This window comes from Caballeronia sp. ATUFL_F2_KS9A, assembly GCF_023630765.1.
In the GTDB taxonomy this organism is placed as follows: Bacteria; Pseudomonadota; Gammaproteobacteria; order Burkholderiales; family Burkholderiaceae; genus Caballeronia; species Caballeronia zhejiangensis.
Genome location: NZ_JALQEK010000049.1, coordinates 1 through 57,671 on the forward strand (window position 1 = coordinate 1; position 57,671 = coordinate 57,671).

The following is a 57,671-nucleotide window of genomic DNA, read 5'->3' on the forward strand; positions in this document are numbered from 1 at the left end:
GCTGAAAGGGCTGAGTCCTGTGATGTACAGAACTCAGCCCTTAGCGGCCTAGCCCAAAACTGTCCAACTTTGCGGGGTCAGTTCAGATTCGACCGGGGCCTTTCGTGATTACGTTCCTACGAACTGCTCAGGATCACTTGTGATGAGTCGTCTGCTCGGCAACCGCGCTGGCAACGACGCTGCGCCGCTGACTGCCGAGGAGCCATCGCGGCGTCTTGAACCGCACGATCGCCGTGTAGAGCCAGACGTACGCCACCGCGAACACGACCGCCGTCACCGCGAGCACCACCGGGTTGTGCCAGAAGAGCGACGCGGGCACGATGCCGATCATGCTCAGCACCCACAGATACGGCGACGTGCGCGCGTTTCTGCGCTGACGCTGACGCGGGTCCGTTCCTTTGCGCACGACTCGCTTGAAGATGAGCGTGTGCAGATGGATGCCGTCGGGCGCGCCGACCGGACGCCCGCGCACGATCCGGCGGCGGTAGATCGAGAAGAGCGTTTCGAAAAGCGGATAAATCGCGACGACCATTGCATACCACGCACAGACGTTCGGATGCCGCGCGACCAGCAGCACGAGCAATTCGGCGATCGTGAAGCCGATGAAATACGCACCGCCGTCACCGAGAAAAATCGACGCAGCCGGATAGTTCCAGATCGCGAAGCCGCCGATCGCGCCGATCATCGTGAGCGCGGTGCTCATCACGAGCAGATCGCCGACTTCATGCGCGACATAGCCGATCGAACCGAAGATCAGAATCGCCACGACGGCGGCGAGTCCGTTGAAACCGTCGATGATATTGACCGCGTTGGTGAGTCCGGCGACCGCGAGCACGGTGAGTCCGATCGCAATGGGCGTGACGGCGAGGATCGGATCGACGAGCGGCAGATCCACACGGCCGACGACGCCGTTGAGAATGAACGCGCCGAGCAGCGCGGCCAGCATCGCGCTCAGGAGCCGCGCCCGCACGCTCACGCGCTTGGTCAGGTCTTCGATCACGCCGCTTCCGAATGCGGGCGCTGCGCAAAGCAGCAGCAAAAGGGACTCGTCGCGCGGATTGCCGCCGAAGATCGCGGCGATGGGAAACGTCACGCAGGCCGCGACCATCAATGCGATGCCGCCGACCCGCGGAACCGGATGAGAATGGTTCTTTTGAACCCCGTTCAAATCATGATCCAGGGAAAGCGCCCCGTAGCGTCCCGCGAATCGAACTATAAGTAGCGTCATGCAGAAAGAACTGATGAAGCCAAGCGCAAGGTTTAACATTTTTTTCACTCACGAAGAGGGCGCATCTCTTTTCGAATATCAATACCCGAAAGCCTATGGTAGGTACAACCCCTGCCATTGTCCACGCATTTATGGCGCTTTAATGTGTGAAACCGAGCCTACTGCGATTTTATTGGGGCTTCCCCCGATTATTCATACAAACCCGAAATTAATAGCGCGTTAAAACACGGATTTCATATAAAGGACTTAATGCGCGCTTTTGAAATTCGCGCCTTGTCCGTACGCAAGCCCACCTTCGCGCGCATATTCTTGTGAGGGCCGGTACGTTTTTCCCTGCGTTAGAGCCCAGCGGGCCGGCGCTGCCGGCACAACAGGCCCGACGAGCCCGTCCCGGCCGGCGAAAAAATGTCCGCAAATCGAACCCAGGCTAAACCGGTTTTCTTCATAGAATTAGCAGTTCGATTAATAGCGATTATATGTGCGGTGCCGCGCATACAACAAGGCGGCCTATGCTACTTTTCGATTTGCTCAAATGGCCCGCATACTCGTTAAATTCTTAAAAGCGGGAAAGCGAACACTCGGTCGCTCTGAAAGGTTCGATAAACAACAAAAATCGTCTGTGGGAATTTCTCTTTTTTTGGGTCGTGTGTTTCAATACGACTGCAATGCCGGGGCGGGATTTTAACGGCCCTGAATGCAGGCCTGAATTCAAGAATAAGGAAATGATGTTTGCGCCCTTAGGGGTGCGCCGCAGGTGTTTCGATCCGCATCCGGTGCGCTTGCCGCGCCGGTCCCATAAGAGCCTGTAACGAGACGTTCTATGAAAGTTAAAAATCAGGCGTCAGCCGTAATGGCCGAGAGCGAGAAAGAGATCGAGCTGACGTCGATTCTCGAAACGCTGGGCCGTCACTGGAAGATGATCGCGGCGACCGTGGCGGTCGTCTTCAGCATCGGGGTGGTGTACGCGTATTTCTCGGCCCCGATTTATCAGGCCGGCATGCTCGTCAGAGTCGACGACTCGAGCAATGGACAGCCGGCCGACTCACGCGACATGGTTCGGACCGCGGCCACGCTGTTCGATCAGCGTGCGACGGCCGAAGGCGAGATCCAGGTCATCGGATCGAAGTTCGTGCTCGGTCCCGTCGTCGATGCGCTCAAGCTGTACATCCAGGCAGCGCCGCATCGCTTCCCGATCATCGGGGGCATGGTCGCCCGCATGAACGATGAAACGTCGACTCCCGGTCTCTTCGGCCGCGGCGGTTACGCATGGGGCGCCGAATCGATCGACGTGTCCGCGTTCGACGTGCCGAAGAAATACGAAGGCAAGGAATACACGCTGCGCTATCTCGGCAACGGCCAGTATCAGGTGCGCGGCCCGGGCGTCGAAACGGGCGTCGGCGGCCAGGTCGGCAGCGTGCAGCGTTTCGACACCGACGCCGGTCCCATCTCGCTGCTCGTGGGCTTCATCCACGGCGAGAAGGGCGTCGAATTCGATCTGACGCGTAACTCGCGCGTGTCCGCTATCGATCGTCTGCAGAATTCGCTGGCGATCGCCGAGCAGGGCAACAAGTCGGGCGTCATCAGCACGACACTGGAAGGCAAGGACCCGGTGCTCGTGGCGGCGACGATCAACGAACTGTCGCGCATGTACGTGAAGCAGAACGCCGATCGTCGCGGGATCAACGCCGAGAAGTCGCTCGAATATCTCGAGCAGCAGCTTCCCGACGCCAAGCGTCAGATGGAAACGGCCGAAGACAACTACAACGCGTATCGCAACAGCCGCACGCTGTTCAATCCGGACGAAGAAGGCCGCATCGTGATGCAGCAGGCTTCGCAAGCGGATGCGCAGTTGCTCGACCTGAAGCGCCGTCGCGCCGACCTGGCCGTGCACTTCTCGCCCTCGCACCCGAGCGTGGTGGTGATCGACCAGCAGATCGCGGCGACCGAGAAGTACATCAACGACCTGGCAGCGCGCGTCAAGGCGATGCCGCAGGCCGAGCAGGGCGCGCTTCGTTTGCAACGCGACGTGCGCATGAGCACCGACGTCTATTCGGCATTGCGCAACAACATTGAAACGATGCGCCTCATCAAAGCCGGCCGCACGCCGACGGTGGAGCTGCTCGACCACGCCGAAGTGCCCGAGCGTCCCGTCAAGCCGGTCAAGGCGCTGGTGCTCGTGATCGCGGCTGGTATCGGTCTGTTCCTCGGCATCGTGATGGCGTTCGCTCGCGACTTCCTGTTCAAGGGCGTGCTCGATCCGAAGGAACTGGAATCGAAGACGGGTCTTTCGGTATTCGCGACGATTCCGGACAGCGAGCGTCAGAAGGAACTCGCGAAGCGCATCGCCGAGAAGAAGCCGGAACAGCTCGCGCTCGCCTCGCGTTACCCGACCGATCCGGCTGTGGAAGGCCTGCGCATGATGCGCTCGTCCCTGCAGTACGCCTTGATGGATGCGCCGAACAACGTCGTGATGCTCGCGGGTCCGCTGCCCGGCATCGGCAAGTCGTTCGTCTCCGCGAACCTGGCGACGCTGCTCGCCGCCGGCGGCAAGCGCGTGCTGCTCGTCGACTGCGACCTGCGCCGTGGCCACCTGAACCAGTACTTCGGCCTGCCGCGCGGCAAGGGTCTCGTGGATGTCGTGAACGGTTCGGCCACGCTCGAAGAGACCGTGCATCGCTCGGTGCTGAACAATCTCGACTTCGTCCAGTGTGGCTTCTATCCGCCGGACCCGGCCGAGCTGCTTTTGTCGGACGCATTCACGGAATCGGTGAATCGCGCATCGGCGGAATACGACATCGTGCTGCTCGACGCACCGGCCATTCTGGCGGTGTCCGACACGGCGATCATGGCGCCCGTCGCGGGCTCGATCTTCCTGGTTGCGCGTTATGGGGATACGCGTTCCGGGGAAATCTCGGAGTCCGTGAAGCGGCTCGAACAATCGGGCGCAAGCGTCACCGGCGTGTTGCTCAACGGCTTCAAGGTGCACTACGGCAACTATGCCCAGGCGCGCCAGTACGGCGGCTACGCCTACGCTGCCTACAAGGCCGACAAGGAAGACTAGAGACTGACTCATCCGGCATTTGCTTCAGCTGGACCCCGAATCGAACAGCAGTACTAAATAAACGTCCTGAGTTGCATAACGAGGAGAAGTGAATATGTTCTCGCCGCAAGAGTTGAAACTCGGCATTGTCGGATTGGGCTACGTTGGCCTGCCGCTCGCCGTCGAATTTGGCAAGCGCCATCCCGTCGTGGGCTTCGATATCAATCGTGCGCGCATCAACGCGCTGCGCGAAGGGCGCGATGTCACGCTCGAAGTCGACGATGCCGAGCTGGCTTCCGCGACCTTCATGCAGTACAGCGCCGATGTAGAAGACCTGCGCAGCTGCACCGTGTTCATCGCGACCGTGCCGACACCGATCGATCACTACAAGCGTCCGGACCTGTCGCCGCTGATCGGCGCATCGACGACCATCGGCAGCGTGCTCAAGAAGGGCGACGTCGTCATCTATGAATCGACGGTTTATCCCGGCGCGACCGAAGAAGAGTGCGTCCCGGTGCTCGAAAAGATGTCGGGCCTGAAGTTCAACGAAGACTTCTTCGTCGGCTACAGCCCCGAGCGCATCAACCCGGGCGACAAGTCGCACCGCCTGCCGGACATCAAGAAGGTCACGTCCGGCTCGACGCCCGAAGTGGCCGATTTCGTCGACGAGCTCTATCGCGGCATCATCACGGCCGGCACGCACAAGGCGAGCAGCATCCGCGTCGCCGAAGCGGCCAAGGTGATCGAGAACACGCAGCGCGACGTGAACATTGCGCTGATCAATGAACTGTCGATCATCTTCAACAAGATGAACATCGACACCGAATCCGTGCTGCTCGCGGCCGGCACGAAATGGAACTTCATCCCGTTCCGCCCGGGCCTCGTCGGCGGCCACTGCATCGGCGTGGATCCGTATTACCTGACGCACAAGGCGCAGGCGATCGGCTATCACCCGGAGATCATCCTCGCCGGGCGCCGCCTGAACGACAGCATGGGCAACTATGTCGTCTCGCAGCTCGTGAAGACGATGACCAAGCGCGACATCGCCATTTCGGGCGCGCGCGTGCTCATCATGGGTCTCACGTTCAAGGAGAACTGCCCGGACCTGCGCAACACGCGCGTGGTCGACATCATCGCCGATCTCAAGGAGTACGGCGTCCAGGTCGACGTGTACGACCCGTGGGTCTCGAAGGAAGAGGCGCATCACGAGTACGGCATCGATCCGATCGATCAGCCCGCCAAGGGCGTCTACGATGCGGTCGTGCTCGCGGTGGCGCACAAGCAGTTCGCCGATGAAGGCGCGGAAGGCATTCACGCCTACGGCAAGTCGCAGCACGTGCTGTGCGACCTCAAGTACGTTCTGCCGCCCGAGGCGAGCGACATGCGTCTCTGAGGTTCGGTGGCATCGGCATTGACCGGTGCAGGCCGTCGCACAACATCGCCGCGGTTCGGCTCCCGGAATTTCGGGGGTTGCCCGCGGCGATGTCAACCGGACGTTCGGAGTTCGCAATGAAGATGCCCAAGGTAGTTCTGTACGCCAACACCGATTGGTATCTGTTTAATTTCCGGCTTTCGTTCGCTCGCAAACTGCGCGACGCGGGTTTCGAAGTCATTCTGTTGTCACCCGACGGCGAATACGGCCCGAAGCTGCGCGATCAGGGTTTTCGCTGGCATGCGGTGCCGATGAACCGGCGCAGTCTGAATCCGCTGCGCGAACTGGCGCTCGTGCTCTGGCTCGCGCGCTTCTTCCAGCGCGAAAAGCCGCAACTGGTGCACGGCTTCACGATCAAGAGCGCGGTGTACGGCTCGTTCGCGAGCAAGCTCGCAGGCGTGCCGGCGCGCGTGAACGCGGTCGCGGGGATGGGCTACGTCTTCACGAGCCGCGATCTGAAAGCGCGTATCTTGAAGCCGGTCGTGCGCACGGTGATGCGCTCGGCGCTGAACGGCCGCGACAGCATTCTCGTCCTGCAGAATCCGGACGACATCAAGCTGTTCGAAGCCGCGCGCATCGTCGAGAAGCAGTCGATTCGTCTGATCAAGGGATCGGGCGTCGATCTGACGCGCTTCAAGGTGCGCGAGGCGTCGCCGGACGATGCGGCCAAGCCGCTGCGCATTCTGCTGGCGGCGCGGCTCGTGTGGGACAAGGGCATCGAAGAATATGTGGAGGCGGCGCGCATGCTGCGCCGCGAGAATCGCACCGTGCGCTTCCTGCTCGCGGGTTCGCCCGACGACGGCAACCCGGCATCGGTGAGCACGGCGATGGTGCAGGGCTGGGTGAAGGAAGGGCTCGTCGAATGGCTCGGTCATGTGAGCGACATGCCGAAGCTCTTCACGGAAGTGGATGTGATGGTGCTGCCGAGCTATCGAGAAGGCTTGCCGAAAGCGCTGATCGAAGCCGCGGGCTGCGCGCTGCCGCTCATCACGACGGACGCGCCGGGCTGCCGCGAAGTGGTCAGCGAGTCGGGCGTGGATGGTTTGCAAGTGCCGGTGCGCGATGCACGCGCGCTCGCCGATGCGATCCGCCAGCTCGACGACGACCGCGCGCTCGCGAGAAAGCTGGGCCTCGCCGCGCGCGAGAAGGCACTGAAGAATTTCGACGAACGCATCGTCATCGAGAAGACGCTCGCCGTGTATCGCGAGCTGGTTCCCTCGATCGCGATCGAAGACGAGCGCCGCGAACACGCCGCGCCCGTCGGCAAATTTGGAGACTTTCATGTCTGATCGTTACGAATCGATCCGTCAACAACTGACGCGCACGCCGCAGAAGTGGCTCATTACCGGCGTCGCCGGGTTCATCGGCTCGAATCTGCTCGAAGCGCTGCTGAAGCTCGACCAGGACGTCGTCGGGCTCGACAACTTCGCGACCGGGCATCAGCGCAATCTCGATGAAGTGCGCTCGCTCGTGACGCCCGCGCAATGGGCGCGCTTTCGCTTCATCGAAGGCGATATCCGCAATATCGACGATTGCCGCACCGCGGTGACAGGCGTCGCGCACGTTCTGCACGAAGCGGCGCTCGGCTCGGTGCCGCGCTCCGTGAACGATCCGATCACGACGCACGAAGTCAACATCAGCGGCTTTCTGAACATGCTCGTCGCCGCGCGCGACGCGAAAGTCGAGAGCTTCACTTACGCCGCGTCGAGCTCGACGTATGGCGACCATCCGGGCCTGCCGAAAGTCGAGGATCGCATCGGCCAGCCGCTTTCGCCGTATGCGGTGACGAAGTACGCCAACGAGCTGTACGCTTCGGTCTTTGCGCGCACGTACGGGTTGAACGCCATCGGTCTGCGTTACTTCAACGTGTTCGGCAAGCGCCAGGATCCGGACGGCGCGTATGCGGCCGTGATCCCGAAGTGGACGGCCGCGCTCATCGACGACGAACAGGTGACGATCAACGGTGACGGCGAAACGAGCCGCGATTTCTGCTTCATCGACAACGTGGTGCAGATGAACATCCTCGCTGCGCTCTCCGAGCCGCAAGCGCGCAATCAGGTCTACAACGTCGCGGTCGGCGATCGCACGACGCTCAATCAGCTCTATGACGGCTTGAAGCGCGTGCTCGCGGATAACGGCGTCATCAACGAAGGCAGCCCGGTGTATGCGCCGTTCCGCGCGGGCGATGTGCGTCATTCGCAAGCGAACGTCGATAAGGCCGCGCAACTGCTCGGCTATGCGAGCGCCATTCCGCTCGCCGACGGACTCGCGATCGCGATGCCGTGGTACATCCGCTTTCTGTCGCAGCGCCGCGTGCCGGTCGAAGCCGAACTCGCGACGAGGCCCGCATGAAAATAGTCGTTTTCATCTACTCGATGCACGGCGGCGGCGCTGAACGCGTCACTGCCAATCTCGCGAACGAGTGGGCGGCGCTCGGCTGGGAAGTGACCGTCGTCACGCTGACAGCCGGTGAAGGCGATGTCTATCCGTTTCATCCGGGCGTGAAGCGCCTCGAGCTGGGGCTCGCGGGCGGCGTCGAGGGCGGCGGCTTCGTGCGTACGCTGATGTCGAACGCGAAGCGCGTGCTCGCGTTCCGCAAGGTGTTGCGCGAGACGAAGCCTACTGTCGCGCTCGGCGTCATGGCGACGGCCAACGTGCTCGCCGTGCTTGCGGGCATCGGGCTGCCGTACAAGATCATCGCGAGCGAGCACACGCATCCGCCGCGCGCGCCGCTCACGCCGTTCTGGGAGCGTCTGCGGCTCTTGACGTATCGCTTCGCGGACAAGGTCGTCGCGCTCACCGACGAAACCCGCGACTGGATCGAAACGCATTGCCGCGCGACAGACGTCAAGGTGATTCCGCCGCCGTTCACGCTGCCTATCGCGCGAACGAATCCGATCATCGAGCCGAAAAGCGTCGTGAAGGACGGGCGCAAGTTGTTGCTCGCGGTCGGACGGCTCTCACCCGAAAAAGGTTTCGACAGCCTCATCGATGCGTTCAGGAAGATTGCCGGCGCGCTGCCGCAATGGGATCTGGTGATCGTCGGCGAAGGGCTTGCGCGTGCGAGTCTCGAACGCCGTGTCGAAGAGGCGAAGCTGCGCGGCCGCGTGTTTCTGCCTGGCCGCGCGGGCAACGTCGCGGACTGGTACGAGCGCGCCGATCTCTACGTGCTGAGTTCGCACTTCGAGGGCTTCTCGATGACGCTCGTCGAAGCGATGGCGAGCGGCTGCGCGGCCGTGAGCTACGACTGCGATTCGGGTCCGCGCGTGATCGTCACGCACGGCATGAACGGCCTGCTCGTGAACCCGGTCGGCGATGCGAGCGCGCTCGCGAAGTCGCTCGAATCGCTGATGAAGGACGACGCAGAACGTCATCGCATGGCGCTTTGCGCGACGTCGGTCAACGACACGTTCGCGTTGTCGAAGACCATCGCGCTGTGGCAGGAAGTGTTCGAAGAGTCGGGCGTGAAGGTGCCGCGTCGCGCGGAACTCCACGTTCCCGCAGCCGGACGATGAGGAGCCACGACCGATGAAGATCATGCTCGTGGTCAGTTCGATGGGAAGCGGCGGCGCGGAGCGCGTCGCGGCCTCGCTCGTCAATGCGTGGGCGCAACGCGGCGATACGGTGACGCTCGTCATCACGTATAGCGGCCGTGGCGCGTGCTTTTATCCGCTCGCGCCGAACGTGCGCTGCGTCTTCCTCGCCGATCGCGTGAAGGCCGGCGCGCGCATGCTGCAATATCCCGCGCGCTTTCGGGCGCTGCGTGCGCTGATCCGCGAAAGCGCGCCCGATGTGGTCGTGTCGTTCCTCTCGAACGTGAACATCACGACGATTCTCGCGACGCGCGGCCTCGGCATTCCGGTGATCGCGAGCGAGCACATCGATCCGTCCGCCGACGGCCGTTCGCAGCTCATGAGCCAGATGTGCCGCTTCGTTTATCCGGGCGCGGACCTGCTCACGCTGCTCACGGACAACATGGAGGCATCGTTCAGGAAGATGGTGCCGCGCGTGAAGCGCATCGAAGTGGTGCCCAATCCGCTGCCGGACGAGTTGTTGCTGTTGCAGCCCGAAACCATCGAGAAGAGCGCGCGCAAGCGGCTCGTCGCGGTCGGGCGTCTCAACACGCAAAAACAGTTCGATCTGCTGATCGATGTATTCGCGACGCTCGCGCCCGAGTTTCCGGACTGGGATCTGTGGATCTGGGGCGAAGGCCCGGAGCGCGCGGTGCTCGAAGCGCAGGTCGCGCAACTGAAGATGAACGAGCGCGTGCTGATGCCCGGCAAGACGACGACGCCTTGGGAAGAGATGGCGCGCTCGGATGCGTTCGTGCTGTCGTCGCGCTACGAAGGTCTGCCGATGGCGATGCTCGAAGGCATGGCGCTCGGCCTCGCGACGGTCGCGTTCGACTGCAAGAGCGGCCCGCGCGAACTCACGCGCGACGGCCAGGACGGCTTGCTCGTGCCGGCCGGCGACAAGGCCGCTCTGATCGATGCGCTGCGCCGCGTGATGTCGGACGAAGCGTTGCGCGCCGAGCTCGGACGCAAGGCGGCGGCATCGGTACGGCAGCGTTATTCGTCGCCGGCGATCCTGCGTCAGTGGGACGCGATCTTCGCGCAACTCGGCGCACGCTCGCGCGGCGGCGAAGGCAAGAGCACGGCTTATGCGCGTGCGGTGACGGGAGAGAAAGCGTAATGGTCGACCGGCGACAAGTGATCCGCTCGCTGCTGATGGGCGCCGTCGCCAGTGGAGCGGGCGTCGCCGGCTTCGACGCGCGCGCGGCGCAGAAACGCGATGTCGTCACCGACAAGTCGTTCGGCGTGAAGGGCGACGGCAAGACGAACGATCGCATCGCGCTGCAGCGGGCCATCGATCAATCCGTCGATTCGACCTTGCTCATCACGGGCAAGTGCCGTATCGACGACAAAGGGCTCGACCTGCGGCGCGATAGTCACCTGCGCTTCGCACCGGGCGCGTCGATCAAGCTGCTGCCGCACGATACGTCGTTCTATTCGATCTTCCGCATCTGGGACGTGAGCAACGTGCTCGTCGAGAACGCGGTGCTCGACGGTAGCAAGGAGCTTAACGCCGCGAAACCGGCGCTGCGTGAAAACGGTCACGGCATGGGCTTTTCGATTGCGGGAAGCACGGAGGTGACGCTCATCTCGCCGAAGACGATCGGCTGCTGGGGCGATGGCATCTATATCGCCAACAGCTACAACGTCGCGTTTAAGTACAGCAGCGGTATTCGCGTGGTGAATCATCACGCGGACCGCTGCCGCAGACAAGGCGTGTCGATCATCAGCGGACGCAACATCGTGTTCGAGAATCCGCTGTGGGAGAACATCGGCGGCACGCAGCCGGAAGCGGGGCTCGACGCGGAGCCGAACAGCAACGCCGATATTCTCGAGAACATTCGCATCGTCAATCCGACGACGCGCAATTGCCGGTACGGGATCATCGTCTGGCTGGAGGAGATCGTCGGGCCGATGCCCAAGCATGTCGATATCGGCATCACGAATCATCGCGACGAAGGCGCGAGCGATGCCGCGTTCGCCGTGTCATCGCTCAAGCTGAATGGGCGCAAGGTGTCCGGGCAGATCGCGAGTCATTCGCCGACATGGGTGAGTCCGAAGATGTCGACAGTGGAAAGCATCGATTACGACAAGGCGGGACCGAAGATCATCGTCACCAACCTGAGGCTCGTGCCATGAAAGCCGCGCCCACACACAATAACTAAAGCGGAAAAAAGGCCAATACGATGCAAGCAACGACAATGAACAATACGGCGCAGCAAAGCGCACAGAGCGCGCAGAGCGAACCGATACGACGCATGACCGGATTCGCGTACTTCATGACGCCATCCGGCTGGGCGTTCCTTGTGCTCGCGGCCACGGCGCTCTCGATCGTCGCGTTCCGCGAGCGCAGCGTCGGCCTGATCTTCGACCAGGAAGCGTACATCCAGTACTTCCGCTCGACCGACTGGCACTGGCTCGTGCAGTTCTATCAGAACCGCGAGTCGGATATGGGCTTTCTCATCAGCCTCATCACGGAAGAGCTGGGCTGGCGCTCGTGGGTCATCCTCCTCAATGCGTTCGGCGTGTCGCCCGAAGGCGGCATCCGCATTACGGTGGTGCTGCTTAACCTGGTCGTGATGTATTCGCTGTTGCAGACGCGCAGGCCGCTCATCGGTCTCGTTCTGTGGCTCGTGATTCCGTATGCGCTCGCTACGGTCGGTCTGTTCCAGATCCGCCAGGGCTTCGGTCTGGCCATCGCGATGCTCTTCGCGCTGCGCTTCAATAAGCCGACCATCGGCATGGGGCTCGCGAGCTTCGTGCACACGACCTTCGCGGTGCCTACGGCGTTCCTGATGACCGCCGGTTTCATCGGCGAGCAAAGGAAAGCGCGCGCGCTCGTCGCGGTGAGCGTGGTGGCGATCGTGCTTGCGTCGGCGGCGAAGTTTCTGTTTGCGACCTACGGCGGCCGTCGTATCGACGAGTACTCGGGCTATCAGGAAAACTTCACGATCAAGCTGCTGTCGCTGCTGCTGTTCTACACGATGGCATCGGTCATGGTGCTCTACTCGACGTGGCGCGCGCAGGATACGCAGCGTCAGCGCGCATTCACGCGGCTGTCGATCATGCATGTCGGACTCTTCGTGTATCTCGTCGTTGCGTTCTTCGTGTTTCCGTTCGCGAAGGGCCGCGTCTGGTATTGCGTGCCGCTGCTGCTGCCGTTCCTCGCGCCCGAGATCAAGTTCAAGAACGCGATGGTTCTCGTCATCACCTTCGGCGTGTTCGTGGCCGTCGCAGCCGACGCCACGAAGAGTTATTTCGAAGGCGTCTATCACTACTTCCTGATGCCCTGACGACGATGTCCTACTTCCTGATTTCGCTCGATTTCGAACTGATGTGGGGCGTGCGCGACCATCGCTCGATCGCCACATACGGAAAGAACATTCTCGGCGTGCGCGAGGCGATTCCGGCGATGCTCGACATGTTCACGAAGTATCGCGTGAAGGCGACGTGGGCGACGGTCGGCATGCTGCTGTTCGATAACAAAAAGGACCTGCTCGCGAATCTGCCCGACGTCCGGCCGACTTATACCGATACGAAGCTGAGTCCATACGCCAACGGTTATCTCGATTCGATCGGCGATAACGAAAAGAGCGATCCGTACCACTATGGTCTGTCGCTCGCGCGTCGGATCGTCGATACCGAAGGCAGCGAGCTCGCGAGCCATACGTTCTGCCATTACTACGCACTCGAAGCAGGGCAGAACAGGGCGCAGTTCGCCGCCGACATGGAAGCATCGGTCGCATCGATCCGGCGTCTCGCCGATCCGCCCGCGAGCATCGTGTTTCCGCGCAATCAGGTGAACAACGCGTATCTGTCGGTGTGCGCGGAGCAAGGGCTCGTCGCGTATCGCGGCACGGAGCGCAGCTGGATGTATCGCGAAACCTCGCGCGCCGATGAAGCGGCGATGCGCCGCGCGGCGCGTCTCGTCGATACGTACATCAATATCTCAGGCGATCACGCGTTCGATCCGCGCCCGGCTCGCGGACTCATCGACGTGCGTTCGAGCCGCTTCCTGCGTCCATATGCGCGCAACAAGCGCGCGCTCGAATGGCTGCGCATCCATCGGATCAAGCAGTCGATGACGTCGGCGGCGCGCACGGGGCGTTCGTTCCACTTGTGGTGGCATCCGCATAACTTCGGTGCGAATCTGGCCGAGAACCTCGGCGTCCTCGAAGCGGTGCTGAAGCATCACATGTACTTGAGAGAGACCTACGGCATGCAGCCCGCGACCATGGCGGAAGTCGCGCGGGCGACGCAATCGGAAGAAAGCCGGCTTGCGGAGATGGAATTCGGTTTGTTCGTATGACGAAGTAATCAGGAAAGACAAGACGCTAGAAAATAACCCGCACGGCGGGCGCGATGCAATGGCGATGTCCATTGCATCGCGCTGGCGCGTGCGCGGCAAAAAAGAAGTTCTTGGGGGAAGCGCGATGAACTTTCGTAACGACATCAACGGCCTGCGCGCGTTCGCGGTTCTCGCGGTCGTCCTTTTCCACTTCGATGTGCCCGGCTTCAAAGGCGGCTTTCTCGGCGTCGACGTGTTCTTCGTGATCTCCGGTTATCTGATGACGAGCATCATCTTCAGACGCCTTTCGAAGGACAGCTTCTCGGTGCTCGAATTCTATGGCGATCGAGCGCGGCGCATCATTCCGGCGCTCGCGTTTCTTTGCTTCGCGCTCGGTGTGTTCGGCTGGCTGATATTCCTGCCTTCCGAGTTTCGCGCGTTCGGCAAGGCGGCGGGATCGAGCCTCGGCTTCTTTTCGAACATCGTTTACTGGCGCGAAGCGGGTTACTTCGATACGCGCTCGCATCTGAAATGGCTGCTGCATACGTGGTCGCTTTCCGTCGAGTGGCAGTTCTATCTGCTGTATCCGCTCGGCATTCTGCTCGTGCGCAAGCTCTTCGGGCGACGCGGGACGAAGATCGCGCTCGTCGGCGCCGCGCTCGTTTCGTTCGCGGCTTGCGTCTATCTCTCCGATCCGACGAAATGGCCGACGGCCGCGTTCTTCCTGCTGCCGACGCGCGCATGGGAAATGATCGCGGGCGGGCTCGTCTATCTGTTCCCGTTGACGGCGGGCAGGCCCGTGCGCCGCACGCTGGAATGCATCGGCCTCGCGATGATCGCGTACGGCGCGGTCATGTTCAACGAGAACAACGAATGGCCGGGCTACCTCGCGCTCGTGCCGGTGCTCGGCACGGCGTTCGTGATTCTCGCGGCGCGCAGGCATTCGATCTTCACGGGCAATCCGCTCGCGCAGTTCATCGGCAAGATTTCGTACTCGGTCTATCTCTGGCACTGGCCGTTCGTCGTCGCGCTCACGTACTTCGACAGGGAAGGTTCGCTGCGCTGGCGCGCGGCCGCGATCGCGGGCGGCTTCGTCATGGGCTATCTGTCGTATGCGCTCGTCGAGTCGAAGACCAGGAAGCCGCCGGCGCGAGACGAGGCGCGCGCCTTTCCGCGCTTCATCACGCTGCGTCCGATTCTCGCGTTCACGCTGCTGCTGGCAATCGGCGGCGGCAGCATCTATGCGAGCCAGGGCGTGCCGAATCGCTTCGACCGTTCGGTGTTCATCGCCGATAGCGAGACCTACGACACGAATCCGCATCGCACGAAGTGTCACATGATGATCGATCCGTGCGATGTCGCGAACAAGCAGAAGGAGAGCCGCGTCGTGGTGCTCGGCGACAGTCACGCGGAAGCGATCGCCGAAGCGGTCGTCGACGCCGTGCCGAACGGCAAGCCCGATGATGTGCTGCTCATCACGATAGAAGGTTGCCCGACGATCTACGGCATTCGCCGCGGCAATGGCGATTGCTTCGATCAGGACCGCAAGTACATCGATATCCTGAGCCGCGATCAGAGCGCGAAGACGCCGGTCATCATCGCGAATCACTGGTCGCAGTACTGGTCCGGTCCGACGATGGACGACTTCGCGTTCGTCAATCCGGAGCAGCCGGCGCAGACATCGACGCCGTTCACGACGGAGTTGTATCGCGAGCACTTGCTATCGACCGTTTGCCGCATCTCGAAGATTCGCCCGGTCTATCTCGTCGAACCGATTCCCGAGTTCGACTTCAACGTGCCGCTGACGCTCGCGCGCGAGAAGATGCGGGATCCGAAGGCGCCCGATCTGTCGATCACCATGTCGGATTACGTTCAGCGCAATGGCGCGTTGCTGCAGGCGATGCATCAGGCACACGATCAATGCGGTATCCATCTGCTCGACCCGCGTCCGTTCCTGTGCCCGGACGGCAAGTGCATGGGCTCGCACGATGGCCGGCCGCTTTATTCCGACTTCCATCACATGAGCGAATACGGCAACCGCTTCCTCGTGCCGATGTTCCGGCGCGTCTTCGAACAAGGTTGAAAGCAGGTGCTTATTGCGGCGTGCCGGTATCGTGCTGCGCGCCGTTGCCGGTGAACGGCGGCGCATAGCGCGTCCAGAAGATATAGCTCGCGAGCACCGCGATCGCGCCGATGCCGGTCGCGAGCAGCACGCCCTGCGCGCCGTAGTAGCGCACGAGAATGACGTTGCCGATGATCTTCGTCGCGAAGCCGATCAGCGAAATGACGGAGATCGCGCGATAGCGTGTCTCGCTCGCGAACAGCTGCACGAGCACGCACATGCCGAAGTAGAACGGCACTTGCAGCAGCCCGTAGCGAAAGAGCGTGGTGACGGCGATGGTGTCGTCGGCCGTGAACGCGCCTTTCTGAAACAGCAGCTTCACGACGTACGGCGCGAGCGCATACGCGAGGATGCTGCCGGTCAGGCCCAGTACGGTCATGATGCCGGACCACTTCAGCGCGGTGCTGCGTGCGCGCGCATGATCGCCGCGATGAAGAATCTCCGCGAGAATCGGCAAGGTCGCGCGCGTGATCGCGAGCGCGCCCATGCTGAGCACGAGCGAGAGCAGCCGGTTCGCGTAGCCGAGCGTCGCGATGGCGCCGTCGCCTTGCTGCGCCATGAAGTACTGATCGATCGGAAGCCACAGACTCGCGACGACCGCGCCGATCGTGAGCATGCCCATCGAGCGGATCGTCGATGGCCACTGCTTCGCGCGCATCGAAACGCGCGGCCGGGCGGGCATCGTGTCGGCTCGCCTGGCGAGCACGCGCAGCCACGCGGCCTGCACGACGAAGCCGAGCGACGTCCCCATGACGAGCGGAAAAATCGATTCGTTGTTGCGCGCGGCAAGCACGAAGACCAGCAGGCCGATGGCCGGCACGCATTCGAGCAAGGTGTTGATGTGCTTGCCCGACGCCTGCAGCCGCGACGACGAAATGCAGATCGTGAAGGTCAGCACGCCGACCGGCGTCATGCTGATGATCATCGCGCGGCACATGTCGCGTGTGGATTCGGCGAGACTGCCCGCGATGACATCGGCGAGATAAGGCCAGAAAAGCCATAGCAGAAGCGACGAGCCGAGGCCGAGCACGAGGCCCACGCCTTCCAGCTCGCCGAGAAAACCGTTGCGCTGCGACTTGTCTTCCTGAAGCGAGACGAGCGCGGGAACGAGCAGCACGGCGAGCACGTTCGTGAGCATCGTCGGCAGCCAGGTGACGAGCGTGAGCGCGAACTGATAGGCGTCGACCGTGCCGCTGATCCCGTAGCGATACGCGATCGCCATTTCCTTCGACGCGCCGATGCACTTCCCGGCGATCACGAAGATCAGCAGGACGACCGCGCTTCTTGCGATTCTCTTGTGATCCTGATGCACGCCGCCGAGACGTCGTCTCACCGATTGCACTGCTGCGCTCAGCACGGGTCCTCCTGCGTGGGAGCCTTTCGCCGCATGGCCTGACGTCGATACGAAAGCGCCGTGCGACAGAAATCACGCGAAGGCCCGCGGCTTTCGCGTGAGAGAGGAGAGCGTGCACCAAAACGGGCGGCGTGACTGTTCGCTAAGGCACCTCGCCATGCCGAAGCCGGCCCTTCATACCGCGCCTGTCTGCCACGGACGCATGATGTAGCGCGCCGCCCGCTCGGGCGTGGCGTCGTCGGTCAGAATGCGCGCCGGGCAGCCGGCCACCGTGACGTTCGGCGGAATATCCTTCGTCACGACGCTGCCCGCGCCGATCGTCACGTTGTCGCCGATGGTCACGTCTTCGATGATGCAGACGTTCGGCCCGATATACACGTTGTTGCCGATGGTAGCCGCCTTGCCGTGATTCGATCCGATGGTCACGCCCTGCGAGATGTTGCAGTTCGCGCCGATGACCGCCGTCGGGTTTACCGCGATCGTGCCGATATGACTGATATAGAAGCCCGGCCCGATGCGCGTGCGCGGACTGATCACGAACCCGAAGCGGCGCTGCTTCAGACGCACGATGTGGTTGAGCACGAGGCGCATGGGCCGCGACGACGCGGCGCTCGCGAGGCGCAGCCAGAACATGTAGTTGAACCCTTCGTTCAGCATCAGTTGCTCGAGAAGGAGCATGACGCTGTACTCGCCCGTATAGCGATAGAGATCGCTTTTGATCAGATCAAAGGTTTTCATCGCGGTGTATCCGCTGGTCGTGTGATTTCTTGTAATACCTCCGGCCGGAATCGGCCGTTCCCCCAACTGTGCTGAGCGCACCAAATCCGAGACTAGTCTTTCTGTCCAACCGGGTCAGTGCGAAACGGAACATATGACCGGCTGGCAATCGAAACGATTCCAACTTTCGCCTGTTTTGTCTGTTGAATAAACCGGTTTCTTTAATCAGATCATTAGCGTTTCGGTCGAATCCCAAGCTGCGCGCGGGATTCAGCGGAAAATGATCCGATTCGTAAAAACCCGATAAGGGTATGCCCTGTAGGGTCTTTCGTCTTTTGAATGAAAAAAGTTTTTGGACCGCACTTACAAAATCCGATTCGTCGGATGAAATCGTTTAAAACGGTACTTACTTGAATGTAATGTTGGGACTGCAACCGTGCAGAAGCGGCAATTTTGGTGCGCGTCTGGATAATCGTCGGCGGATTGACCGGTCAATAAGGCGAAATAATCGGGGGATTGTTGCTCGTTTCGGCATACGAAAGGCGGTCTGCAAGCCCCGCCGGGCCTTCCGACGCGATAGGTCGCGCTCTCGGTGAACGTTCGTGTCGTTATAATCGATTCTTCAGACGATTATTAGTCATCGTACCCCAACTGGTTTGAAGTGGTGTTATTCATCTACCGTATTAACATTAAAAAAGCCGTAGATTAATTTGCTCGCCGTCGATTAAAAGCGGAAATACACAGCAATAAAGTCGCGGAAAAGCAAAATAATAAGTTACAAGCGTACATTTTGTAACAAGTGCCGGGTAGAAACGCCTCGTAACAATCTGTAGGATTTAAAAAAGACGGTAATTACTGCCGTCAGACTTCAGCGCTTCATCAGCCCGTTCGCGGGCCAATCAAGCGCGGGGTTGAGTGGGTACTTCCGGATTATCTGGCTCTCCCGACTCTGGTTCGTCCAATCCCGAAGTCGTCATGTTTTTCGCCGAGATGCCTTTCGGAGTCGCCGTGTGCGGCTGTCGAGCGCTGAGCGGCGCAATCGTTTGCGCCTGCTGAATTTGCGTTGGTCATCTCACGCCCATAAAGAAACGTTGCGTGCGGCCGTAGTCGCATGAACGGGTCCGCCCGTCGACAACGCACAACCAACTCGGAAAGACAATGCTTTCGAACAACACTCAGGCAGACACCCAGGCAGACAACACCGTCGTCGACACGCGTATCGCAACCCGTCGCAAACTCCTGACCTCGCTTATCGCGGGTAGCGGCGCGTTTGTGCTCGCCGCATGCGGCGGCGGCAGCGACAGCGCGGCCCCCGATTCGGTCGCCGATCGCTGGAGACGCCGTAACACTGGCAGCGGCGCCTCGACGGCGACGCCCGCGAGCTCGGCTTCGTCGGCAAGCGCCACGACGACCGCCAGCGCGCCGGCCGCGGCAAGCTCGACGAACGCCGCCAGCACGAACACCGCAGGCACCATCAACGCATCGTCGTTCGGCGTGAAGGCCGACGGCTCGACCAACGACCGCGCCGCGCTGCAAGCCGCCATCGACGGTTCCGTCGGTCAGATTCTTTTGATCTCGGGCCAGGTCCGCATCGACACGACGGGTCTCAAGCTGCGCACGAACACGCACATCCGCTTTGCGTCGGGCGCTTCGATCAAGCTGCTCCCGCACAACGCCGACATCTACCAGATGATGCTCATCGAAGACGTGAGCAACGTCATCGTCGAAAACGCGTACCTCGACGGCAGCAAGGAGCTGAACTCGGCTTCGGGCGGCGAGCACGGCATGGGCTTCTCGATCATCGGCGCACAGAACGTGCACCTGATCGCGCCGACCACGATCAATACGTGGGGCGACGGCATCTACATCAACGATAGCCAGAGCAAGAAGAACACGCCGACGTACAACCTCGTCGTCGACAACCACAAGGCCGACGGCTGCCGCCGTCAGGGTGTGTCGATCATCTCGGGCGACACGATCACGTTCAACAGCCCGATTTGGCAGAACATCACCGGCACGGCGCCGGCTTGCGGTCTCGACTTCGAACCGAACGACAACTCGGCCGTGTTCAAGAGCATCACGATCAACAGCCCGACGACGGCGAACTGCAAGGGCGGCGGCATCAACGTGTGGTTCGGCTCGCTGCCGGGTCCGATCAGCAAGACGGTCACGATCGCGATCAACAACCACGTCGACACGACCAGCCCCGGCGGTTCGTTCGCGGTTCAGGGTCTGTCGCTCGACGGCTACATCGTCAACGGTCAGATCAGCAGCACGAATCCGAAGTGGAAGTACCCGCTGATCGTCGAGCAGTGGGACAACGCGGGTCCGCGCATCAACGTCCAGAACCCGACGATCGTCAAGTCGTAATCGGCGATGAAATGAAAAACGCCATGCGGATGAATTTTCCGCATGGCGTTTTTTGCTTTTCCGCGCCGCCTACTTGAGCCAGTTGAGATTCACGGAATTGGCGATCGCCTGCAGCCCCGCCTGATTCGGATGCAGATGGTCGCCGCTGTCGTACGCACCGAGCATGACAGGCGGATTGGCCGGATCGCCGAGCGCGGCGGCCTGATCGAGCACGGCGTCGCAGCCGCTGTCGGGCGTCGCGACGAACGCGTTCACCGCTTGCCGCGTCGCTTCGATGTCGGCCGTCCACGGCGACACGCCCTCGAACGGCGTGAGCGTCGAGCAGATCGCCTTGACGCCCGCCGCGTGCGCGCTCTGCGTCAGTTGCGCGAACGCGCTGTTCAGGCGCGCGGCCGTCGGCGGCGATCCGCCGATCAGGTTGTTGACGGCATCGTCGGAAATGATGACCCACTTGACGTTGTACTTGTCGAGCACGTCGCGCTGGAAGCGCGTGAGGCCGGCATCGCCCGCGTCGTTCGTGAAGAAATCGTTGCCGGCGATACCCTGATTCAGCACGCCCACCGTCATGCCCGCCTGCTGCAGACGCGCGGCGAGCAGGTTGGGCCAGCGGCCGTTCGTGTTCGGCGGCGAATCGATGCCGTCCGTGATCGACGCGCCGAACGCGACCACCGCGCCCGTCGCACTGGCGTTCTGCACGACGACGTCGGTGAGGAAGTAATACGACTGCGCGCCGAGCGCGTTGACCACGCCGCCCGCGAATTCGGTGTCGGCGCTGACATCGCCGGGCGCGACGTACACGTCCTGCAGGCCTTCGGCGTGGCCGGTGGTTTCCGATGGCGTCTGCTGCGGGAGATAGGCGCTGACGACGATGTCCGACATCGCCGGCACCGCGATCGCGATCGGATCGCTCATCTCCGTCTTGCCGGGCGGAATCGTCACGAAGGGCTGACCGTTGAAGGTGACGGCCCGGTCGCTGCCCGGCACGGTGCGTTTGCCGTCGGCGCGCAACGCGACGCGCACGTCGCCGATCACGAGCGGCTCGCTGCCGTACTGATTGGAAAACTGGACGCCGGCGGCCGTCCCGCCGATGCTCGTGTGCACGATCTGCCGGATCGTCTGATTATTGAAGCCGCCGCCGCCGACGATCATCGGCGCGGTGCTCCAGGTACCGGTCCACGGCAGGGTAGCGCTGATGTTCTGCGCAAAACTCGACGACGTAAGCGGCAAGGCGAGCGCGGTGGCCACGAGGGCTCGCTTGAGGCGAGGAAATCGCTTGTTCAACTTGTTCTCCGAAACCAGCCTGGAATGAGATAGACGTCTCGCAGTGCGCGAGACTTTTGGCGGGCGCATGTGGCCACAGCGCGCCGGGGTGCGCGGCGAAATCTTTGAATGCGTTTGTTTCGCCTTGGTGAATCGGAGCACCATTTGTGCGCGTGCTCTGTGCGCGCGCGCTCATTTCGGCCGATAGGCAAGTCTTTCGTCGCTAGCTCGCAACTAACTGTCTACGCAAGCCCCCGCCTTTGTTCGCGGGCGGCGTAAGCGTTTACGGTTGCACGTCGGAAGCGGGCGCCGGAGAGCTTGCAGTTTCGCCGGGCGTGGGCAGGATCGGCGGCATCGTCGTAAACACTGGCGGTTGCGGCGGCTCTTCGGTCACTTCGGCGGCGGGCTCCGAAGGCGGCCGCTTCGGACGCACCGGATGCTGCGCCGCCGTCTGCGCGGTTTTCGGCTTGCCCGGCTTCGGCGCTTTCGAGAACGTCTCGTCGAACCAGGTTTTTGCGTTCGTGAGCATCGTTTGCCACATGCCCGGCGCTTCCTGCGTATCGAAGCGCGCGCGGGCATCGATCAGATGCGAACGCAGCGAACGCTGCATGAAGTCGCCGACGATCGGCAACGCGCTGTGCGCGCCTTGGCCCCAGTAATCGCTGCGCAGCGTGACGCGGCTGTCGTTGAAGCCGACCCACGCGCCCGCGACGAGTTGCGGATGCATCAGGATGAACCAGCCGTCGGCGTTGTCCTGCGTAGTGCCGGTCTTGCCCGCGACATCCGCGCGAATGCCGAAGCGCGTGCGGATCGTCGTGCCGGTGCCGCGGTTGATGACGTCGCGCATCACATCGACGAGCTTGCGCGTCGCATCGACGGACAGCGCGCGCTCGGGCGTGCTCTCGAACTGCGCGAGGATTTCGCCGTCCTTGTTCTCGATGCGCGTGACGAGCAGCGGCTCCATATAACTGCCGTCGTTCGCGATCGTGCCGTACGCCGACACCATTTCCCTCAGCGTCACCGGGCTCGTGCCAAGCGCGAGCGACGGCACCACGTCGAGATGACTGTCGTGCACGCCCATGTCACGCGCGAGCCGCGCGACGCGTCCCGGACCGACTTGTTCCATCAACTGCGCGGTGATGCGGTTCTTCGAATACGCGATGCCGTCGCGCAGGCTCACGGGACGGCCCGACGGCGGCGAGTCGTCGGTCGGGCGCCAGATTTCGTCGCCGCGTATCGGGATTTCGACGGTCTGATCGACGATCGTATCGGCCGGCTTCGCGCCGCGCTCGAACGCCGCGCCGTAGACGAAAGGCTTGAAGGTCGAGCCGGGCTGGCGGCGCGCCTGCGCGACGTGATCGAACGGATCCTGCGTGAAATCGCGGCTGCCGACCCACGCCTTGATCTGCCCGTTGCGCGGATCGAGCGCGACGAACGCGGCCTGCACGCGCGTCTTGTCCTCGCACAGCGCCTGCATGAAGGCGCGGTCCGAGCCGAGTTTCTTGATGGCGTCGGCGTCGTTCGCGCCGCCCGTGCGCAGCGCGCGGTATGCGTCCGTCTCGCGGATGAACGCGTGCCCGAGATCGGCGTTCGCGTTCGCGCAACCGGCGCGGCCGCCCCACGCCGCGTTGGCGATCGATTGCAACTGGTTGCCCTGCAGCGCGAGCGCGTTCGTCGCCATCGCCTGCAGACGCGAATCGATGGTCGTGCGCACGACGAGGCCATCGGAATAGATGTTGTAGTCGTTGTCGTCGGCCCAGCCGATCAGCCATTTGCGCAACTGCTGCGCGAAGTGCGGCGCGCGGCCGGGCTCTTCCGTCTGCCGCTCGAAGTCGATGCGCAGCGGACGTTTCTTCAGCGCGTCGAGTTTGGTCGCCGGCAAGTGGCCGAACTTGACCATCTGCCCGAGGACGATGTTGCGCCGGTCGAGCGCGCGCTCCGGATTGATCACCGGGTTGTAGTAACTGTTGCCCTTCAACATGCCGATGAGCGTCGCGCTTTCGAGCACGTCGAGCTGGCCGGCGGATTTGTCGAAGTAAGTGCGCGCGGCCATTTCGATGCCGTACGCGTTGTACAGGAACGGCACCGTGTTCAGATACGTTTCGAGAATCTCGTCCTTCGAATAGAGCGCTTCGATCTTGAACGCCGTGATCGCTTCCTTCAGCTTGCGCGTGAGCGTCTGCGAGCGGCCGATTTCCTCGGGATACAGATTGCGCGCGAGCTGCTGCGTGAGCGTCGAGCCGCCTTGCCGGTCGCCCGAGAACGTGCGCAGCGCCGCGCCCGCCGTGCGCCGGAAGTCGATGCCGTGATGCTGATAGAACCGCCGGTCTTCGGTCGAGATGAGCGCGTCGATCACCTGCGGCGAAATCTGCTTGAGACTCACCCATTCGCGATGCGTCGGCTTGAATTCGGCGAGGAGCTTGCCGTCGGCGGAATAGATCTGCGCGGGCTGATCGACTTTTGCACGGCGGATATCGCGGATACCGGGCGTGAACGGAATCAGCACCAGCACATAGATAAGAAAGAGCGCCGGCAGAAGGAGCAGCGAACGCGCACGCAGATGCGGACGCAGCCGCGACGCGAGGCGAGCCAGAATCGCCTTGGCCCAGGCTTTGAAATCAGACGCGGTCACAACGAAACGGGATGCCCGGACATGGAAAACCCTGAATCGTAGCGTAATTTTTCAGCAGGTCTTTCGCAAAAGTGTCGCCGACGCTACACCGCCCGCGTTCCCGCCGATTCGCCGATTGGAAACGCCGTCGTCGAAAGCACCTCACGCAACACGACGAACGTGCGGATCTGCCGCACGCCCGGCAGATAGAGCAGCTTTTCGGCGTGGAGCCGGTTGAAGCTTTCGCTGTCGCGCGTGCGGATCAGCATGAAGAAGTCGAATTCGCCGGTCACGACGTGGCATTCCATGCAGCCGGGCACTTTCTGCGCGGCTTTCTCGAAGGCGTCGAAGGAATCGGGCGTCGAGCGGTCGAGGATCACGCCGATCAAGACGAGCATGCCGGCATCGAGCGCTTTCGGATCGAGCAGCGCGACGGTCGCGCGGATCAGCCCCGCTTCGCGCAGCCGCTCGACGCGCCGCAGACACGCGGGCGGACTCAGATTGACCTTCTCCGCGAGCGCGACGTTCGAGATCGACGCATCGCGCTGCAACTGACGCAGGATCGCGCGATCGACGCGATCGGTCTGGACGCTTCCCGGATGCGGGTTTGGAGCGGATGCGGTTTTTTTCATTGCTTCAATGGGCTCCTGTACGAAATAAAAGTTAGCGAACAGCGTCTCGCGTCCAAAAACGTTAGGCCGAATGGCATTTTTTCGCAACCCGATCCGTCACGAGAATCTCTACGATTCTGTCATGCAGTCCCACCATCACGAGGATGCCGACATGAATCTGCAACGTTTTCCCCGCTATCCGCTCACGTTCGGACCGACGCCCATTCAGCCGCTCAAGCGCCTGTCCGCGCATCTCGGCGGCAAGGTCGAGTTGTACGCGAAGCGCGAGGACTGCAACAGCGGCCTCGCGTTTGGCGGCAACAAGACGCGCAAGCTCGAATATCTGATTCCCGAGGCGATCGCCGAAGGCTGCGACACGCTGGTTTCCATCGGCGGCGTGCAGTCGAACCAGACGCGCCAGGTCGCGGCGGTCGCGGCGCATCTCGGCATGAAGTGCGTGCTCGTGCAGGAAAACTGGGTCAATTACTCCGATGCCGTCTATGACCGCGTCGGCAATATCCAGATGTCGCGGATGATGGGCGCGGACGTGCGCCTCGTCGCCGATGGCTTCGATATCGGCATCCGCAAAAGCTGGCAGGACGCGATGGAAAGCGTGCGCGCGGCGGGCGGCAAGCCGTTTCCGGTGCCGGCGGGTTGCTCGGAGCATCCGCTGGGCGGCCTCGGTTTCGTCGGCTTCGCGGAGGAAGTGCGCGCGCAGGAAGCGGAGCTGGGCTTCAAGTTCGACTACATCGTCGTTTGCTCGGTGACGGGCAGCACGCAGGCGGGCATGGTGGTCGGCTTCGCGGCGGATGGGCGCGCGCGGCGCGTGATCGGCATCGATGCATCGGCGAAACCGGCGCAGACGCACGAGCAGATTCTGCGGATCGCGAAGCACACAGCGGAACTCGTCGATCTCGGCCAGGACATCACGCGCGACGACGTGATTCTCGATACGCGCTTCGGCGGCCCCGAATACGGCCTGCCGAACGAAGGCACGCTCGAGGCGATCCGTCTGTGCGCGCGGCTCGAAGGCGTGCTGACCGATCCCGTCTACGAAGGCAAATCGATGGACGGCATGATCCAGATGGTGCGCAACGGCGAATTCCCCGAAGGCTCGAAAGTGCTCTACGCGCATCTCGGCGGGGTGCCCGCGCTCAACGCGTACAGCTATCTGTTTCGCAACGGCTAGAACGCGCTGCGGAATGCGTCGAACAATGCGGCGACGCGTTCCGACGTATCCGCTTCGAAGACTGGCATGCGCGAGCCGAGCATGTGCGTGAGGATCGGCGGCGCGGGATCGCCGGGGCGCAGGATCGCGAGAATCTGCGCGCGGAGGTTTTCATCGACGAGCGCGGCCGTGTCGCGGCCGAGAAGCGCCGCGCCCGCGATATCCGGATCGTGTCCGTGGCGCTCGACGAGATCGAAGGCATCGGCATAAAGACGATCGAGGTTGCCGGCTTGAGCGTAACGCGCCATCAGAAAGAGCAGGTCGATCGCGTCCTTGCGGTCGGCGGCGTGCCGGTCTTGCCACGCGATGATCTTCAGCATCGCCTGCGCGGGCAGCGAAGCGACCGGCACGACGAGATCGCGCGCGACGCGCACGGCGAGCGCCGCATCGAGCGCCTGGCGAAAACCCGCGACGTTCATCCGCACCGAACCATCCGGCGGCCACGCGATTTCGCCGTGCGCGTCCTGCACGCCGCCGAAGGGCACGATATCGAGCCACGTGCGCTCGCCGGTCTGCGGCGCGTTGAAATTCAGCCGATGCGCCGAGCCTTTCGGCGCGGTGAAATGCCCCGACGCGACGAGCGCTTGCCGCAGCGCGTCGTGGCCGGTCCAGCTTTGAATCGAGATGCCGATATCGACGTCGGCGGTGGCGCGCGTCGCCTCGATGTCGTGGACGTGCGTGAGCAGGATGTCGCGCGCGCTCGCGCCGCCGACGAACCACGCGATGTTCGTCGCGTGCGACGCGGCGACGACTTCGCGCAGCATCGCGGAAAAGACGCCGGCGAGCGGGCGATGCGGCAGCAGTTCAAGCGGCAAGATAGCGTTCACGCAGCATCCTGGCGGTTTCGAGATTGCGCGGGTCGCCGCTCGCGACGAGATCCGCATAGACGATGAGCGGCGCGACGACGTTCGGCGGAAGACCATCGACGGGCGCGAGCGCCACGGGCGCGCGCAGGAATTCGACGTTTCCGGCGGGATCGGGCCGCAACCGCGCCGCCTTGATCCATTCGCGCGGCGCGGCGTCGGCGCAATACGCGGTGACGGTCGCGGGCTTCAGGTATTCCGTGAGTATCGCTGCGGCCGGCTCGCCGCCGAACTGGCATTGACCCGGCAGGCCGGGCACGTCGCGCCACCAGTCGTTCGACTCCGCGCGATAACGCCCGATCAGCAGCGATTCGCGCAATTGCCGCGGATACAGCGTCACCCATTCGTCGATGAGCCGTTCCTTGTCGGCGATTTGCAGGCCGGCGCCGTCGGGCCGCTCGAATACATCGCGATGATCGATGAGCGCCCGCACCGCGTTTTGCACCGTGCCGTGGCTCACGCCCGCGTGTTGCGCGATATCGCGATAGCCCCGTTGCAGCAGCGCGGGCGTGATGAGCAGGGCGGCCGTGACGCGCAACGTCGACTTCGTCCAAGTTTTCGAGCGGCGCGCCTTGCCGTGCGCGACGCGCGGACGGCCCGACACGATCACGACGACGCCATCGCCTTCGATGACGCTCGCGTTGCCGGCGAGATCGAGGGCATCGACGTTCAGATCGCGGCAGGCGCGGACCATGTCGGGTGAGAGATGCGCGGTAACGAGCGCGGGTTTCGCGCCGCCGTTCTGCGCGACCGAGGCGCTGAACGCGGATAACGCGCTGAACCGGTCGATGTTTTCCCGCACGATGACAGGGCGCTTGAAGCGCGCGCCGCCGACGCGGAATTCGATGGCGGCGTCGTAGCCGCCGCGCGCGGGTGGTTTGACGCTGCGTGCGGCGAAGCCGGTCGCCTCCGTGAAGGCGGCTGCGGCGGCTTCGGCGAGTTGGTCGGTGGGTGGCATCGGCGGGTTGGGCGTCCAATTTTGGTCAGTGTACACGAAACGTGGACAGAGATAAAAGTTGGACGGAGTTCGTCTTGCCGAAATCCACTCTAAGAATCATGAGGTGCGGAATCTCTACCCGACACCGCATTTCCCCTTCACGCCAATCAAAGATAACTACAAACGTAATCCAGCGTTTCCGTCACGTCGATATCGAATCGGCTTTTGCCCGGCACCGAGAACGATTCGCCCGCCTTATACGTCTTCCACTCATCGCTGCCGTCGAGCCGAATACGGCACTGGCCTGCCTGCACCTCCATGAGTTCGGGCGCGTCGGTGCCGAAGTTGAGCGTGCCCGGCAGGATCACGCCGAGCGTTTTCCTGGTGCCATCGGCGAAGAGAACCGTGTGCGACACGCACTTGCCGTCGAAGTAGACATTGGCGCGTTTGATGACGGAAACCTGATCGAATTGCGTTGCGGCGGTCATGATGATGGTCCTTTGGACGGTTGCGAGGGATGGTCCGCCATCATACAAAAAAGGCGATGCGACTCACATCGCATCGCCTGTTTCGAGCCAGCAAGAAGAATCAGCGATTCACGAGCCGTTTCGGCATCAGGACCGAATGCAACCGCATGTGGAGGCAAGACAGTCGCGAGAGCGTTTCAGGGATAAACCGCGATTGTCAGAGTTCCAAAACCGATACGATAGAATCGCGAACCAACTTCTGCTCGCGTTGGCAACGTTAGCGATCTCTCGCTTCATCTATTTATTGGCCGATCAATAGCTAGTTCGGACAGACCCATGGCAATAGCGATTCGAGGCGCTGGCATGCCCTTCAAGACATGCTGACGCTGTCGGCATACGGAGGATTGTTCCTTGCCGCATTCGGCGCAGCCACCCTTCTGCCTCTTCAATCGGAGGCTGTGCTTGTGGGCTTGCTGCTGAGTAAAAGCTATTCAACTGCAACGTTGATACTGGTCGCGACGATCGGCAACGTGTTGGGTTCACTGGTCAATTGGGTTTTGGGGCGATACATCGAGCGCTTCAAGAGCCGCCGCTGGTTTCCAGTGTCAGACGAGAAATTGGACCGCGCGCAGCGCATGTATCAACGTTTAGGGAAATGGTCGCTCTTGCTTAGTTGGGCGCCCGTCATTGGTGATCCTCTTACTCTCCTGGCTGGGGTGATGCGTGAGCCTCTTCTGCCATTCGTCGCGTTGGTCACGGTTGCGAAGCTCGGACGTTACCTTGTCTTGGCGGCTGTGACGATGCGATTGATCTAGATCGGTCGGCATCTTCAGATGTGTCCGCGCGCTGATACCCAGGCGACGCCGGGAACGCTTGTCTCGACGTAGTCATGGGGAATCGCCTCGCCTTTCTCCGAAGGCGAGGGGCTGCAACATAATGGAATCAGTCGAACATGTCGGGCTGCGTGGCGACGAGATCGTTCCAGATCGTCTGGAAGTGCAGCCAGCCGATGTAGTCGCTGCCCACATGCTCCCGGCTATAGCGCGCGCGGTCTTCGGGCACGAGCTTGGGCGTGATGCCGGTCGCTTCGATCATCAGTTGTTGCTGGCAGCAACGCTCGAGCGCGATGAACCAGAACGCCGCCGAATCGATGCTGTGGCGGCTCGCCGTGAGTAGGCCATGATTCTGATGGATCGCGGCCTTCACGCCCTTGAACGCATTCGCGACCTTGTTGCCGCCCTTCACTTCGACGGCGACCTTGCCGGCTTCATCGCCGATCACGACGTGGTCTTCGAAGAACGCGCACGCGTCCTGCGACATCGGAATGAGCGGCTTGCCGAGCGCCGCGAAGGCGGTGCCGTAGACGGTATGCGCGTGGCACATCGCGACGATGTCCTGATGCTGCTCATGCACGGCCGCGTGCAGCACGAAGCCCGCGCGATTGACCGCGTAATCGCCTTCGACCACGTTGCCCTGATGATCCGCGCAGATCAGGTTAGACACCTTCACTTGCGCGAAGTGGACGGCCATCGGATTGGTCCAGTAAAGCGACGGATGCTCCGGATCGCGCACGGTGAGATGGCCCGCGAACCCGTAATCGAAGCCCTGCAGCGCGAAGGCGCGGCACGCGGCGACGAGGCGCTCCTTCAGGTACTGACGATGTTCCGCGTGGCTCGCAAACGTGGGCAGCTCGGGGAAGATCAAGCCTTGCTGCTCCGGCTGATAGATCGATACGCGGCCCCTGAGATCGATGGCCTGATCGGCGGTCTTTGCGGGGGTCTCCATGACGTCGCTCATCTTTTCGCTCCATGCGGATAGAAGTGGGTATGTCACGCATGGTGCCGGTAGCGATGCTTGCGCACAAACGAAGGTTGTTCAACGTGGCATGAGTCACATTCATGCGCCAAAGGTTTGAAGCGGCTGCCGAATTCGAAATTCACCGAGGTTTAGGCGATGCAACATTTTTCGCCGCGCCGCGAAACCGCGGCGGTTCACGTCCGCATCCTGTGCCAAGCCTCTGAGAATCCCGCGGACGCGCGTCGCATAAGGCTTTCGCGCGACTCGGCATCGGGGCTTTAAAAACGACGCGCATCGCCGTTAACCACCTTTGCAACATTTTTAGCGTGCGGGCTGTTTCTGCTACGACAAGGCTTTCGAGCCTCCGATTGGCTTCGTTTCGCTAGATGAGCGCATCGGCGGAGCCTGCTCTGACAAGACATTCGCCAGACGAAAACGTTTGGCGTTCTGCCGCCATCGCCCGCGATCCGTCTGAAGGTCGCTTTTCACGGGTGAATCAATTTTGTTCGTACTTGAGCGCACGTTCTCCGCGCTTTGCGTGGGGAATCGCGCAAAGTCCTGTTGGTATAAGGATTGGCGTTCGCTGGCACACCTCTCGCTAATGTATGACCACGCACGAACATCGCTGCGGTATCAAACAAGAAGAAGCAGCGGGTTCGTACTACGGGGCTGGACGCAACAGGTTCGATGTATGCCATCAGATGCATGCGCGAATCCTGTTGCGAGCCAGAAGAAATCAAAAGCGCGAAGCGCAAACGCACGAGACTAAGAAAAATGTTGACACTTCAATCCGATCTGCACGGCAATCATCTGTTGGGCGCGCTTCCGGCGCAGGAATGGCAGGCTATCGCACCGCATCTCGAGCTGGTCCAGTTGCGCACGGAGCAGTTGTTGTGCGATTCCGGGCAGCGCATTCACCACGTGTATTTCCCGACTACGGCGATCATTTCGCTGCTGCATACGATGGAAGACGGCGGTTCCGTTGAAGTCGCGGCGGTGGGACGTGAGGGAATGTCGGGGGTTCCGGTGCTGACGGGCGGCGACACGATGCCGACGCGCGTGCAGGTGCAATGTGCGGGCTTTGCGTATCGCATGAGCGCGGGTGCGTTGCGTGAGCACTTCGGCCGTTCCGACTTTCTGCGCCGCGTGATGTTGCTGTACATGCAAGCCCTGCTGACGCAAGTGGCGCAGACGGCCGCGTGTAATCGTCATCACTCGCTGTCGAAGCAACTGTGCCGTTGGTTGCTGATTCAGACGGATCGCACGCCGTCGGATCAACTGCGTGTGACGCAGCAGATGATCGCCGATATGCTCGGCGTGCGCCGTGAAGGTGTGACGGAGGCGGCTGGCAAGCTGCACGATGCGGGGCTGATTCATCACAGCCGTGGGTGTATCAAGATTCTCGATCGTGCGGGACTCGAGGAGCGGGCTTGTGAGTGCTATGGCATCGTTAAGCGCGAGTTTGATCGGATGTTGCCGCGGCGTGCGGCCGAGGCGTTGGCTTAAGCTGTTTTTGGTTCTGTCGCTGGATCCCGCTTTCTTAGTGATCTATTGGCACTGCCCCTGTGCGGGGCGGCAGTCACCTTCTTTGCCGTCGACCAGAGTTAGCGCTTTAGTGCTTACTCTGGTCCTGTGCAAAGAAAGCAACCAAAGAAAGCAGCTTTTCAGGCCCGCGGTCACACGCGCGTTGGGTAATTCTCTCGTCGCGGATGGCACTCGCCTAAAGAGTGCCCTCATCACAATAACGGGGCTTGGATCGCGCACGGTCTGACGAGCTAGTTTTCCAAGGACACTGGTTCAGCCCGAAAGAGCTTCGGCACAGCGCTACGCGCTGCCGCCGGCTATGCAAGGGAAACCAAGGGGGCGGCGATTGCAGTGAGATGGAGACGTTAGTAGAGAAGCACGCGCGGACCCGATTGACCGGTCGGCCGCGAAGCGGGCCGGAGCTATTTGGTGCTGAACCCATTTGTTATGTGGTGCGATGTGGCAGACCGTGCGCGAGCCAAGCCCGGTTGGGCCTATGAGGGCACTCTTTAGGCGAGTGCCGCCTAGGACGAGAGAACTACCCAAATTGCGTGTGACCGCGGGCATCAGTAGCTGCTTTCTTTGCTTACTTTCTTTGCACAGGACCAGAGTAAGCACTAAAGCGCTAACTCTGGTCGACGGCAAAGAAAGTGAGTGCCGCCCCGCACAGGGGCAGTGCCAATAGACCGACGCGAAAGCGGGATCCGGCGAAAGCGAAAGCACGGCGAACAGAGGGCGATTCAAACTTCAAACAAGAGCCCGACTAGCCCGCCCCCGCAACCAATTGATGCTGGCAAAGAGCAGAACAGCAAACACGATCAGCATCGTAGCAACAGCAAGAATGGAAGGATCGATGGAATCGCGAATACCGCTCCACATCTGCCGCGGCACGGTTCGCTGATCCGGCCCGCCGATAAAGAGAATGACGATAACTTCATCGAACGAAGTAGCAAACGCGAACACGCTGCCGGTAGCCACAGCCGGCGTAATGAGCGGCAAGGTCACGCGCCGGAAGGCGATCCACGGCGTCGCCCCGAGCCCCGACGCAGCACGCAAGAGACTTTGATCGAAGGACAACAACGACGCCGTCACGGTAATCACGACAAAGGGCGTGCCAAGCGCCGCATGCGCGAAGATCACACCGGGATAAGAGTTGACGAGCCCGAGCGGCGCAAAGATCAGATAGAAGCCGGCCGCGACAACGACAATCGGCACGATCATCGGCGAAATGATGATCGGCATGATGACCGAGCGCAGCGGAAACTGCGAACGCGAAAGGCCGAGCGCTGCAAGCGTGCCGAGACACGTCGCGATCAACGTCGACGCCGCACCAATGCCGATGCTGTTCAAAAGCGAGCGCTGCCAGTCGGGACTCGTGAGCGCCTGCTCATACCAGCGCAACGAAAACCCCTGCAACGGATAAGAAAAGTAGGATCCCGAATTGAACGACAAAGGGATGATCGCGAGAATCGGCGCGACGAGAAAGAACAGCACGAGCGCGGTATGCACGCGCACCCATCGGGAAGCGATGCGTTCGGTCAGCACCCTGTTGCGTGATTCCGTCATGGAAGAATGGCCCCTTAACCGAAGCGCAACCGGTCGATGCCGACGATGCGGTTGAACAGGAAATAGAAGATCGCGGTGAAGATCACGAGGTACGCCGAGAGCGCGCCCGCAAGCCCCCAATTGAGCTGCGTATTCGTCTGCAGCGCGATGAGCTGACTGATCATTTCATCGCCAGCGCCGCCGAGCAGCGCGGGCGTGATGTAGTAGCCGAGCGCGAGCACGAAAACGAGAAAGCATCCCGCGCCGACACCCGGCAACGTCTGCGGTATGTACACGCGCACGAACGCGGTGAACGGATGCGCGCCGAGCGATTGCGCCGCGCGCAGATAGACCGGCGACACGCCTTTCATCACCGAGAAGATCGCCAGAATCATGTACGGCAGCAACACATGCGTCATGCCGATCAACACGCCCGTGCGATTGAAGATGAGCGGCAGCGGATGCGTCGCGAGACCGAGTCCCGTCAAGAGGCCATTGATGACACCGCCCGGCTGCAGCAACACATACCACGCAGTCGTGCGTACGAGCAGCGACGTCCAGAACGGCACGATCACGAAAAGCATCAGGCGGTTGCTGCTTTGCGTCGGCAGATTCGCGAGCAGCCATGCGACCGGATAACCGAGCACGAGGCACAGCAGCGTGACGGACGCGCTGATCGATATCGTGCGCAGAAACGCCTGTCGATACACCGACGAGTTATCCGCCACGAACGCGACGTTGCCTTGCGGCGTCACTTGCGCATCGACGGCGGCAAGCAGATAGTCCGGCGTCGGCGACGTGGCCGCGCGTTTCAACAGACGCCAGATCTCCGGCGAATTCCAACGTTCATCCATGTCGATCAAAACCGGCTTGCACGCGGGCGGCGTCTCCTCGCGCACGCTGCGCGCGGTCCGCATCAGCAAGCTGCGAAACTCGGGCTGCGCGAAGTTGAGCCTGCGCGCGACGGTGCCGAGTTGCCCGTTCTGTTGCGCATCCTTCAGGCCCGAGGCGAGCAGCGCGAACAGATGTTCATCGGGCACGCCGCGGCCGTCCCAGGCATCGAGAGCACGAGTGAGCGCCGGCATGCTGTCCGGCACCTCCTTGTTCTCGACACTGCGCGCAAGCAGCATCGCGATTGGCGCGATGAACGTCGACAGCAAAAACACGATCAGCGGCAAGGCAAGCAACAACGCCTGCACCGATGCGCGGCGGCGCGCTCTTTGATACGAGGCGCGGCCATCGGCTCTCGTCGGAGAACCGGCGGCGTGCGCGTGAATCGATGCAGGCATGTCGTTACTCTCATCCATGAACAGCGTTATTGCGTGAGCCAGACCTGGAAGCGCTTGTTGATCTGATCTGCGTTGTCGGCCCAAAAGTTCGCGTTGATCTGCACCGCGCGCTTGAAGTTATCCGGCGCGGTCGGCATGTCGGCGAGTCGCTGCTTGTCGACGAGCGCGACCGCATCCTTACGCGGCGGCGCATACGCGATGTAATTCGAGAGATCCGCCGATGCCTTCGGCTGCGCTTGCGACACGATGAACTTCGCCGCGGTATCGGCGTGCTTCGCGCCCGTCGGAATAGCCCACCACTCGAAGTCGTAGACTTGCGCGTCCCACACGGCCTTGAACGGCTTGTTGTCTTTCTTCGCGGCGTCGTCGATGCGGCCGTTGTACGCCTGCACCATCACGACCGCGCCATCGGCGAGCAGTTGCGGCGCCTGCGCGCCCGATTCCCACCACACGATGTTCTTCTTGATCGTGTCGAGCTTCTTGAACGCGCGATCGACGCCGGCGGGCGTGCCGAGCACCTTGTAGACATCTTTCGGGTCGACGCCATCGGCGATCAGCGCCCATTCCGTCGACACCTTCGGCGACTTGCGCAGGCCGCGCTTGCCGGGGTATTTCTGCAAATCGAAGAAGTCGTTGACAGTGGTCGGCGCGGTCTTCAGCTTGCTAGCGTCATAGGCATAGACCGTGGACCACACCATGCTCGCAACCGCGCAATCGCTGATCGAGCCGGGGATGAAGTCGCTCGTCTTGCCGAGCGTCTTCTTGTCGAACTTCTGCAGCAGGCCTTCATCGCATGCGGTGATCGCGTCGTTGGTTTCCAGATCGATGAGATCCCACGTCGTGTTCTTCGCCTGCTCCATCGCGGAGAGCTTGGCGAGGCCGCCGTCATACGATTCGGTCGAGAAGTTCACGCCCGTTGCCTGCGTGAACGGTTCGAACCAGGCTTTCTTGGCGGCGGCTTCGAACGCGCCGCCGAACGTCACGACGGAGAGTGTCTCCGCCGCCTGTGTCGAGATAGTTGCAAATGCAAATACTGCGAGTGCGGCGCATTGTGCTTTGATGTGATTGCGCATGTCAGTTGGCTCCTGCGGGTGCGGTCGGGATGAGAGAAGGTGAGGGCGGTGTGCTCGGGGCAATCGCGGGCGCGTTTTTTGGCGCCATCATCGCGAGAATCTTGCAGTCGTCGTGACGCCACGCGATATCGATCGTGCTGCCTGCGCAGGGCAATGCGTGACGCTGGGTATTGGGCACTTTGACGACGATGGAATCGCGCGAGCCGAGCTTCAGATGCACGCGATGATGATCGCCGCAGTACACGAGTTCCTCGACGCGTGCGCGCACGACGTTGCTGTGCTCGTCCGCGTGCGCGTCTTCCGTGCCGGGAATGTGCGCGCGTTCGGGGCGCAGCGCGAGCATCGCTTCATCGCCGGCGCGCAGGCCGTGCTCGCAGCGTCCGCGAATGACGCTGCCGTCCGATAGCGCCAGCGTCGCCCATTCGCCGTTCGCACTGACGACGCGCCCCGTGAGCCCGTTGTTCTCGCCGACGAAGTTCGCAACGAACGCGTTCTGCGCGTTCTCGTAAAGCTCGCTCGGCGTCGCGGCCTGCTGGATGCGGCCATCGGAAAAGACGGCGACCCGGTCCGACATCGTCAGCGCTTCGGCCTGATCGTGCGTCACGTAGACGATCGTCAGCGAAAGCTCGCGGTGCAGCCGCATGATTTCGTATTGCATCGTTTCGCGCAGGCGCTTGTCGAGTGCGCCGAGCGGCTCGTCCATCAGCACGACGCTCGGTTCGAACACGAGCGCGCGTGCGAGCGCGACGCGCTGCTGCTGCCCGCCGGAAAGCTGTGAGGGTCGCCGGTTCGCGAGATGGGGCAACTCGATCATCTCCAGCGCGCGCTTCACGCGCGTCTTCTGCTCGGCGCGGCTCACGCGTCGCACGGAAAGCGGAAAGGCGACGTTCTCCGCAATCGTCAGATGCGGAAAGAGCGCGTAGTTCTGAAAGACCATGCCGATGTCGCGCTGATGCGGCGGCTTGTCGTCGAGACGCCTGCCATCGAGACGAATCTCGCCTTGCGTCGGCGTTTCGAAGCCCGCGAGCATCATCAGCGTCGTCGTTTTACCCGAGCCGGACGGACCGAGCAGCGAAAGAAATTCTCCCTTGCGCACGTCGAGGTTCAAATCCTCCACGACGTAATGCGCGCCGTCATACGATTTGCTCACGCCGGAGAAGGAGATGAAGGAAGGGGCTGACATCGTGTTCGTGTCCTGTCTTTCAGTGCTGTGCGAGCTTCGTCGCGATATAGCGCGCAAAGTCGAAATTGGGCCGTTCAAGGTGGCTCAGATTTCCGGGCTTCGCGAGCGGCGCATGCACGCCGCGAAACACCGCTTCCACGCCGCGCCTGTCTTCCGCGTTCACTTCGTCGAGCAGCTTCTTCAATGTCGACATATGCGCGTTCGCTTCCGCGTCGGCGATGAATTCAGGCGCGAGACCGCCGCCGAAGCGGATATGCACTTGCCCGACGCCGCGCGGCTGCAACACGAGATACCAGAAATAGCCGGGCGTAAGCGTGACGAGATGCGTCGGATAGATCGCGAGCAGTGCGGTCGTCTTGCGCCAATGACCCGTTAAACGCGTGTTATCCGGATGAGCATTGCCAATGGGCAAGCTCGCTTCCTTCGTGATCCAGTGATAGTTGAACGCGGGATAACCCGGTGGACATTCCATCTCTTCGAGCTTCGAATGCGGCCCTACGGTCGCGCGATGCAGCATTGGCAAGTGATAACTTTCCATGAAGTTTTCGGCGAGGATCTTCCAGTTGGTATCCCACACATGCTCTTCATAGAAAGTTTCGATGTAGTCCGTCATGCCATACGCGCCGATCAATTCGCTCAGTTCGGCTAGCTGCGTTGCGACGGGCGGCGCGCTTTCATCGAGCGTCACATAGATCCAGCCTTGCCATTCCTCGCAGCGCACGGCGGGCAGCCTATAACTTTCCTTGCAGAAGCCTTCTTGCCGGTCCATGAGCGGCGCGCCCTTCAATTCGCCGTCGAGTCCATAACTCCACGCGTGATACGGGCACACGATGCGCCGCTTGTTGCCGCGCCCTTCGAGCAGCACCGACATGCGATGCAGGCACACATTCGACATCGCCTTGAGCTGCATCTGCTCGTCGCGCAATACGACGATCGGCTGCGCGCCGATCTGCGCCGTCAGGTAATCGCCCGGTTCCTTCAACGCGCTCGCGCGGCCGACCCATTGCCATTCATGCGCGAAGATCTCGCGCTCTTCGAGTGACAGGAAGTCGGGCGATGTATAGACGCCAGGCGGCATGGCGTGCGCATCGCTGAATGGTCGTTCGCAATTCGACCGTAACTGGTCGATGAGCGTGTCCACTGCGATCATGAAGCCCTCCTTGTCTCAACTCGTGAGAGCGCGCTGGCGCGGGCTTTGACCGCATTGCGCTCGACATGGACATCAATCTATCAAGCCAAATTGCCAGCCAAAATATTGTTTTCGGATACAAAGCAAAGCTTTTATCTATGCAGCGCCGATAACTTCACGTATCGATATGCAGTCGCCTAATATAGTTCTCGCAGAACGACGAGAAGCGATGCACCACTTGCCGCGGACGCATCGTGCGAGATTGCGCGATGCCTAACGTAGTCGCGTTGACGTTGTCCTTGAAGCGCTTAATCACGAAGTCCTCGCCATCCACCGTGCGATTCGACTTCAGCGGAAAGTTGAGGATGCTATAGCCGAGGCCGTTCGCCACCATGCCACGCACGACTTCCGGTTGCGATGACCGGAACGCGGGCACGGGACGGCTGCCGACCGCATCGAAGAGCGCGGCGAAATACTCGCGGCTATGCGGCAGATCGAGCATCACGTAAGGCTCCGATTGCAAATCGGCGAGCGATACCTTGCGCGCTCGCGCAAGCCGATGCGTCTTCGGCAAGATCGCATAAGGCGGCAACGAAAGCAGCGGCGTGAACGCGATGTCCTCGGTCAAGTCCAGACTATAGGTGAGGGCGATATCGAGCGAACCGTCATGCAGGCCGCGCAACAAGCCGTCCTGATGCGCTTCGACCGTGCGAAACGAAATGCCCGCGTGCCCCGCCGTGAAGCGGCTGATGAGTCCCGGCATCAACGGCGGTGCGAGCGACACGAGACAGCCGAGCGCGATGGAGCCGGTCATGCCGCCATCCATTTCTTTCGCGGCCATTTGCAGTTCTTCCGCGATCTTCAGCAGATTGCGCGCTTGCCCGAGCAGATCGCGGCCGGCCTGCGTGAGCGACAGACCGCTCGCATGATGGCGAATGAATAGCTGCACGCCGAACGATGCTTCGAGATCGGCGAGGGCGGTCGATATCGACGGCTGCGAAATATGCAGTTTTTTCGCGGCGGCGGTGAAGGACAAGGCTTCGGCAGCGACCACGAAGTAGCGCAATTGCCGCAGCGAATAGCGCAAGGGATGGCTTTCCATCGATGACATTCCGGAAATGGAGCTTCGATGAGCCGCATTGTGAAGTGCTCAAAATTCATTGCATAGCCAAATCCGATGCCGTGCATTTTTTAAATATATTTTTCGGATTCGATCGGGACGCGTAGATTTTCACGAAGACATCACGGATACAACGGCCTTTCAGAAGGACATAGCCATGACAGTGGAAACAACGTCTATCGACACGCTCGTGGTCGGCGCGGGCCAGGCAGGCGTCGCGATGAGCGAACACCTGAGCAAGCTCGGCGTGCCGCATCTCGTGCTGGAACGCGATCGCATCGCCGAACGCTGGCGCACGGGCAGGTGGGATTCGCTCGTCGCCAATGGTCCCGCATGGCACGATCGTTTCCCTAATCTCGAGTTCGCGGATTTCGACCCCGATGGTTTCGCATCGAAAGATCAGGTCGCGGAATACTTCGTCGAGTACGCGAAGAAATTCGATGCGCCCATTCGCACCGGCGTCGAAGTGAAGAAGGTCGTGCGCAATGTGGGGCGGCCGGGCTTTACCGTCGATACATCCGACGGAACCATCGAAGCGAATCGCGTGGTCGTCGCGACGGGTCCGTTTCAGCGCCCAGTGATTCCGCCGATCGCGCCGTCGTCCGCAAAGCTCACGCAGATCCATTCCGCCGACTATCGCAATCCGCAGCAACTGCCCGAAGGCGGCGTGCTCGTCGTGGGCGCGGGATCGTCGGGCGTGCAGATCGCCGATGAATTGCAGCGCGCGGGCCGGCGCGTGTATCTGTCGGTCGGCGCGCACGATCGTCCGCCGCGCGGATATCGCGGACGCGATTTCTGCTGGTGGCTCGGCGTGCTCGGCGAATGGGACGCGGAAGTGATGAAGCCGGGCCGCGAGCATGTGACCATTGCCGTGAGCGGCGCGCGCGGCGGCCATACGGTGGACTTCAGGCGCCTCGCGCATCAGGGCATCACGCTCGTCGGTCTGACGAAATCGTTCGACGATACGCGCGTGAGCTTCGAAGCCGATCTCGCGGATAACATCCGTCGCGGCGACGAGAACTATTTGTCATTGCTCGATGCCGCCGATGCCTATGCGCAACGCAACGGCCTCGATCTGCCCGAGGAGCCCGAAGCGCGCCATATTCCCGCCGACCCGGAATGCATGACGCATCCGCTTCTCGAACTCGATCTCGCGCAAGCGGGTGTTACGTCGATCATCTGGGCGACCGGTTATGCCGTCGATTTCAACTGGCTGCAAGTCGATGCATTCGATGACAAAGGCAAGCCGAAACATCAACGTGGCGTCGCCAAAGAACCGGGCATCTATTTTCTCGGCTTGCCGTGGCTTTCGCGGCGCGGCTCCGCGTTCATCTGGGGCGTTTGGCACGACGCGAAACATATCGCCGATCACATCGCCACGCAGCGCAAATACCTCGCTTATTACGACGCGCCGCAACGTGCTGTCGAGACGAAGCGCGAAGAAGGCGTGGCCGATGCATCGCGCGTCCACAAGGTCAGCGAGATGGGCGTCAACTGATCAGAAACTATCCGGAATCAAGGTGCATTCGATGAGCCAACCTACGCATACCCGTATCCGCATGTTCAACACGAAGGATACGTACCCGAATCAGACCCTCGATAACGACCTCTGCCAGGCCGTTCGCGCGGGCAATACCGTTTATGTGCGCGGTCAGATCGGCACGGACTTCGACGGCAATCTCGTCGGTCTCGGCGATCCGCGCGCGCAGGCCGAGCAGGCGATGAAGAACGTGAAGCAGTTGCTCGAAGAAGCGGGCAGCGATCTCTCGCATATCGTCAAGACGACGACTTATCTCACCGATGTGCGCTTTCGCGAGCCGGTGTATCGCGAAGTCGGCAAATGGCTGAAGGGCGTGTTTCCGATTTCGACGGGCCTTACCGTCGTCGCGCTCGGACAACCCGAATGGCTGATGGAGATCGACGTGATCGCCGTCATCCCCGATGGATGGACGCCGCCTCAGGAGCGCGCATGACATTCTCGATCGTCGGACGATGTGAAGAGACCGGGCAGCTCGGCATCGCGATCAGTTCGTCGAGCATCGCGGTGGGCGCGCGCTGTCCGTGGGTGCGCGCGGGCGTGGGCGTCGTCGCGACGCAGAACGTCACGCTGCCCGCGCTCGGTCCGCAAATTCTCGATTACATCGAAAGCGCCAAGCTCGATGCGAACGCCGCACTCGAACGCGCGTTGAGCGCGAACGAATGGAGCGAGTATCGGCAGGTGACGGTCGTCGATGCGCAAGGCCACACCGCGTTCTTCAGCGGCAAGCAAGCGCTCGGCACGTATCACGCGGTCGCGGGCAGGCAATGCGTCGCGGCGGGCAACATGCTCGCGGGCGTGCATGTCATCGAAGCGATGATTCCCGCATTCGAGAACGCATCGGGCCAGCTTGCGGATCGTCTGCTTGCCGCGATGCATGCGGCGATCGCGGCGGGCGGCGAAGCGGGGCCGGTGCATTCGGCGGCGCTGAAGATCGCGGGCGAGCAAAGCTGGCCGCTCGTCGATCTGCGCGTCGACTGGGCCGATGACGATCCCATCGGCAAGCTCGATGACCTGTGGCATGCGTACGAGCCGCAGATGCAGGACTACGTGACCCGCGCATTGAACCCGACCGCTGCGCCGAGCTACGGAGTGCCGGGCGATGAGTGACACGACGAGCCGCGATCTGCTCGACAAGCTGATTAGTTTCGCGACCGTCAGCCGCGATTCGAATCTCGCGCTGATCGAGTTCGTTCGCGATTACCTCGCGCAGTTCGACATCGAAAGCGAGCTGTTCTACAACGCGGAGCGCACGAAGGCGAATCTGTTCGCGACGATCGGACCGCGCGATCGCGGCGGCATCGTGCTCTCGGGGCATACGGATGTCGTGCCGGTCGATGGCCAGCCGTGGACCGTCGATCCATTCCGTCTCACGGAAAAAGATGGACGGCTCTATGGCCGCGGCACAGCCGACATGAAGGGCTTTCTCGCGTCGGTGCTGGCCGCCGTGCCGATGTTGATCGAGCGCGAACTGAGATTGCCCGTGCATCTGGCGTTTTCATACGACGAGGAAGTCGGATGCCTCGGCGTGCGGCCGATGCTCGCGCAACTGGAGAAGCGCGCGCACAAGCCCGTTCTGTGTCTGATCGGCGAGCCGACATCGTTGAAGCCGGTGCTCGGTCACAAGGGCAAGCTCGCGATGCGTTGTCAGGTGAAAGGCGCGCCTTGTCATTCCGCCTATGCGCCGTATGGCGTGAACGCGATTCAATATGCAGCGCGCCTCATCAATCGGCTTGAAGAAATCGGCGAACGGCTGGCGCAGCCCGAGCATCACGACGAGCGCTTCGATCCGCCGTATTCGACCGTGCAGACGGGCGTCATCAAGGGCGGTCGTGCGCTCAACATCGTGCCGGCCGAATGCGAATTCGACTTCGAAGTGCGCGCGCTTCCCGGCTTCGAAGCGAGCACGGTCGCCAAGGATTTGCAGGCGTACGCACAAGCCGAACTGCTGCCGAAGATGCGCGCCATTGAACCCGAGACGGACGTTCGCCTCGAAGCGCTATCCGCGTATCCCGGACTCGCGACATCGCCCGAAAGCGAAGCGGCGCGTCTCGTCGCGCTCTTGAGCGGATCGTCGGAATTCGGCACGGTGGCGTTCGGCACGGAAGGCGGACTCTTCGATCAGGCAGGCATTCCGACTGTCGTATGCGGTCCCGGCAGCATGGATCAGGGACACAAGCCCGATGAGTACGTAACCCTCGAACAACTCCACGATTGCGACGCGATGCTGATACGCCTCGCCGATCATCTTTCGACCACAGCCTGATTTCTCACACGCCGCAGGCGATACGGGCGCGATGCGCGTCAGGGCATCGCTTTGCCGCGCACAAACTGGAGACGACTTTGACTAGTGCATCACGCAACGCTTCTCCGTTGATCGAGAAGCACACCATCGGCTATGTGCCGCCCGAGGATCGTCACGGCAAAGTGCGCGACCTGTTCACGCTATGGTTCGGCGGCAATATCGCGCCCTTGCCGATCGTGACGGGCGCGCTCGGCGTGCAGATCTTTCATCTGAACCTGCTGTGGGGCATCGTTGCGATCGTCGTCGGACAGGCGGTCGGCGGCGTGCTGATGGCGTTGCATTCCGCGCAAGGGCCGCAAATGGGCATTCCGCAGATGATCCAGAGCCGCGCGCAGTTCGGATCGTGGGGCGCGTTGCTCGTGACCGTCATCGCGGGCGTGATGTACGTGGGCTTCTTCGCGTCGAACATCGTGCTCGCGGGGAAGTCGCTGCATGGCATCGAGACGTCGGTGTCGGTGCCCGTGGGCATCGTGATCGGCGCGCTGGGATCGGGACTGATCGGCATCATCGGATACAAGTTCATTCATATCCTGAACCGCATCGGGACGTGGGTCCTCGGCATCGGCATTTGCGTGGGCTTCGGCTACATCCTCACGCATGTCTCGACGGACGATTTCCTCACGCGCGGCGGCTTCAACTTCGCCGGCTGGCTCGCGACGGTATCGCTTTCCGCGCTGTGGCAGATCGCGTTCGCGCCTTACGTGTCCGACTATTCGCGCTATTTGCCGGCGACCGTGCGCGTCTCGTCGACGTTCTGGGCGACGTATCTCGGCTGCACGATCGGCTCGACGCTCGCCTTCGTGTTCGGCGCGGTCGCGGTGCTCGCGGTGCCGCCCGGCGCCGACGCGATGGATGCCGTGAAGCTCGCCACCGGACCGCTCGGCCTGCCGATGCTCGTGTTGTTCCTGTTGAGCGTCATCAGCCACAACGCGTTGAACCTGTATGGCGCGGTGCTCGCGGTGATCACGTCATTGCAGACGTTCGCGTATCGCTGGATTCCGACGGCGAAAGCGCGCGCCGTGTTGTCGGTCGCGATTCTCGTCGCGTGCTGCTATGGCGCGATCGGCGCATCGACGAACTTCGTCGCGAATCTCGTCGATCTCGTGCTTGCGCTGCTCGTCGTGCTGGTGCCGTGGACCGCGATCAATCTCATCGACTTCTATGTGATCCACAAAGGCAAGTACGACATCCAGTCGATCTTTCAGGTAGACGGCGGCATCTATGGACGATTCAATCCGCAGGCGTTGATCGCTTATGCGATCGGTATCGTCGTGCAGATTCCGTTCATGAACACGCCGATGTATGCGGGCGCGGTGCCCAAGTATCTCGACGGCGCGGATCTGTCGTGGATCGTTGGATTGCTGCTGACGTCGCCGGTTTATTACTGGCTTGCATCGCGCGATACGAGTTATCGGCGCAGGCAGAACGGTGCGCGTGTGGCGTCGAATGTGGCGCGGTGATTCATAAGCGATGTCGGGCGGGACTCTTTCCCGCCCGACAATTCTGTTGTAACCCCGGCTGCATTTACGTCGAGTGTGCACATGCACATAATCGCGTCACCTGCTGCGAAAACCCTTCGCGGCGCATCGAGGCGGTGACGATCCCAGGCTTGCCGAACGGCGGCCTGCAAGTGCGGTTCAGTGATTCTGATTCGTTGCGGCACACATCGCTCCTCCTCGCACACGCATTCAGGAGCTTGTCATGTCGAACGATCGTCCTCTCCGGACGGCTTCGCGCCGTCATTTCATCGGCGTCGCGGCGGCGAGCATCGCGGCGAGCGCATTGAGCCGCGTCGCATTCGCCGATTCGATCCAGAGCACGGCGGACATCGTGCAAGTGAAGAGCGGCGACAAGACCGCGATTCGCCCGCTTCGCATCCACGCAACGGATGCGCAACTCGCCGATCTGAAGCGGCGCGTGCAGTCGACGCGCTGGACCGAACGCGAAACCGTCGCCGATGCCTCGCAAGGCGTGCAACTCGCGACGATGCAGCAACTCGCGCGCCATTGGTCGACCGCTTACGACTGGCGCAAGGTCGAAGCGCGGATCAACGCGGTGCCGAACTTCGTCACCGAGATCGACGGACTCGACATCCACTTCATCCACGTTCGCTCGAAACATGCGAACGCGTTGCCGATGATCGTCACGCACGGCTGGCCCGGCTCGATCATCGAGCAACTGAAGATCATCGATCCGCTGACGAATCCGACCGCGCATGGCGGCAATGCATCGGATGCGTTCGATGTCGTGATTCCGTCGCTGCCCGGCTACGGATTTTCCGGCAAGCCGGCGACGACCGGCTGGGACCCGCAGCGCATCGCGCGCGCATGGATCGCGCTGATGCAGCGGCTCGGCTACACGCGCTATGTCGCGCAGGGCGGCGACTGGGGCAACGCGGTGACCGAGCAGATGGCGCTTATCGCGCCGCCGGAACTGATCGGCATGCACACGAACATGCCGGCGACGGTGCCGGACGATATCGCCAACGCGCTGAAGTACGGCAATCCCGCGCCCGCGGGTTTGGCCGGCGATGAAAAGCACGCGTTCGATCAACTCGATTACTTCTACAAACACGGCCTCGGCTACGCGCAGGAAATGGCGAATCGGCCGCAGACGCTGTATGGCATCGAGGATTCGCCGATCGGTCTCGCGGCATGGATGATCGATCACGACGCGGCGAGCCAGGCGCTGATCGCGCGTGTGTTCGACGGACAGGCGGAGGGTCTCACGCGCGACGACATCCTCGACAACATCACGCTTTATTGGCTGACGAACACGGGCGTTTCATCGGCGCGGCTGTACTGGGAAAACAAGCTCAACTTCTTCGCGCCGAAGCATGTTGCGATTCCGGTGGCGGTGAGCGTGTTTCCGGACGAGATCTATGCCGCGCCGCAAAGCTGGACGGAGAAGGCGTATCCGAAGCTGATTCACTACAACCGTCTGGCGAAAGGCGGGCATTTCGCGGCATGGGAGCAGCCGCAAGCCTTCACGGATGAAGTTCGCGCGGGCTTCCGTCCGCTGCGTTCGGCGTAAAGGCGGCGCATCGCGGTCAGCGCGCGCATGGACGCGCGGCCGATGCATCGGGCGGAACCCTGTCACAATCGCAATCTCCGACGTTTCTCGACGATGCGCTCGGGAGTGCGATTGACCGGGCCGTCTCATCCGATTGCGGCGCGCGAGGTGCGCCGCGCGTGTTTCTCCATGACAAGGAGCAAGCGATGCCAACGATGCAGGCAGTGCAGGTAACGAAAGCGAATGGTCCGCTGGAAGTCGTCGAGCGCGATGTGCCGGAACCGCCCGCCGGACACGTGCTCATCAAGGTGCAGGCGTGCGGGATCTGCCACAGCGATTCGCTGACCGTCGAAGGACTCTGGCCGGGTCTGCAGTTTCCGCGCGTGCCGGGACACGAGATCGCAGGCGTGATCGAGAAGCTCGGCGCGGACGTCGAAGGATGGGAAAAGGGTCAGCGCGTCGGCGTGGGCTGGCACGGCGGGCATTGTGGCCATTGCGAGCATTGCCGGCACGGCGACTTCGTGCTTTGCCAGCGCGCGCTGGTGCCGGGCATCAGCTATGACGGCGGCTACGCGGAATACATGGTGGCGCCGCAGGAAGCGCTCGCGCGTATGCCCGACGATCTCTCCGACGTCGATGCCGCGCCGCTTCTTTGCGCGGGCATCACCACGTTCAATGCGCTGCGCAACAGCGGCGCGCGCGCGGGCGATGTGGTCGCGGTGCTCGGCATCGGCGGGCTCGGTCATCTGGGCGTGCAGTTCGCGCGCAAGATGGGCTTCCAGACGGTGGCCATCGCGCGCGGACAGGACAAGGCGCCGCTCGCGAAGCAACTCGGCGCGCATCATTACATCGACAGCGAATCGCAGAACGTGGCCGACGCGCTCAAGGCGCTCGGCGGCGCGCGCGTGATACTCGCGACGGCGACGAGCGGCAAGGCGATGAGCGCGACCATCGGCGGGCTGGGGCTGAACGGCAAGCTCATCATGGTCGGGATATCGGAAGAGCCGGTCGAGGTGCCGATCACGCAGTTCATCATGGGGCGCAACTCGGTGCAGGGCTGGCCGTCGGGCACGGCGGCGGACTCGCAGGAAACGCTCGCGTTCAGCGCGCTGTCGGGCGTGAAGCCGATGATCGAGGAATATCCGCTGTCGCGCGCGGGCGAGGCGTATGAACGGATGATGAGCGGCAAGGCGCGGTTCAGGGTTGTGTTGACGCCGGGGAAGTGAGGTGAGCGAAGCCCCGCTGGGCGGGGCTTCGAAAGCCGCCTAATCCCCCTCCCTCGTCAACAGACACCAGATCGCGAAAAACGGCACATCACCCGACCGCATCGCGTGCGGATTATTCCGCACGTTATGAATCCCGCCGCCGATGCCCGGATCGCGCCATTCTCCGCCGTTCTGCCGAAACTCGCCCGGCGTGAACAGCACATAAGCTTCCTCGGGCGGATGACTGTGATCCGGATAACGCGTATGCGGCAGCATCAGCGAAAAGCCCAATTGCACGTCATAACGGCTCTCCGCGCCGCCGGGACCGCAGATCATGCCGTGCACGTGTGCATCGATATAGCCGTCGCTACCGTTCAGGCCCGATGATCGGCGCGACCAGCCGAGATCGGGTTCGAGCGCCTTGATCGCGCGCGCGGCGGTGCCGAAGCCGGTGTCATCGTCGATGAAAGGCGCGAGCGTCGCGTCGAGCCATTCGCATGCGGGATAGCGCGTGCGATGCCGCGCGCCATCGTCGGATGGCGTCCGCAATCGCTCGAACACGCGCGCCGCGACGCGACGTCCCGCTTCCGGCAGCTTCTCCGATTGAAACAGCTTCTCCGCGATGGCGATGTAAGCCGCCACGTTCTGCGCACGACGATTCATGAAGCGCTCTCCGTCACAACCAGTCGGTCTCGAAGCTGCATGCCGTGAGCGGCACGCAGCCGTGCTCCGTAAGCACCACTTGTTCCTCCAGTTTCACGCCCTGACATCCGCCTTCCGCGCCGATATAGCTTTCGATGCACAGCGTCATCCCCGTTTCGAAGACGCCGTCATAGCCCGCGCTGTCCCAATCGACCTGATGGGCGATGGCCGGCGCTTCATCGACCATGCCGATGCCATGCGCGATGCAGCTATACCGGTTCTTCACGTACGGCGCGGGAATCTTCCACGCCTTCTCGGAGAACTCGCGATAGGTCATGCCCGGACGCAGCAGGTCCATGTTGAAATGCACCTGAGAATAAGCCAGTTCGTACAGCTTGCGTTGCTCGTCGGATGGACGCGTGTCGCCCACCGTCCAGGTGCGCGAAATGTCGGAGCAGTAGCCGTGCGGGCCGACCATGTCGGTATCGAAGGCAAGCAGTTCGCCGTTTTGCAGCACGCGCGACGAACATTCGCGCATCCACGGATTGGTGCGCTCGCCGGACGCGAGCAGTCGCGTCTCGATCCATTCGCCGCCGTGACGGATGTTCTCGAAGTGAAGATGCGCCCATAGCTCCTGCTCGGTCATGCCGGGCCGAAGCTCGCGACGCATCCGTTCGATACCGGCCTCGCACGCGCGCAGCGATTCGCCGATCAGCACGAGCTCGCCCGCCGACTTGATCGCGCGGGCGTCTTCCATCATCGCCTGACCGTCGAGCAAGGTAAGGCCGCGATTGACGAGCAGCGCCGAGCCGATCGGATCGAGCCGGTCGACCGCGAGCCGGCTGTCGCCGCGCGCGTGCGCGCGAAACACATCGACGATTTCGTTCGCCCACACTTCGGCGCGGCTTTCCGCTTCGTGGCCCGCGCTGAAATAAATCCAGCTCACCGCGCCGCGCATTTCGACGTTCAACTCGATGCCGTCCCAAACGTGCTCGCAGCTATGAAACTCCCACGCGACGATGCGGCCATCCGCGAACACCATGATGTAGCGCGACGGATTGCGCGCGGTCCATATCTGCATGTTGGACGTGTCCGTCGCATAGCGGATATTGACGGGGTCGTACAGCAGGATCGCGGGACATTCGTGTCGCTTCAATTGCGCAAGCACGCGCGCGAGCCGATAGGTTCTGACATCGCGCATCGTCCGCACCGGGTCTTCGACCGCCATGTGCGCGTCTCCTCACAGTTCCAGTACGAGGTCCGAAGTCGGACGGCTGCAGCACAACAGGCGAAATCCCTTCTGGACTTCCCTTTCGCGAATGCCGCCGTTGTGATTCATGTCGACGGTGCCTTCGAGCACCTTGGTCTTGCACGTCCCGCACATGCCCTGACTGCACGATGACGCCACCGCGACGCCCGCCTTCTTCGCCGCCGACAGCACCGTTTGCGATGCGTTCATCGTGAACGATTTCGACGAGCGCGACAGCTTCACGGTGAAGGTTTCCTGCGCAACGCCGGCTTCGTTCGGCGAAGGCGCGGGCGCGACGCCCGCACCGATATCGAAGCTTTCCTGGTGATAGCGCGCCGGATCGTGACCGCCTTCGCGAAGCAACGTCCGCACCGCGCTCATGTAGCCGGCCGGGCCGCACGTGAAGACCTCGCGCTCCAGATAGTCGGGCGCCCATTGCGACAGCAATTGCAGGCTGAGACGGCCGATCGGACCTTGCCACTGCGTCTCGTCGCCGATGCCTTCGCACACGAAGAACACGCGCAGGCGCGGCGAGAGCTTCGCGAATCGCGCGAGTTCATCGCGGAACACGATATCCGCAGGCGTACGCGCGCTGTGGATGAACACGATGTCGCGATCCAGCCCAAGGTCGATGCTCGCGCGCGTCATCGACATGAGCGGCGTGACGCCCGATCCCGCCGACAGAAACAGCGATTTCCTCGCGGGCGCGACGCTCGGCGTGAAAGCGCCGGAAGGACCGTATGCACGCAGTTCGCTGCCGGGCTTCATGTTGTCGTGCAGCCAGTTGGACATCGTTCCGCCCGGCACGCGCTTCACCGTGATCGAGAGCAAAAACGGGCGCGTCGGTGCGGAGGAGATCGTGTAGCAACGCTCGACCGAATGCCCTTGCACCTTCGCCGACACCGTCATGAACTGGCCCGGTTCGAACCGCACGGGCAGGCCGTCGGCGGTGCGGAATTCGAAGCTCTTGATATCGTGCGTTTCGTCGACGACGCGGCAGCACGTCAGCGTCTGTTGCTCGCCGCTCGGCCATAGCTTGCCGCCATGTTCCCAGGTGGCGGCATCGGCGAGGCGATCGTCGAGATCGACCGCGGGAGCAAAAATTCTGTCGACGGGATTCATGGCGCGAAAAAGAGTGCGTTGGCGATGAGCGAAGTATTGGATCGCCCATAAACACCGTCAACGCGCTTTATTTTCCGCGTTCCATTACTTGATGTTATGCGTCAGCCGTCGACCGGCGCGACGGGCGTTTCGAGCTTGAGCTGATAGAACGCCGCATCCAGCCAGCGGCCGAATTTGAACCCGGCTTCGGTGATCGTTCCCGAATGCGTGAAGCCGAGCCGCGTATGCAGGCGGATGCTGCCCGCATTCGTCGCATCGACGCAGCCGACGAGCACATGCACTTGTGCTTCGCGCGCGCGCCGGATCAGTTCGCGCAGCAGCCGCTCGCCGAGCCCGAGGCCACGGCAATCGCGATGCACATAGACGCTGTGCTCCACGGTGTACTTGTAGGCGGGAAACGCGCGGAACGTGCCCCAGCTCGCAAAGCCCATGAGCTTGCCCGACGCATCGACGGCGCCGACAACCGGAAACCCGCCCGCGCGTTTCGCGGCGAACCACGTCGACATGGCTTCGGCTGGGCGCGGCACGTAGTCGTACAGCGCGGTCGAGTTGACGATGGCTTCGTTCAGTATGTCGAGGATGGCCGGCGCGTGTTCGGCCTCGTTGCAATCGATGAGGCGCACGTCGTCGTGCGGATCGGTGGTGTTCATTCGATATCCGTTCAGGCTTAAGATGAATCAGTTGGCGGACGCGTCGCCGATGGCGAGAATGTAGCGCGCCGCTTTCGAAGCCGGGTTGCTGAAGATGAGCGGGCGGTCGAGGCGCATCGCGAGGCAGTCGCCTTGCTGAAGCGCGTGAAGCTCGTCGCCGATCACGATGTCGATGCGTCCGCTCATCACCCAGACTTGCTGGTGCATGTTCGATTCGCGTCCGCCGGTTTCATACGCGACGCGCGCGCCCGGCGGAAAGTCCACTTCGACGAGCTGAAACGGCGACGGCCAGCCCGCAGGCGATAGATTGCGGCGCGTATAGCCGGATTCGGGATCACGCCATTTCAATTGCTGGCGGCGCCGCGCGAGCGGTTGCGCGGGCGCGCCTTCCGCTTCCCCGCCGAAAAGGCTCGCGAGCGATACGCCCAGGCCCGCCGCGAGCTTGTCGAGCACGACGGCGGTCGGGCTGGCCGCGCCGCGCTCGATCATCGAGATCATCGAGCGGCTCACGCCGCAGCGCGCCGCGAGCGCGTCCAGCGTGTAGCCGCGCGCGGCACGCAACTCGCGGACGCGATCCGCGATGCGCTGGTTGATGTCGGCTTCAGCGGAAGGCTTGACGGTATCTAGCATAGTGGACGGAGTGTCCAATAAACTAGACGTCGATGTCAAGCGAAAGCGGGCTTCGCTGCACGAAGACAGCGAAGCCCGCCGATCACGCCTATAACCGGTTCAGATCAGCCGTACACGGGGAAGCGCTTGGTCAATTCCGCGACCTGCTGACGAACGCGTTCGAGGTTGCCCGCGTCTTCCGGGCTTTCGAGCACATCGGCGATCAGGTTGCCCACGATCTCCGCTTCCTTCGTGCCGAAGCCGCGCGTGGTCATCGCGGGCGAGCCGAGGCGCACGCCGCTCGTGACGAACGGCTTCTCCGGATCGTTCGGAATGGCGTTCTTGTTGACCGTGATGTGCGCGGCGCCGAGCGCGGCTTCCGCTGCCTTGCCGGTGATCTTCTTTGCGCGCAGATCGACAAGCATCACATGGCTTTCCGTGCGGCCCGAGACGATACGCAGACCGCGCTTCACGAGCGTTTCGGCCAGCACGCGCGCGTTGTCGACCACGCGCTGCTGATATTCCTTGAACTCCGGCGACAGCGCTTCCTTGAACGCGACGGCCTTCGCGGCGATCACATGCATCAGCGGACCGCCTTGAATGCCCGGGAAAATGGCCGAGTTGATCTGCTTCTCGAACTCGGCCTTCATCAGAATGACGCCGCCGCGCGGGCCGCGCAGGCTCTTGTGCGTGGTCGTCGTGACGAAATCGGCGTGCGGCACCGGATTGGGATACACGCCCGCCGCGATCAGGCCGGCATAGTGCGCCATGTCGACCATCAGATACGCGCCGACGCTCTTCGCGATCTTCGAAAGACGCTCGAAATCGATCTTCAGCGCAAACGCCGACGCGCCCGCGACGATCAGCTTCGGCTTGTGTTCGTTCGCGAGTTGCTCGGCCGCTTCGTAGTCGATGTCCTCGGCTTCGTTGAGGCCGTAGCTCACGACGTTGAACCACTTGCCCGACATGTTGACCGGCGAGCCGTGCGTGAGGTGGCCGCCGTGCGCGAGGCTCAGGCCCATGATGGTGTCGCCGGGCTTGAGCATCGCGAAGAACACGCCCTGATTGGCCTGCGAGCCGGAGTTCGGCTGCACGTTCGCGGCTTCGGCGCCGAAAAGCTCCTTCACGCGATCGATCGCGAGCTGCTCCACCACGTCGACATATTCGCAACCGCCGTAATAGCGCTTGCCCGGATAGCCTTCCGCGTACTTGTTGGTGAGCTGCGAGCCTTGCGCTGCCATCACGGCCGGGCTCGTGTAGTTCTCCGACGCGATCAGCTCGATGTGATCTTCCTGGCGTCGGTTTTCATTCGTGATGGCCGCCCAGAGTTCCGGATCGACGTTTTCAACGGTGCTGGCTGCGCGATTGAACATGATGGTACCCATGTAAGAGAGAAGCGGGTTGCTGCGGGAACGCGTGACTGTCCCGTATTCCATCGAAAGCCGGCTCGCGCGGATAGAAGAATTACGACATTGCGCTGGAATGCGGGCACCTGCGCATTCGCCGCAAGTGAATGCTTATTTCATCGGGCGGCTGATTCGCATCAACGTGAACGCGTGACGCAGCTCGAAGCCGAGCCGTTCGTACAGCGCGATGGCGCTTTCGTTGTGACTGAAGACATGCAGAAACGGCGTGTCGCCGCGCTCGCCGATTTCCTTGCGCAGGATGTTCATGAGCCGTCCGGCCAGGCCGCGTCCGCGGCAACGTTCATCGACGCACACCGCGCTGATCTCCACATGACCGTCGATGGCCATGCGCTCGCCCGCCATCGCGATGAGTTCGCCTTGCTCGCGAATCCCGATGTAGCGGCCCATTTCGCGCGTGCGCCTGCCGAACGGACCGGGTTTCGTGCGTTGCACGAGCGCGAGCATGGCGTCGATATCGGCAGCGCCGAGCGCGATCACGTCGCGGTCGTCGATGCTTTGCGTGAAACGCGACGTCGCGATCATCTGATGGATGGTGCCGACGCGCTCCGCGTGCAATGCGCCGATGTCCGCGAACGCATCCGCCGACAGCATCGCGACGTGTTCGCCGGGTTGCAGCAGCGCGTGCAGCGCGCGCCAGGCATCGGGTGTATCGGAGGCGATGGCCCCGAACGGCGCGACATCCGGATGGAAACGCCGCGCGAGTGTGTCGCCGAGGCCGAGATGCGCCTGCTTCGTGGTCAGCGCGGTCCAGATCGGGCGGTCGAGTGCGGCGTGGGTCGGGCGGATCATATCGGCTCCGGTTGCGAAAGGTGATCGAATGCCGATCACTTTAGGCGAGTCGGAGCGTTCCGGCTATTGTCGGAAATGACAGTTTCGGGGGCATTTGCGCCAAACGAAACGCGTCAGGGGTAGCGCGCTTCGTCCAGATCGGCGATGAGCGTCGGGCCTGTCGGTTTCCATCCGAGGCGCGCCTGCGTCAGCGCGCTCGACGCGGGCATGTCCAGGCCGACGAACATCGCCATCCAGCCGAAATGCGCGGCTGCATCGTCCGGAGAAATCGACGCGACCGGCAGCTTCAGCCCGCGTCCGAGCGCTTCGGCAATCGCGCGGCTCGCGATGCCTTCCTCGCCGACCGCGTGATAACGCGCGCCGCTTTCCGCCTTCTCGACGGCGAGCCGGTAGAGCCGCGCGGCATCGGAGACATGGCCCGCCGGCCAGCGATTGCCGCCATCGCCCACATAAGCGACGACGCCCTTGTCGCGCGCAATGCCGATGAGCGGCGTGATGAGACCCTGCTTCAACGGATCGTGAACCTGCGGCAGTCTCACCACCGACACGTTGATGCCGGAATCGAGCAGCGCGTTCCCCGCCAGTTCGGACGCGATGCGCGGATTCGGATGACGCGTGTTGAAGACGTCCTCGCGCGCCGGTTCGCCGTGCTCGCCGCTGCCCATGCCGGTGCCCGACGTGATGACGAGCGGACGATTCGTGCCCGCGAGCGCCGATCCGAGCGCGGCGATCGCGCGCTTGTCCTTTTCGCAGTTCTCGACGAAGCGCGAGAAGTCGTGATCGAAGGCCGTGTGGATGACCGCATCCGCCAGCGCCGCGCCGCGCGCGAGGCTTTCCGGATCTTCCAGCGTGCCGCGATGCACTTCGGCGCCGGCATCTTCGAGCGCCCGCGCGCCCGCATCCGAGCGCGTGATGCCGATCACCCGATGACCCGCGTTGATCAATTCGTGCACCAAGGCCGAGCCGATGAAGCCGGTCGCGCCCGTCAGAAAAATTCGCATGGTGAAGCTCCCTGGTCGAATGGCGCTCACTATCCGACGTTTTTTTATCCCGTTAAAGTAGTGACGTCATCCTATTAAAACGACTAACAGGGTTTCATATCCGTGGATACGGCCAGATCGCTCGGCGATTTTCTGCGCAGCCGGCGCACGCGTCTCGATCCGGCGAGCTTCGGTTTCGCCGGACGCCGCCGCACGCCCGGCCTGCGCCGCGAAGAGGTCGCCCAGCGCGCGAACATTAGTCCGACCTGGTACACGTGGCTCGAGCAGGGACGCGGCGGCGCGCCGTCGGCCGATGTGCTGGAGCGCATCTGCGGCGCGCTGTTGCTCACCGATGCCGAGCGCGAGCATCTCTTCATGCTCGGGCTGGGACGGCCGCCGGAGGTCCGTTACCGGTCCGCCGATGGCGTCAGTCCGCGGCTTCAGCGTCTGCTCGATTCGCTGCAGACGAGCCCGGCTATCGTCAAGACGCCGACGTGGGATGTCGTCGCGTGGAATCGCGCCGCGGCCGTCGTGCTGACCGATTACGGCACGCTGCCGCCCGGCGGGCGCAATATCCTGCGATTCCTGTTCCGCAATCCCGATGTCCGCGCGCGGCAGCACGACTGGGACAGCGTCGCGCGCTTCGTCGTCGGCGCGTTCCGGGCGGACGTGGCGCGCGCGGGGCTGGTGTCGGAAGTCGGCGAGCTCGTCGAAGAGCTTCGGCACGCGAGTCCCGAATTCGACGCGCTCTGGCGCGACAACGACGTCCACAGCCACGAAGAAGGCGGCGGCATCAAGCGTCTGATGCATCCGGCGCTCGGATCGGTCGAGCTGGAATATTCGGCGTTTTCCGTCGATGGCCGGCCGGATCTCGGCATGATCGTCTACACGCCCGTCGACCGCGAGATGGCCGAGCGGATCGGCCAGCTCGCCGCGAGCGCGTGACGCTTCAGAACTTCTCCACCCACGGCCGCAGCTCGATTTCCCACGTCCACGCGCTGCGATGCTGGCGCAGCACATCGAGATAGGTTTGCGCGATGGCGTCGGGATCGAGCGTGCTGTCCGGCGCGTCGGGCGGATCGGCGCGATGTTCGGCGCGCACGCCGCCGTCGATCACGAAATGCGCGACGTGAATGCCCTTCGGCGCCAGTTCGCGCGCGGCGCTTTGTGCGAGGCCGCGCAACGCGAACTTGCCCATCGCGAAGGGCGCGGACAGCGCGAAACCCTTGACGCCCGCCGTCGCGCCCGTCAGCAGGATCGCGCCTTTGCCGGCGGGAATCATGCGGCGCGCGGCCTGCTGGACGGCGTGAAACGCGCCGAGCGCCGAGACGGCGACAGCCTGCGCGACTTCTTCGGCATCGAGTTCCGCGATGGGTCCGCGCACGCGCCCGCTCGCGTTGTAGATGACGATTTCCGGCGCGCCGATGCGGGCTTCGGCCTGGGCGAAGAGCGTTTCCATCTGACCGGCATCGGATGCATCGACGGGTAGCGCGATGGCGCCGGTCTCATCGACGAGTGCCGCGAGCTTTTCGACATTGCGCGCCGCGATGACAACCGGAACGTTTTCGGCGCGCAGACGCCGCGTAAGAGAGCCGCTGATGCCTGGCCCGGCACCGACGATGAGGGCGCTGCGGTAGGGAAGTGTGCTCATGGTTTCACGCTCGGACGAGAGGTGGAACCGATGATAACTGGGGTGGGAAATCGGCGCGCGGACCGGCTGCTGCGGGGCTGTTTTTGATGAAAGCCGATGGGTTTCTCAGCGCGACGTGATCGTCGCTACATCCGGCGCGCTGACGAACGGTGGCACGCTCGCGGCGCAGCGGAATACGAGCGTCAATGCGGGCAGCGCAAGACCGATGCAGGTCATTGGCGCATCAGCAAAAAAGGGATTCTGACTCGGCAACGCGGCGCGTGTCGGACGTTGGTGATCTGAACATCGTCAGCGTGCAGGATGTGACCACGAGCAGCGCGCATCGGAGCAGCGCGGGCGGCGGGTTCACGATTCGTCAAGCGGAGGCAGCGCGAGCTTCGGCGCGCAGAACGCGCGTTGTATGCGCTTGATCGTGATCACGTAGATCCGTGATCACGGCCCTCGATGTCGCTGTACGTCGGCGTGCCAGTGTACTCAAGCTGTTCTGCGGTGCGTCCGCGGCACTTGCAATCACCGCGCCTTTCAGATCGATGTTGCCCTTCACATCGACGTTAAAGCCGCCTTCGCCGGCCAGAATCTCGGCCCGCTGATTGACCTACGCATAGTCGCCGTCGGCGTGACGCGCGAGGCCGAACCGCAGCCGACAGCACGACGGAATGACTCTCAACATCTGACCCGTATTGAAATGGTCCAACGATAGTCACAATCTTTTTCTGATTGAATGGAAAGATCAGGAAAGGATTATTTACGGCCACGACGGAGACGGCGATAGTAAGAAGTTTCCGTCGGTCGTCCGAGAAGGCGAAGAAAAAGTAAAAGGACGGATCGTAGTTAATCAGAGCACGGCTCATTCACCGGGCCGGGTTCAGGCGCTCATGAGCGTCGTTCATGGTGATGACGACGCTCTCTCCACGTCCGACACACGCATCAGCAGCGGCGTTCTGCTCGGCCTTGGTCGGGTAAGTCGCTCGGGTTTGGCGTATGGATGTTGTCGCCGCCCGCGACGGTTTTTTTGTTCCATTCAGACCTAGAAGTTAGTTGATGATTTACCGAAAAAGGCTTGCGGCTCTGTCGTTCACAGCCCTGATGTCGCTCGCAGCAAATGCGCAGCAAATTCCATTCACAGACGAAGCCGCCGCCGCGCGCGCGAATGCGATACAGGATCAGCAAATCCAGCAACAACGCGAGGCACAGCAACGCGAATCGGCGATTCGAGCGCCGGCCTTGCGCTCGGAAATCCCTGACGAGAAGCGATATCCGTTGCTTCCTTCAGAGACGCCGTGCTTTCGCATCGACGCCTTCGAGCTCGATGTGCCGCAAACGCTGCCCGAGCCGATTCGGAAGCAGGGCGCATCATCGCTGCCGCTCGATCCGTTCGCGTTCGCCCGCGAGTGGCTCGACCACTACAAAGGTCAATGCATCGGCAAGGACGGCGTGAACGTACTGACCAAGGCGCTTCAGCAGGCAATACTGAGCCGCGGACTGATCACGACGCGTGTGCTGCTGCCCGAACAGGACCTGTCGACCGGCACGCTCAAGTTCGCTCTGATCCCCGGCGTGATCCGCGAATTGCGCTTTGCCGATCCCAACACGTCGGGCACATGGAAGACCGCTTTTCCGGCGCGTCCCGGCGACGTGCTGAACCTGCGCGATCTCGAGCAAGGCCTCGAGCAGATGAAGCGCGTCGCGAGCCAGGACGTCGACATGAAGGTCGATCCGACCAGCTCGCCCGG

49 protein-coding genes (1 of these 49 running past the window's edge) are annotated in these 57,671 nt (G+C 62.3%); 23 read left to right on the forward strand and 26 right to left on the reverse strand.

Features of this window, described 5'->3' with window-relative positions:
• Window positions 1-133 precede the first annotated feature (133 nt).
• Window positions 134-1,267 (reverse strand): MraY family glycosyltransferase, encoded by a 1,134-nt coding sequence (locus NCS67_RS28190; RefSeq protein ID WP_033536894.1) that lies wholly within the window; start codon window positions 1,265-1,267, stop codon window positions 134-136.
• A gap of 781 nt (window positions 1,268-2,048) precedes the next feature.
• On the opposite strand from NCS67_RS28190, the gene NCS67_RS28195 reads away from it, so the two are divergent.
• The 10 genes from NCS67_RS28195 to NCS67_RS28240 all read left to right on the forward strand — a co-directional run bounded on the left by NCS67_RS28195 (window position 2,049) and on the right by NCS67_RS28240 (window position 15,643).
• The gene (locus NCS67_RS28195; protein WP_033536895.1) at window positions 2,049-4,289 is read left to right on the forward strand and encodes a polysaccharide biosynthesis tyrosine autokinase; all 2,241 of its coding nucleotides are present in this window, start codon (window positions 2,049-2,051) and stop codon (window positions 4,287-4,289) included.
• A gap of 94 nt (window positions 4,290-4,383) precedes the next feature.
• On the forward strand, window positions 4,384-5,661 hold the full coding sequence (gene tviB, locus NCS67_RS28200) for a Vi polysaccharide biosynthesis UDP-N-acetylglucosamine C-6 dehydrogenase TviB (protein ID WP_008346170.1): 1,278 nt from the start codon (window positions 4,384-4,386) through the stop codon (window positions 5,659-5,661).
• Window positions 5,662-5,777: 116 nt separating this feature from the next.
• A complete protein-coding gene (locus NCS67_RS28205) occupies window positions 5,778-6,989 on the forward strand; it encodes a glycosyltransferase family 4 protein (protein WP_008346171.1) in 1,212 nt (403 codons plus the stop codon).
• Complete coding sequence (locus tag NCS67_RS28210) at window positions 6,982-8,052, forward strand: SDR family oxidoreductase (RefSeq protein WP_175980293.1); 1,071 nt, start codon at window positions 6,982-6,984, stop codon at window positions 8,050-8,052. The genes NCS67_RS28205 and NCS67_RS28210 overlap by 8 nt, the downstream gene beginning before the upstream one ends.
• Window positions 8,049-9,215, forward strand: coding sequence for a glycosyltransferase family 4 protein (locus NCS67_RS28215; protein ID WP_008346175.1), 1,167 nt, complete (start codon window positions 8,049-8,051; stop codon window positions 9,213-9,215). Before NCS67_RS28210 ends, NCS67_RS28215 begins: the two co-directional genes overlap by 4 nt.
• Before the next feature lie 13 nt (window positions 9,216-9,228).
• Window positions 9,229-10,392, forward strand: a complete 1,164-nt coding sequence (locus NCS67_RS28220; RefSeq protein WP_250437544.1) for a glycosyltransferase family 4 protein — start codon at window positions 9,229-9,231, stop codon at window positions 10,390-10,392.
• Window positions 10,392-11,411 carry a hypothetical protein gene (locus NCS67_RS28225; RefSeq protein WP_008346179.1) on the forward strand — a complete coding sequence of 340 codons (1,020 nt, stop codon included), beginning with the start codon at window positions 10,392-10,394 and terminating at the stop codon, window positions 11,409-11,411. Before NCS67_RS28220 ends, NCS67_RS28225 begins: the two co-directional genes overlap by 1 nt.
• Before the next feature lie 47 nt (window positions 11,412-11,458).
• On the forward strand, window positions 11,459-12,565 hold the full coding sequence (locus NCS67_RS28230) for an EpsG family protein (RefSeq protein WP_235366307.1): 1,107 nt from the start codon (window positions 11,459-11,461) through the stop codon (window positions 12,563-12,565).
• Between the two features lie 5 nt (window positions 12,566-12,570).
• A complete protein-coding gene (locus tag NCS67_RS28235) occupies window positions 12,571-13,581 on the forward strand; it encodes a polysaccharide deacetylase family protein (protein WP_250437545.1) in 1,011 nt (336 codons plus the stop codon).
• A 124-nt stretch (window positions 13,582-13,705) separates the two neighbouring features.
• Window positions 13,706-15,643 (forward strand): acyltransferase family protein, encoded by a 1,938-nt coding sequence (locus NCS67_RS28240; protein WP_033536929.1) that lies wholly within the window; start codon window positions 13,706-13,708, stop codon window positions 15,641-15,643.
• A gap of 10 nt (window positions 15,644-15,653) precedes the next feature.
• Here NCS67_RS28240 and murJ read toward each other — a convergent pair whose 3' ends face one another.
• From murJ to NCS67_RS28255, 3 genes are all read right to left on the reverse strand, one after another.
• The gene (gene murJ, locus NCS67_RS28245) at window positions 15,654-17,039 is read right to left on the reverse strand and encodes a murein biosynthesis integral membrane protein MurJ (protein ID WP_250437546.1); all 1,386 of its coding nucleotides are present in this window, start codon (window positions 17,037-17,039) and stop codon (window positions 15,654-15,656) included.
• A gap of 171 nt (window positions 17,040-17,210) precedes the next feature.
• Window positions 17,211-17,774, reverse strand: a complete 564-nt coding sequence (locus NCS67_RS28250) for a serine O-acetyltransferase (protein ID WP_008346189.1) — start codon at window positions 17,772-17,774, stop codon at window positions 17,211-17,213.
• A gap of 1,154 nt (window positions 17,775-18,928) precedes the next feature.
• A complete protein-coding gene (locus NCS67_RS28255; protein ID WP_241814146.1) occupies window positions 18,929-19,270 on the reverse strand; it encodes a hypothetical protein in 342 nt (113 codons plus the stop codon).
• On the opposite strand from NCS67_RS28255, the gene NCS67_RS28260 reads away from it, so the two are divergent.
• Entirely contained in the window at window positions 19,248-20,123 is an 876-nt protein-coding gene (locus tag NCS67_RS28260; protein WP_239295288.1) for a hypothetical protein, read from the forward strand. The two genes, NCS67_RS28255 and NCS67_RS28260, sit on opposite strands and share 23 nt — an antisense overlap.
• Before the next feature lie 69 nt (window positions 20,124-20,192).
• On the opposite strand, the gene NCS67_RS28265 is transcribed toward NCS67_RS28260, so the two are convergent.
• The 3 genes from NCS67_RS28265 to NCS67_RS28275 form a co-directional block, all read right to left on the reverse strand.
• Complete coding sequence (locus NCS67_RS28265) at window positions 20,193-21,368, reverse strand: GDSL-type esterase/lipase family protein (RefSeq protein ID WP_250437547.1); 1,176 nt, start codon at window positions 21,366-21,368, stop codon at window positions 20,193-20,195.
• Between the two features lie 298 nt (window positions 21,369-21,666).
• The gene (locus NCS67_RS28270; protein ID WP_502801881.1) at window positions 21,667-24,015 is read right to left on the reverse strand and encodes a transglycosylase domain-containing protein; all 2,349 of its coding nucleotides are present in this window, start codon (window positions 24,013-24,015) and stop codon (window positions 21,667-21,669) included.
• Window positions 24,016-24,098: 83 nt separating this feature from the next.
• The gene (locus NCS67_RS28275) at window positions 24,099-24,626 is read right to left on the reverse strand and encodes an Lrp/AsnC family transcriptional regulator (protein WP_250437548.1); all 528 of its coding nucleotides are present in this window, start codon (window positions 24,624-24,626) and stop codon (window positions 24,099-24,101) included.
• Window positions 24,627-24,777: 151 nt separating this feature from the next.
• On the opposite strand from NCS67_RS28275, the gene NCS67_RS28280 reads away from it, so the two are divergent.
• Window positions 24,778-25,794, forward strand: a complete 1,017-nt coding sequence (locus tag NCS67_RS28280) for a 1-aminocyclopropane-1-carboxylate deaminase (protein WP_250437549.1) — start codon at window positions 24,778-24,780, stop codon at window positions 25,792-25,794.
• Here the strand turns inward: NCS67_RS28280 and NCS67_RS28285 are convergent.
• The 3 genes from NCS67_RS28285 to ppnP all read right to left on the reverse strand — a co-directional run bounded on the left by NCS67_RS28285 (window position 25,791) and on the right by ppnP (window position 28,121).
• On the reverse strand, window positions 25,791-26,660 hold the full coding sequence (locus NCS67_RS28285) for a nucleotidyl transferase AbiEii/AbiGii toxin family protein (RefSeq protein ID WP_250437550.1): 870 nt from the start codon (window positions 26,658-26,660) through the stop codon (window positions 25,791-25,793). The two genes, NCS67_RS28280 and NCS67_RS28285, sit on opposite strands and share 4 nt — an antisense overlap.
• Complete coding sequence (locus tag NCS67_RS28290) at window positions 26,638-27,654, reverse strand: type IV toxin-antitoxin system AbiEi family antitoxin (protein WP_250437551.1); 1,017 nt, start codon at window positions 27,652-27,654, stop codon at window positions 26,638-26,640. The genes NCS67_RS28285 and NCS67_RS28290 overlap by 23 nt, the downstream gene beginning before the upstream one ends.
• Window positions 27,655-27,800: 146 nt before the next feature.
• Window positions 27,801-28,121: a pyrimidine/purine nucleoside phosphorylase gene (gene ppnP / locus NCS67_RS28295; protein ID WP_008346204.1), complete on the reverse strand. Its 321-nt coding sequence runs from the start codon at window positions 28,119-28,121 to the stop codon at window positions 27,801-27,803.
• A 356-nt stretch (window positions 28,122-28,477) separates the two neighbouring features.
• Here ppnP and NCS67_RS28300 point away from each other — a divergent pair, with 356 nt between their 5' ends.
• Complete coding sequence (locus NCS67_RS28300; RefSeq protein WP_008346207.1) at window positions 28,478-28,915, forward strand: YqaA family protein; 438 nt, start codon at window positions 28,478-28,480, stop codon at window positions 28,913-28,915.
• A 127-nt stretch (window positions 28,916-29,042) separates the two neighbouring features.
• Here NCS67_RS28300 and NCS67_RS28305 read toward each other — a convergent pair whose 3' ends face one another.
• Window positions 29,043-29,897: a class II aldolase/adducin family protein gene (locus tag NCS67_RS28305; RefSeq protein WP_250437552.1), complete on the reverse strand. Its 855-nt coding sequence runs from the start codon at window positions 29,895-29,897 to the stop codon at window positions 29,043-29,045.
• A 774-nt stretch (window positions 29,898-30,671) separates the two neighbouring features.
• On the opposite strand from NCS67_RS28305, the gene NCS67_RS28310 reads away from it, so the two are divergent.
• On the forward strand, window positions 30,672-31,403 hold the full coding sequence (locus NCS67_RS28310; protein WP_008346211.1) for a Crp/Fnr family transcriptional regulator: 732 nt from the start codon (window positions 30,672-30,674) through the stop codon (window positions 31,401-31,403).
• A 765-nt stretch (window positions 31,404-32,168) separates the two neighbouring features.
• Here NCS67_RS28310 and NCS67_RS28315 read toward each other — a convergent pair.
• The 6 genes from NCS67_RS28315 to NCS67_RS28340 all read right to left on the reverse strand — a co-directional run bounded on the left by NCS67_RS28315 (window position 32,169) and on the right by NCS67_RS28340 (window position 38,742).
• Complete coding sequence (locus NCS67_RS28315) at window positions 32,169-32,987, reverse strand: ABC transporter permease (protein ID WP_008346213.1); 819 nt, start codon at window positions 32,985-32,987, stop codon at window positions 32,169-32,171.
• A 14-nt stretch (window positions 32,988-33,001) separates the two neighbouring features.
• The gene (locus NCS67_RS28320; RefSeq protein ID WP_250437566.1) at window positions 33,002-34,255 is read right to left on the reverse strand and encodes an ABC transporter permease; all 1,254 of its coding nucleotides are present in this window, start codon (window positions 34,253-34,255) and stop codon (window positions 33,002-33,004) included.
• Window positions 34,256-34,281: 26 nt separating this feature from the next.
• Complete coding sequence (locus NCS67_RS28325; protein WP_250437553.1) at window positions 34,282-35,328, reverse strand: ABC transporter substrate-binding protein; 1,047 nt, start codon at window positions 35,326-35,328, stop codon at window positions 34,282-34,284.
• Window position 35,329: 1 nt separating this feature from the next.
• The gene (locus NCS67_RS28330) at window positions 35,330-36,511 is read right to left on the reverse strand and encodes an ABC transporter ATP-binding protein (RefSeq protein WP_175980277.1); all 1,182 of its coding nucleotides are present in this window, start codon (window positions 36,509-36,511) and stop codon (window positions 35,330-35,332) included.
• 19 nt (window positions 36,512-36,530) lie between these two features.
• A complete protein-coding gene (locus tag NCS67_RS28335; RefSeq protein WP_250437554.1) occupies window positions 36,531-37,661 on the reverse strand; it encodes an aromatic ring-hydroxylating oxygenase subunit alpha in 1,131 nt (376 codons plus the stop codon).
• A gap of 154 nt (window positions 37,662-37,815) precedes the next feature.
• Entirely contained in the window at window positions 37,816-38,742 is a 927-nt protein-coding gene (locus NCS67_RS28340) for a LysR family transcriptional regulator (RefSeq protein WP_008346221.1), read from the reverse strand.
• 175 nt (window positions 38,743-38,917) lie between these two features.
• On the opposite strand from NCS67_RS28340, the gene NCS67_RS28345 reads away from it, so the two are divergent.
• The 7 genes from NCS67_RS28345 to NCS67_RS28375 all read left to right on the forward strand — a co-directional run bounded on the left by NCS67_RS28345 (window position 38,918) and on the right by NCS67_RS28375 (window position 46,840).
• Window positions 38,918-40,258, forward strand: a complete 1,341-nt coding sequence (locus tag NCS67_RS28345; RefSeq protein WP_250437555.1) for a flavin-containing monooxygenase — start codon at window positions 38,918-38,920, stop codon at window positions 40,256-40,258.
• Between the two features lie 31 nt (window positions 40,259-40,289).
• Window positions 40,290-40,733, forward strand: a complete 444-nt coding sequence (locus tag NCS67_RS28350) for a RidA family protein (protein WP_008346225.1) — start codon at window positions 40,290-40,292, stop codon at window positions 40,731-40,733.
• Window positions 40,730-41,407, forward strand: coding sequence for a DUF1028 domain-containing protein (locus NCS67_RS28355; RefSeq protein ID WP_008346226.1), 678 nt, complete (start codon window positions 40,730-40,732; stop codon window positions 41,405-41,407). Before NCS67_RS28350 ends, NCS67_RS28355 begins: the two co-directional genes overlap by 4 nt.
• Window positions 41,400-42,563, forward strand: a complete 1,164-nt coding sequence (gene argE, locus NCS67_RS28360; RefSeq protein ID WP_008346228.1) for an acetylornithine deacetylase — start codon at window positions 41,400-41,402, stop codon at window positions 42,561-42,563. Before NCS67_RS28355 ends, argE begins: the two co-directional genes overlap by 8 nt.
• Window positions 42,564-42,640: 77 nt before the next feature.
• A complete protein-coding gene (locus tag NCS67_RS28365; RefSeq protein WP_008346231.1) occupies window positions 42,641-44,062 on the forward strand; it encodes a purine-cytosine permease family protein in 1,422 nt (473 codons plus the stop codon).
• Window positions 44,063-44,303: 241 nt separating this feature from the next.
• On the forward strand, window positions 44,304-45,635 hold the full coding sequence (locus tag NCS67_RS28370) for an epoxide hydrolase family protein (RefSeq protein WP_250437556.1): 1,332 nt from the start codon (window positions 44,304-44,306) through the stop codon (window positions 45,633-45,635).
• A 185-nt stretch (window positions 45,636-45,820) separates the two neighbouring features.
• Complete coding sequence (locus NCS67_RS28375) at window positions 45,821-46,840, forward strand: alcohol dehydrogenase (protein WP_008346234.1); 1,020 nt, start codon at window positions 45,821-45,823, stop codon at window positions 46,838-46,840.
• 39 nt (window positions 46,841-46,879) lie between these two features.
• Here the strand turns inward: NCS67_RS28375 and NCS67_RS28380 are convergent, their stop codons facing one another.
• From NCS67_RS28380 to NCS67_RS28415, 8 genes are all read right to left on the reverse strand, one after another.
• The gene (locus NCS67_RS28380; RefSeq protein ID WP_008346237.1) at window positions 46,880-47,482 is read right to left on the reverse strand and encodes a dimethylsulfoniopropionate lyase; all 603 of its coding nucleotides are present in this window, start codon (window positions 47,480-47,482) and stop codon (window positions 46,880-46,882) included.
• Between the two features lie 13 nt (window positions 47,483-47,495).
• Complete coding sequence (locus NCS67_RS28385) at window positions 47,496-48,689, reverse strand: M24 family metallopeptidase (RefSeq protein WP_250437557.1); 1,194 nt, start codon at window positions 48,687-48,689, stop codon at window positions 47,496-47,498.
• Between the two features lie 12 nt (window positions 48,690-48,701).
• Complete coding sequence (locus NCS67_RS28390) at window positions 48,702-49,832, reverse strand: FAD-binding oxidoreductase (RefSeq protein WP_250437558.1); 1,131 nt, start codon at window positions 49,830-49,832, stop codon at window positions 48,702-48,704.
• A gap of 101 nt (window positions 49,833-49,933) precedes the next feature.
• Window positions 49,934-50,482, reverse strand: a complete 549-nt coding sequence (locus NCS67_RS28395; protein ID WP_250437559.1) for a GNAT family N-acetyltransferase — start codon at window positions 50,480-50,482, stop codon at window positions 49,934-49,936.
• Window positions 50,483-50,509: 27 nt separating this feature from the next.
• On the reverse strand, window positions 50,510-51,112 hold the full coding sequence (locus NCS67_RS28400; RefSeq protein WP_008346244.1) for a helix-turn-helix domain-containing protein: 603 nt from the start codon (window positions 51,110-51,112) through the stop codon (window positions 50,510-50,512).
• A gap of 104 nt (window positions 51,113-51,216) precedes the next feature.
• A complete protein-coding gene (glyA, locus tag NCS67_RS28405; protein WP_008346246.1) occupies window positions 51,217-52,464 on the reverse strand; it encodes a serine hydroxymethyltransferase in 1,248 nt (415 codons plus the stop codon).
• 144 nt (window positions 52,465-52,608) lie between these two features.
• A complete protein-coding gene (locus NCS67_RS28410) occupies window positions 52,609-53,307 on the reverse strand; it encodes a GNAT family N-acetyltransferase (protein WP_250437560.1) in 699 nt (232 codons plus the stop codon).
• 113 nt (window positions 53,308-53,420) lie between these two features.
• Complete coding sequence (locus tag NCS67_RS28415) at window positions 53,421-54,308, reverse strand: SDR family oxidoreductase (RefSeq protein ID WP_250437561.1); 888 nt, start codon at window positions 54,306-54,308, stop codon at window positions 53,421-53,423.
• A gap of 102 nt (window positions 54,309-54,410) precedes the next feature.
• On the opposite strand from NCS67_RS28415, the gene NCS67_RS28420 reads away from it, so the two are divergent.
• On the forward strand, window positions 54,411-55,232 hold the full coding sequence (locus NCS67_RS28420; RefSeq protein WP_175980266.1) for a helix-turn-helix transcriptional regulator: 822 nt from the start codon (window positions 54,411-54,413) through the stop codon (window positions 55,230-55,232).
• Window positions 55,233-55,236: 4 nt separating this feature from the next.
• On the opposite strand, the gene NCS67_RS28425 is transcribed toward NCS67_RS28420, so the two are convergent.
• A complete protein-coding gene (locus tag NCS67_RS28425) occupies window positions 55,237-55,938 on the reverse strand; it encodes an SDR family NAD(P)-dependent oxidoreductase (protein ID WP_250437562.1) in 702 nt (233 codons plus the stop codon).
• A 1,041-nt stretch (window positions 55,939-56,979) separates the two neighbouring features.
• Between NCS67_RS28425 and NCS67_RS28430 the strand changes: the two genes are divergently transcribed.
• Window positions 56,980-57,671 carry the beginning of a ShlB/FhaC/HecB family hemolysin secretion/activation protein gene (locus tag NCS67_RS28430; protein ID WP_250437563.1) on the forward strand. 1,081 nt of this gene lie beyond the right edge of the window, so 692 of the gene's 1,773 nt are visible here — the first part of the coding sequence; it begins with the start codon at window positions 56,980-56,982; its stop codon lies off the right edge, out of view.

Excerpts from the sequence above, each read along its gene's own strand:
- NCS67_RS28410 (WP_250437560.1), bottom strand. The coding sequence starts at position 53,307 with ATGATCCGCCCGACCCACGCCGCACTCGACCGCCCGATCTGGACCGCG.
- NCS67_RS28310 (WP_008346211.1), top strand. The coding sequence starts at position 30,672 with ATGTTGACACTTCAATCCGATCTGCACGGCAATCATCTGTTGGGCGCG.
- NCS67_RS28385 (WP_250437557.1), bottom strand. The coding sequence starts at position 48,689 with ATGGCGGTCGAAGACCCGGTGCGGACGATGCGCGATGTCAGAACCTAT.
- NCS67_RS28375 (WP_008346234.1), top strand. The coding sequence starts at position 45,821 with ATGCCAACGATGCAGGCAGTGCAGGTAACGAAAGCGAATGGTCCGCTG.
- ppnP (WP_008346204.1), bottom strand. The coding sequence starts at position 28,121 with ATGACCGCCGCAACGCAATTCGATCAGGTTTCCGTCATCAAACGCGCC.
- NCS67_RS28220 (WP_250437544.1), top strand. The coding sequence starts at position 9,229 with ATGAAGATCATGCTCGTGGTCAGTTCGATGGGAAGCGGCGGCGCGGAG.
- NCS67_RS28195 (WP_033536895.1), top strand. The coding sequence starts at position 2,049 with ATGAAAGTTAAAAATCAGGCGTCAGCCGTAATGGCCGAGAGCGAGAAA.
- NCS67_RS28340 (WP_008346221.1), bottom strand. The coding sequence starts at position 38,742 with ATGGAAAGCCATCCCTTGCGCTATTCGCTGCGGCAATTGCGCTACTTC.
- tviB (WP_008346170.1), top strand. The coding sequence starts at position 4,384 with ATGTTCTCGCCGCAAGAGTTGAAACTCGGCATTGTCGGATTGGGCTAC.
- NCS67_RS28210 (WP_175980293.1), top strand. The coding sequence starts at position 6,982 with ATGTCTGATCGTTACGAATCGATCCGTCAACAACTGACGCGCACGCCG.
- NCS67_RS28395 (WP_250437559.1), bottom strand. The coding sequence starts at position 50,482 with ATGAACACCACCGATCCGCACGACGACGTGCGCCTCATCGATTGCAAC.
- NCS67_RS28275 (WP_250437548.1), bottom strand. The coding sequence starts at position 24,626 with ATGAAAAAAACCGCATCCGCTCCAAACCCGCATCCGGGAAGCGTCCAG.
- NCS67_RS28280 (WP_250437549.1), top strand. The coding sequence starts at position 24,778 with ATGAATCTGCAACGTTTTCCCCGCTATCCGCTCACGTTCGGACCGACG.
- glyA (WP_008346246.1), bottom strand. The coding sequence starts at position 52,464 with ATGTTCAATCGCGCAGCCAGCACCGTTGAAAACGTCGATCCGGAACTC.
- NCS67_RS28335 (WP_250437554.1), bottom strand. The coding sequence starts at position 37,661 with ATGATCGCAGTGGACACGCTCATCGACCAGTTACGGTCGAATTGCGAA.
- NCS67_RS28315 (WP_008346213.1), bottom strand. The coding sequence starts at position 32,987 with ATGACGGAATCACGCAACAGGGTGCTGACCGAACGCATCGCTTCCCGA.
- NCS67_RS28350 (WP_008346225.1), top strand. The coding sequence starts at position 40,290 with ATGAGCCAACCTACGCATACCCGTATCCGCATGTTCAACACGAAGGAT.
- NCS67_RS28400 (WP_008346244.1), bottom strand. The coding sequence starts at position 51,112 with ATGCTAGATACCGTCAAGCCTTCCGCTGAAGCCGACATCAACCAGCGC.
- NCS67_RS28290 (WP_250437551.1), bottom strand. The coding sequence starts at position 27,654 with ATGCCACCCACCGACCAACTCGCCGAAGCCGCCGCAGCCGCCTTCACG.
- NCS67_RS28250 (WP_008346189.1), bottom strand. The coding sequence starts at position 17,774 with ATGAAAACCTTTGATCTGATCAAAAGCGATCTCTATCGCTATACGGGC.
- NCS67_RS28380 (WP_008346237.1), bottom strand. The coding sequence starts at position 47,482 with ATGAATCGTCGTGCGCAGAACGTGGCGGCTTACATCGCCATCGCGGAG.
- NCS67_RS28345 (WP_250437555.1), top strand. The coding sequence starts at position 38,918 with ATGACAGTGGAAACAACGTCTATCGACACGCTCGTGGTCGGCGCGGGC.
- NCS67_RS28325 (WP_250437553.1), bottom strand. The coding sequence starts at position 35,328 with ATGCGCAATCACATCAAAGCACAATGCGCCGCACTCGCAGTATTTGCA.
- NCS67_RS28190 (WP_033536894.1), bottom strand. The coding sequence starts at position 1,267 with ATGTTAAACCTTGCGCTTGGCTTCATCAGTTCTTTCTGCATGACGCTA.
- NCS67_RS28370 (WP_250437556.1), top strand. The coding sequence starts at position 44,304 with ATGTCGAACGATCGTCCTCTCCGGACGGCTTCGCGCCGTCATTTCATC.
- NCS67_RS28215 (WP_008346175.1), top strand. The coding sequence starts at position 8,049 with ATGAAAATAGTCGTTTTCATCTACTCGATGCACGGCGGCGGCGCTGAA.
- NCS67_RS28300 (WP_008346207.1), top strand. The coding sequence starts at position 28,478 with ATGCTGACGCTGTCGGCATACGGAGGATTGTTCCTTGCCGCATTCGGC.
- NCS67_RS28390 (WP_250437558.1), bottom strand. The coding sequence starts at position 49,832 with ATGAATCCCGTCGACAGAATTTTTGCTCCCGCGGTCGATCTCGACGAT.
- NCS67_RS28355 (WP_008346226.1), top strand. The coding sequence starts at position 40,730 with ATGACATTCTCGATCGTCGGACGATGTGAAGAGACCGGGCAGCTCGGC.
- NCS67_RS28240 (WP_033536929.1), top strand. The coding sequence starts at position 13,706 with ATGAACTTTCGTAACGACATCAACGGCCTGCGCGCGTTCGCGGTTCTC.
- NCS67_RS28225 (WP_008346179.1), top strand. The coding sequence starts at position 10,392 with ATGGTCGACCGGCGACAAGTGATCCGCTCGCTGCTGATGGGCGCCGTC.
- NCS67_RS28415 (WP_250437561.1), bottom strand. The coding sequence starts at position 54,308 with ATGCGAATTTTTCTGACGGGCGCGACCGGCTTCATCGGCTCGGCCTTG.
- NCS67_RS28330 (WP_175980277.1), bottom strand. The coding sequence starts at position 36,511 with ATGTCAGCCCCTTCCTTCATCTCCTTCTCCGGCGTGAGCAAATCGTAT.
- NCS67_RS28425 (WP_250437562.1), bottom strand. The coding sequence starts at position 55,938 with ATGAGCACACTTCCCTACCGCAGCGCCCTCATCGTCGGTGCCGGGCCA.
- NCS67_RS28205 (WP_008346171.1), top strand. The coding sequence starts at position 5,778 with ATGAAGATGCCCAAGGTAGTTCTGTACGCCAACACCGATTGGTATCTG.
- NCS67_RS28320 (WP_250437566.1), bottom strand. The coding sequence starts at position 34,255 with ATGCCTGCATCGATTCACGCGCACGCCGCCGGTTCTCCGACGAGAGCC.
- NCS67_RS28305 (WP_250437552.1), bottom strand. The coding sequence starts at position 29,897 with ATGAGCGACGTCATGGAGACCCCCGCAAAGACCGCCGATCAGGCCATC.
- NCS67_RS28235 (WP_250437545.1), top strand. The coding sequence starts at position 12,571 with ATGTCCTACTTCCTGATTTCGCTCGATTTCGAACTGATGTGGGGCGTG.
- NCS67_RS28230 (WP_235366307.1), top strand. The coding sequence starts at position 11,459 with ATGCAAGCAACGACAATGAACAATACGGCGCAGCAAAGCGCACAGAGC.
- argE (WP_008346228.1), top strand. The coding sequence starts at position 41,400 with ATGAGTGACACGACGAGCCGCGATCTGCTCGACAAGCTGATTAGTTTC.